At 60.0% G+C, this 57,671-nt stretch carries 44 protein-coding genes, 1 tRNA gene and 1 pseudogene (2 of these 46 running past the window's edge); 28 read left to right on the top strand and 18 right to left on the bottom strand.

What is annotated here, in order from left to right:
* Positions 1-590 carry the 3' portion of a pyrroline-5-carboxylate reductase gene (gene proC / locus OHD62_RS06725; RefSeq protein WP_263781686.1) on the top strand. 226 nt of this gene lie to the left of the window's left edge, so the window shows 590 of its 816 coding nt (coding positions 227-816); its start codon lies off the left edge, out of view; it ends in the stop codon at positions 588-590.
* A 14-nt stretch (positions 591-604) separates the two neighbouring features.
* Here the strand turns inward: proC and OHD62_RS06720 are convergent, their stop codons facing one another.
* From OHD62_RS06720 to OHD62_RS06710, 3 genes are all read right to left on the bottom strand, one after another.
* Entirely contained in the window at positions 605-1,054 is a 450-nt protein-coding gene (locus tag OHD62_RS06720) for a universal stress protein (RefSeq protein WP_412177356.1), read from the bottom strand.
* Positions 1,055-1,167: 113 nt separating this feature from the next.
* Positions 1,168-2,493, bottom strand: coding sequence for an NAD(P)H-dependent oxidoreductase (locus tag OHD62_RS06715; protein WP_263781684.1), 1,326 nt, complete (start codon positions 2,491-2,493; stop codon positions 1,168-1,170).
* Between the two features lie 173 nt (positions 2,494-2,666).
* Complete coding sequence (locus OHD62_RS06710) at positions 2,667-4,061, bottom strand: multicopper oxidase family protein (RefSeq protein ID WP_263781683.1); 1,395 nt, start codon at positions 4,059-4,061, stop codon at positions 2,667-2,669.
* Between the two features lie 415 nt (positions 4,062-4,476).
* Here OHD62_RS06710 and OHD62_RS06705 point away from each other — a divergent pair, with 415 nt between their 5' ends.
* The 3 genes from OHD62_RS06705 to OHD62_RS06695 all read left to right on the top strand — a co-directional run bounded on the left by OHD62_RS06705 (position 4,477) and on the right by OHD62_RS06695 (position 7,413).
* The gene (locus OHD62_RS06705; RefSeq protein WP_263781682.1) at positions 4,477-5,250 is read left to right on the top strand and encodes an SDR family NAD(P)-dependent oxidoreductase; all 774 of its coding nucleotides are present in this window, start codon (positions 4,477-4,479) and stop codon (positions 5,248-5,250) included.
* Positions 5,251-5,338: 88 nt separating this feature from the next.
* Positions 5,339-6,340 (top strand): YihY/virulence factor BrkB family protein, encoded by a 1,002-nt coding sequence (locus OHD62_RS06700; protein WP_263781680.1) that lies wholly within the window; start codon positions 5,339-5,341, stop codon positions 6,338-6,340.
* Positions 6,341-6,522: 182 nt separating this feature from the next.
* Positions 6,523-7,413 carry a transglutaminase family protein gene (locus OHD62_RS06695; RefSeq protein WP_263781679.1) on the top strand — a complete coding sequence of 297 codons (891 nt, stop codon included), beginning with the start codon at positions 6,523-6,525 and terminating at the stop codon, positions 7,411-7,413.
* 179 nt (positions 7,414-7,592) lie between these two features.
* On the opposite strand, the gene OHD62_RS06690 is transcribed toward OHD62_RS06695, so the two are convergent.
* From OHD62_RS06690 to OHD62_RS06670, 5 genes are all read right to left on the bottom strand, one after another.
* Positions 7,593-7,895 carry a DUF1236 domain-containing protein gene (locus tag OHD62_RS06690; RefSeq protein ID WP_263781678.1) on the bottom strand — a complete coding sequence of 101 codons (303 nt, stop codon included), beginning with the start codon at positions 7,893-7,895 and terminating at the stop codon, positions 7,593-7,595.
* A 618-nt stretch (positions 7,896-8,513) separates the two neighbouring features.
* Positions 8,514-9,275 carry a glutamine amidotransferase gene (locus OHD62_RS06685; protein WP_263781677.1) on the bottom strand — a complete coding sequence of 254 codons (762 nt, stop codon included), beginning with the start codon at positions 9,273-9,275 and terminating at the stop codon, positions 8,514-8,516.
* Positions 9,276-9,359: 84 nt separating this feature from the next.
* Positions 9,360-10,361, bottom strand: a complete 1,002-nt coding sequence (locus tag OHD62_RS06680) for a rhamnose ABC transporter substrate-binding protein (protein WP_263781676.1) — start codon at positions 10,359-10,361, stop codon at positions 9,360-9,362.
* 47 nt (positions 10,362-10,408) lie between these two features.
* Positions 10,409-11,398: an ABC transporter permease gene (locus OHD62_RS06675; protein ID WP_263781675.1), complete on the bottom strand. Its 990-nt coding sequence runs from the start codon at positions 11,396-11,398 to the stop codon at positions 10,409-10,411.
* Positions 11,395-13,956 (bottom strand): ATP-binding cassette domain-containing protein, encoded by a 2,562-nt coding sequence (locus OHD62_RS06670; RefSeq protein WP_263781674.1) that lies wholly within the window; start codon positions 13,954-13,956, stop codon positions 11,395-11,397. The genes OHD62_RS06675 and OHD62_RS06670 overlap by 4 nt, the downstream gene beginning before the upstream one ends.
* 193 nt (positions 13,957-14,149) lie before the next feature.
* Between OHD62_RS06670 and OHD62_RS06665 the strand changes: the two genes are divergently transcribed.
* Positions 14,150-15,394: an ROK family transcriptional regulator gene (locus tag OHD62_RS06665; RefSeq protein ID WP_263781673.1), complete on the top strand. Its 1,245-nt coding sequence runs from the start codon at positions 14,150-14,152 to the stop codon at positions 15,392-15,394.
* 125 nt (positions 15,395-15,519) lie between these two features.
* Here the strand turns inward: OHD62_RS06665 and OHD62_RS06660 are convergent, their stop codons facing one another.
* Positions 15,520-16,191 carry a FadR/GntR family transcriptional regulator gene (locus OHD62_RS06660; protein ID WP_263781672.1) on the bottom strand — a complete coding sequence of 224 codons (672 nt, stop codon included), beginning with the start codon at positions 16,189-16,191 and terminating at the stop codon, positions 15,520-15,522.
* A 193-nt stretch (positions 16,192-16,384) separates the two neighbouring features.
* Between OHD62_RS06660 and OHD62_RS06655 the strand changes: the two genes are divergently transcribed.
* From OHD62_RS06655 to OHD62_RS06575, 17 genes and pseudogenes are all read left to right on the top strand, one after another.
* Positions 16,385-17,263: a fumarylacetoacetate hydrolase family protein gene (locus tag OHD62_RS06655; RefSeq protein ID WP_263781671.1), complete on the top strand. Its 879-nt coding sequence runs from the start codon at positions 16,385-16,387 to the stop codon at positions 17,261-17,263.
* Entirely contained in the window at positions 17,260-18,039 is a 780-nt protein-coding gene (locus tag OHD62_RS06650; RefSeq protein WP_318528726.1) for an alpha/beta fold hydrolase, read from the top strand. The genes OHD62_RS06655 and OHD62_RS06650 overlap by 4 nt, the downstream gene beginning before the upstream one ends.
* A gap of 53 nt (positions 18,040-18,092) precedes the next feature.
* Positions 18,093-19,433 (top strand): metal-dependent hydrolase family protein, encoded by a 1,341-nt coding sequence (locus OHD62_RS06645; RefSeq protein WP_263781670.1) that lies wholly within the window; start codon positions 18,093-18,095, stop codon positions 19,431-19,433.
* A 47-nt stretch (positions 19,434-19,480) separates the two neighbouring features.
* Complete coding sequence (locus OHD62_RS06640; RefSeq protein ID WP_263782309.1) at positions 19,481-20,494, top strand: branched-chain amino acid ABC transporter permease; 1,014 nt, start codon at positions 19,481-19,483, stop codon at positions 20,492-20,494.
* On the top strand, positions 20,491-21,519 hold the full coding sequence (locus tag OHD62_RS06635) for a branched-chain amino acid ABC transporter permease (RefSeq protein WP_263781669.1): 1,029 nt from the start codon (positions 20,491-20,493) through the stop codon (positions 21,517-21,519). The genes OHD62_RS06640 and OHD62_RS06635 overlap by 4 nt, the downstream gene beginning before the upstream one ends.
* 53 nt (positions 21,520-21,572) lie before the next feature.
* On the top strand, positions 21,573-22,820 hold the full coding sequence (locus OHD62_RS06630; RefSeq protein ID WP_263781668.1) for an ABC transporter substrate-binding protein: 1,248 nt from the start codon (positions 21,573-21,575) through the stop codon (positions 22,818-22,820).
* Between the two features lie 25 nt (positions 22,821-22,845).
* Positions 22,846-23,631 carry an ABC transporter ATP-binding protein gene (locus tag OHD62_RS06625; RefSeq protein ID WP_263781667.1) on the top strand — a complete coding sequence of 262 codons (786 nt, stop codon included), beginning with the start codon at positions 22,846-22,848 and terminating at the stop codon, positions 23,629-23,631.
* Positions 23,624-25,849: an ABC transporter permease gene (locus OHD62_RS06620; protein WP_263781666.1), complete on the top strand. Its 2,226-nt coding sequence runs from the start codon at positions 23,624-23,626 to the stop codon at positions 25,847-25,849. The genes OHD62_RS06625 and OHD62_RS06620 overlap by 8 nt, the downstream gene beginning before the upstream one ends.
* Before the next feature lie 89 nt (positions 25,850-25,938).
* Positions 25,939-28,125: a flotillin family protein gene (locus OHD62_RS06615; protein WP_263781665.1), complete on the top strand. Its 2,187-nt coding sequence runs from the start codon at positions 25,939-25,941 to the stop codon at positions 28,123-28,125.
* Positions 28,126-28,193: 68 nt separating this feature from the next.
* A complete protein-coding gene (locus tag OHD62_RS06610) occupies positions 28,194-28,631 on the top strand; it encodes an SRPBCC family protein (protein ID WP_263781664.1) in 438 nt (145 codons plus the stop codon).
* 9 nt (positions 28,632-28,640) lie between these two features.
* On the top strand, positions 28,641-30,155 hold the full coding sequence (locus OHD62_RS06605) for a zinc-binding dehydrogenase (protein ID WP_263781663.1): 1,515 nt from the start codon (positions 28,641-28,643) through the stop codon (positions 30,153-30,155).
* Positions 30,156-30,587: 432 nt separating this feature from the next.
* Positions 30,588-30,777 (top strand): annotated as a pseudogene (locus OHD62_RS06600) (LysR family transcriptional regulator); the annotation flags it as partial.
* Between the two features lie 308 nt (positions 30,778-31,085).
* A complete protein-coding gene (locus OHD62_RS06595) occupies positions 31,086-32,759 on the top strand; it encodes an SIR2 family protein (RefSeq protein WP_263781662.1) in 1,674 nt (557 codons plus the stop codon).
* 407 nt (positions 32,760-33,166) lie between these two features.
* A complete protein-coding gene (locus OHD62_RS06590) occupies positions 33,167-33,325 on the top strand; it encodes a hypothetical protein (RefSeq protein ID WP_263781661.1) in 159 nt (52 codons plus the stop codon).
* Positions 33,322-35,745, top strand: a complete 2,424-nt coding sequence (locus OHD62_RS06585) for an AAA family ATPase (protein ID WP_263781660.1) — start codon at positions 33,322-33,324, stop codon at positions 35,743-35,745. Before OHD62_RS06590 ends, OHD62_RS06585 begins: the two co-directional genes overlap by 4 nt.
* Before the next feature lie 322 nt (positions 35,746-36,067).
* A complete protein-coding gene (locus OHD62_RS06580; protein ID WP_263781659.1) occupies positions 36,068-36,610 on the top strand; it encodes an MltR family transcriptional regulator in 543 nt (180 codons plus the stop codon).
* A gap of 207 nt (positions 36,611-36,817) precedes the next feature.
* Positions 36,818-37,603, top strand: coding sequence for an NYN domain-containing protein (locus OHD62_RS06575; protein WP_263781658.1), 786 nt, complete (start codon positions 36,818-36,820; stop codon positions 37,601-37,603).
* 1,149 nt (positions 37,604-38,752) lie between these two features.
* Here OHD62_RS06575 and OHD62_RS06570 read toward each other — a convergent pair.
* Positions 38,753-40,363 (bottom strand): caspase family protein, encoded by a 1,611-nt coding sequence (locus OHD62_RS06570; protein ID WP_263781657.1) that lies wholly within the window; start codon positions 40,361-40,363, stop codon positions 38,753-38,755.
* 119 nt (positions 40,364-40,482) lie between these two features.
* On the bottom strand, positions 40,483-40,929 hold the full coding sequence (locus OHD62_RS06565; RefSeq protein WP_263781656.1) for a helix-turn-helix domain-containing protein: 447 nt from the start codon (positions 40,927-40,929) through the stop codon (positions 40,483-40,485).
* 216 nt (positions 40,930-41,145) lie between these two features.
* On the opposite strand from OHD62_RS06565, the gene OHD62_RS06560 reads away from it, so the two are divergent.
* Complete coding sequence (locus tag OHD62_RS06560; protein WP_263781655.1) at positions 41,146-42,306, top strand: hypothetical protein; 1,161 nt, start codon at positions 41,146-41,148, stop codon at positions 42,304-42,306.
* A 174-nt stretch (positions 42,307-42,480) separates the two neighbouring features.
* Here OHD62_RS06560 and OHD62_RS06555 read toward each other — a convergent pair whose 3' ends face one another.
* The 7 genes from OHD62_RS06555 to OHD62_RS06525 form a co-directional block, all read right to left on the bottom strand.
* Positions 42,481-45,159 carry a DEAD/DEAH box helicase gene (locus OHD62_RS06555; protein ID WP_263781654.1) on the bottom strand — a complete coding sequence of 893 codons (2,679 nt, stop codon included), beginning with the start codon at positions 45,157-45,159 and terminating at the stop codon, positions 42,481-42,483.
* A gap of 1 nt (position 45,160) precedes the next feature.
* Positions 45,161-46,837 (bottom strand): site-specific DNA-methyltransferase, encoded by a 1,677-nt coding sequence (locus OHD62_RS06550; RefSeq protein ID WP_263781653.1) that lies wholly within the window; start codon positions 46,835-46,837, stop codon positions 45,161-45,163.
* Positions 46,838-46,842: 5 nt separating this feature from the next.
* Positions 46,843-48,024 (bottom strand): hypothetical protein, encoded by a 1,182-nt coding sequence (locus tag OHD62_RS06545; RefSeq protein WP_263781652.1) that lies wholly within the window; start codon positions 48,022-48,024, stop codon positions 46,843-46,845.
* Between the two features lie 152 nt (positions 48,025-48,176).
* Positions 48,177-51,128, bottom strand: coding sequence for a DEAD/DEAH box helicase (locus OHD62_RS06540; protein WP_263781651.1), 2,952 nt, complete (start codon positions 51,126-51,128; stop codon positions 48,177-48,179).
* Positions 51,129-51,236: 108 nt separating this feature from the next.
* Positions 51,237-51,686, bottom strand: a complete 450-nt coding sequence (locus OHD62_RS06535) for a hypothetical protein (protein ID WP_263781650.1) — start codon at positions 51,684-51,686, stop codon at positions 51,237-51,239.
* A 73-nt stretch (positions 51,687-51,759) separates the two neighbouring features.
* On the bottom strand, positions 51,760-53,334 hold the full coding sequence (locus OHD62_RS06530; RefSeq protein WP_263781649.1) for a hypothetical protein: 1,575 nt from the start codon (positions 53,332-53,334) through the stop codon (positions 51,760-51,762).
* A 91-nt stretch (positions 53,335-53,425) separates the two neighbouring features.
* A tRNA-Thr gene (locus OHD62_RS06525) sits at positions 53,426-53,500 on the bottom strand.
* Between the two features lie 5 nt (positions 53,501-53,505).
* Here OHD62_RS06525 and OHD62_RS35605 point away from each other — a divergent pair.
* The 5 genes from OHD62_RS35605 to OHD62_RS06500 form a co-directional block, all read left to right on the top strand.
* Positions 53,506-53,868: a hypothetical protein gene (locus OHD62_RS35605; RefSeq protein WP_318528579.1), complete on the top strand. Its 363-nt coding sequence runs from the start codon at positions 53,506-53,508 to the stop codon at positions 53,866-53,868.
* A gap of 163 nt (positions 53,869-54,031) precedes the next feature.
* Complete coding sequence (gene murA, locus OHD62_RS06515) at positions 54,032-55,324, top strand: UDP-N-acetylglucosamine 1-carboxyvinyltransferase (protein WP_263781647.1); 1,293 nt, start codon at positions 54,032-54,034, stop codon at positions 55,322-55,324.
* Between the two features lie 233 nt (positions 55,325-55,557).
* A complete protein-coding gene (locus tag OHD62_RS06510; RefSeq protein WP_263781646.1) occupies positions 55,558-55,989 on the top strand; it encodes a DUF2948 family protein in 432 nt (143 codons plus the stop codon).
* Positions 55,990-55,998: 9 nt separating this feature from the next.
* On the top strand, positions 55,999-57,291 hold the full coding sequence (gene hisD, locus OHD62_RS06505; protein ID WP_263781645.1) for a histidinol dehydrogenase: 1,293 nt from the start codon (positions 55,999-56,001) through the stop codon (positions 57,289-57,291).
* 6 nt (positions 57,292-57,297) lie between these two features.
* Positions 57,298-57,671: the 5' portion of a UPF0262 family protein gene (locus OHD62_RS06500; protein WP_263781644.1), read on the top strand. Its footprint extends 112 nt past the window's final position; the window shows 374 of its 486 coding nt (coding positions 1-374); it begins with the start codon at positions 57,298-57,300; its stop codon lies beyond the right edge, outside the window.

Here is a 57,671-nt window from a genome sequence, read left to right as displayed (position 1 = left end):
TGATCCGTGACGTGACGGCTGCCTACAAGCGTTTTGGCGACGGCCGCACCACTTTCGTCAGCATCGCCGCCGGAACCCCCGTCGCCACGTTCGAGGACATACTGGGCGACCGTGCGCCGATCATCCGCTGCATGCCCAACACGCCAGCGGCGATCGGCAAGGGCATGATGGTGGTGTTTTCCAACAGGCTTGTTTCCGACGATACCAAGCCTTTCGTTGCCGACCTGCTTTCGGCGAGCGGGCAAGTGACTGATATCGACGACGAGAGCCTGATGGATGCCGTAACGGCTGTGTCCGGGTCCGGCCCGGCCTATGTCTTCCATTTCATCGAAGCGCTGACCGTGGCTGCCGAGAAGGCCGGGCTGCCGAACAAGACCGCCAGGCTGCTCGCCATGCAGACGGTCTATGGCGCCGCCTCGCTGGCCGCAGAAAGCGGCGAGGAGCCAGGCGTGCTGCGCCAGCAGGTGACCAGTCCCAACGGTACGACGGCTGCCGCGCTTGCGGTGCTGATGGGCGAGGAGCGGCTGACGCATCTGCTGACAGAAGCGGTGGAAGCGGCACGGCTGAGATCGATTGAACTCGGAAAGTAGTCGCTCGGATTCTGCTATTTCACGACGAGCACCGAGACGGGCGAGTGCGCCAACACCTCGGCTGTTTGGCTACCAAGTAAAAGCCGCCCGACGCCGCGACGCCCATGTGACGCCATCACGATGAGATCGCAGGCCCGCTCTGTGGCGACCTGCAGGATCGCACTGGCGGCTCGTGAGTTCGGGACTTGGATTGTTTCGACAGCGACGCCTATGGCCGCGGCGGATTCTATTATCCTTGAGAAGATTTGATCCGCGAATTGCTTCTGTGCAGCATCGAAACTGTGCATTTCCTCCACTGTAGGTACCCAGCCAGCGCCAATCGTCAGCCCAGCCAGCGGGTAGGCATCGGTAGCGATGACGACGGTAATCCTGACGCCCAAGGCTTTCGCCAAACCAAGACCTTGTTCGACGCCCTTTTGAGCGAGTTCTGAGCCGTCCGTCGGAATGAGAATATGCTTGTACATCATGCTCTCCACGATTGAGGACATTTAGGCTCCGGCAGGAAGCAGAAGCAATAGCCGCGCCGAGTTCAGACCAGGAAGCGATAGAGCGGGGATTGGCAAAGCGGGCGGGGTCCCTACTTTTTCGGGATCATGCCGTAAAGCATCTCGTCCTGCAGCCGACGCAAGGCGAACAGCCTAGTGGTCCGGTCGGGCGCGGCATTGTCCGCCGTCAGCAATTCGCCTTTCCTGACCGGCTTCAGCACCTTGCCGCCTTCGAGCAGACCAACAGGCACAGCGCGATTGGCGCGGGCTTCTTCGACGGTCATGGTCCAGGAGCGATAGCAGGTCTCGCCAATGGCGTCGAAAGTCTCTCCGACGGCAAGGTCGCGCTTGGCTACTGCGCAGACTTCTGCAACCGGCTTCGGCAGCGGCACCATGTCCGCCTTGCCGTAAAGCGCGATACGCGCGGCGGTCAGCGGCACTTCCAGCGAGGTCAAATGATAGGGCCGGAAGAAGCTGTAATAGGGACCGTGACCGATATGGAGATCGTCCATGCGCTCGATGATGCGTGGATGCGTTGCCTCGACGATGACGAAGACGCCGGGCGCCACGCCCTTGCCGATCGTGTAGTCGACGACGCCCTTCTTCGACAGGATGCCGCCATCGGCGCGCGGAATGAGCACCTTGGCCAGTTCATCGCGGTCGGCCCTGGGGCCATGCATCCCCGCAATGTCAGGGACCAGCCCGGTGGCGTTGGCGATGGCGCACATCTCGACCATGGTTTTCGAGCCGTCGACGAACTCGACCAGCATGCGCGGGTTCATGTTGCGGCGCAGCGCCTCCTCGCGATAGTCGTCGGGAACCGCGTCGTGGTTGAGCGGATTGTTCTTGCCCTTGCCGGCCGAGACGATGGTGTAGCCGAGTGCTGCGGCGAACTCGATCAGCTCCATGCAGCTAGACGGCTCGTCACCGGCGCCGACCGAATAGACGACGCCGAGCCGGTCGGCCTGCTGCTTCAAATAGCAGCCGATGGTGACGTCGGCCTCGACATTCATCATCACCAGATGCTTGCCGTGTTCCATCGCCTTCAGGTCGAAATCCGCGGCGACGCCAGGTTTTCCCGTGGCGTCGATGACGACGTCGATCAGCGGATTGGTGACCAGCATCTCGTTCGAGGTGATGGCGATCTTGCCGCTCTCGATCGCCTCGGTGACTTTCGAACCGGTGCCCGCTTCGACGGCCATCGCCTCGTCGCCATAGGCAATGCGTATCGCCTCGAGGGCGGTGTGCGGACGCCGCGTCGAGATGGCGGAGATCGCAATGCCGGGCATCAGCATGCCTTGCGTCACCAGATCGGTGCCCATTTCGCCCGAGCCGATAACGCCGATGCGCACCGGGCGGCCTTCGTTGGCGCGCTTGGCGAGATCACGGGCAAGCCCGGTCAGGGCGACATTGGTCATGCGCAGGCGTCCATGCTTTTTGATTTGCAGGCGGCAATAGCAGGGATTGGTCACTGTTTGCTAACAAAACCGGCTGGCGGCGGCAATTTCTCGCTCGTCGATGCAAGGCCTAAACAACCCATATCATCCGTCCCGCGAGTCCCTGAAGCCAATGCTGCTGGCCGGTCGAGGCTTCAAACCACTCTGATATAGCTCGTCATTCCCGATTTCTGGTGCTCGATGATGTGGCAGTGCAGCAACCAGTCGCCGGGATTGTCCGCCACGAAACCGAGCTGAACCTTCTCGTTGGGCTGGAGGAGATAGGTGTCCGAGATCACCGGCTCAACCCTACGCATCGAGGACGACAGCACCTTGAAGCTCATGCCGTGCAAATGCATCGGGTGCGATTGTGGCGTCAGATTTTCCATGTCGATGACATAGCTTCTGCCAAGTTTCAATTCGGCCAATGGTGCGGTTGGATCCGGCGTATCGCCCGGCCATGGCACCTTGTTGATTGCCCAGAAACTGTAGCCAAGCGATCCACAGATGCCATCGCTGGGGATGTTCTCCGCCGTGGCGCTGAGCGCCAATGAAATGTGCTTGGCGGTGGTGAGATCCACCTCCTGCACCGGATTGACCTCCAGGGGTGCAAGGTCGTGGAGGTTCCGCTTGAGAGAACTTCCCGTCGCGCGCAATGTCGCCAGGACTTTGGGCTTGGTGCCCCTGACGTCTCTCAGGCTCACGACTGCCCCTTCCTCGTCTGGCATGCGTATGGCGAGCTCCATGCGTTGGCCAGGTCCAAGCAGCAAGGCATCGGGCGAAAAGCGCTGCGGCACAGGATTGCCGTCAAGCGCTATGACAGCCGCCTCAGCGCCCTCGACGCGAAAGGCATAGATCCGCGTGACATCGGTGATGGCGATCCGCAGCCGCGCCAGCCCTCCGGCCGGCGCGTCATATTGTGGCTGACCCTGCCAATTGGCGGTGCGTACCGTTCCATAGGTGCCGGTTTTTGCCGCATCGCGCGGCCGGAACTGGTCGATGAACTGGCCGTCGTCGCCAAGCCGCCAGTCGCGCAGATTGATGACCATTTCGGCATCGAATTTCGGATCGCCCGGGTTCTCCACCACGATCACGCCCGTCAGGCCATGGCCCATCTGGATCAGCGTATTGCAATGCGGGTGATACCAGAAGGTGCCGGCGTCGGGCGGGGTGAATGCATAATCGAAATGATCGCCGGTATAGACATAGGGTTGAACCAGAAATGGAACGCCATCCATCTTGTTTGGCACGCGAATGCCGTGCCAGTGGATCGTCGTCGGATCGTCGATAGCGTTGACAAGCCGGGCAGCGAAGGGCTCGCCTTTTTTCATCCTGAGCACTGGCGGCATTCCCTGGTCGCCATAAGTCAGCACATTTCTGGTCTGCCCAACATCCACCAGCTTCGCCTGGATCCTGGCCGTCTGCAGCGTCACCGGCTCAGGCTTGATTGCGGCCCAGCCGGCAAATCTGCCCGCGGCAGAGAGCCCGACCCCACTCGCTCCGGCAATCGCAGCAGTTTTCAAAAGTCTGCGGCGTGTGAGTATGGTCATGATGGGCTCCAACGCGAAAGACAACTGCCCCAGGGAATCGCCACCCTGGATCATGAGCGGGCAAGCAGGGCAAATGCCGATATTGGCACATCGCGTCTCGATGATGCCATGGCGACCAGATGACATTTGCTTGCTGTATGGTGTGAACTCAGTGTTCTACACAAGCACACTGAGCCATCGAGACGGCTCGGGAACCTCATCGCAACGCTTTCCTGCCCTTGCGGACGTTGTCGAGATTCTGCGTCGTCTCCTTGGCGTTGACGTTGTTGCCTGCCGCCTTTGCGGGGCTGGCGATCGGCGCCCGGCTGGCTTTCGCCCGGTGACCGGATAGAGTTCAGCCGGATACTGTTTGGCGAAGAGGAGACCATCCTTGTCGCGGCGTTTCGCACCCGACAAGGCTTAAAGGGAGGTTGCGATGACGAATGAGTTCACGCCGAAATTCGATCTGGCCGGCAAGGTGGTTCTAGTGACCGGAGCCTCGCGCGGCATCGGCCGCGCCTCAGCGCTCGCCTGTGCCGGCTCCGGCGCCGATATGATCGTCGGCGTGCGCAGTGCCGGCGACGGTGCGCAACTGACCGCCGAGATCGAGCGCATGGGCCGGCGGGCGCTGGCCGTGCAGATGGATCTCACTGACCTCGCCACGGTGCGTAAGGCTGTCGCCGAGGCGCACGCTGCCTTCGGCCGCATCGATGTTCTGGTCAACAATGTCGGGCTCGGGCCGGAAAACCTGGCTGAGAATGTGACCGAAGAGGATTTCGACCTCACCGTGAACGTCAACCTCAAGGGCACGTTCTTCACCACGCAGGCAGTCGCGAAAACGATGATCGCGCAGAAATCCGGGCGCATCATCAACATCAGTTCGCAGGCCGGCACGGTGACGCTGAAGGGCGAGGCGATCTATTGTATGACCAAGGCAGCGATAAACCACCTGACCCGCTGCCTCGCCGCCGAATGGGCGCAGCACAAGATCGCCGTCAACAGCGTGGCGCCGACCTTCATCTGGACCGACGGCACGCGGCCCTCGCTCGCCGAGCCGGACTTTCACGCGCATGTGCTGGGGCATATCCCGCTCGGCCGCATCGGCGACCCGATCGATGTCGCGGGGACTGTGGTGTTCCTGGCCTCACCGGCGGCATCGATGATTACCGGGGCGAATATATTGGTCGATGGAGGGTGGTCGGTGGCTTAGTCGAGAGAAAAGCGCTTCTCAAACTCGACGCTCTGGTCCGCTGCCATATTGCCTCTAGTTGCTTGTCGGGAAGCACGGGAGGCAAGGCATGCGGAACTTGGTGCAAGAAGCCTGGGCACTGCTTACGGAGAGCATCTTCGGCTTCATCAATGACAATGCCTTGAGCCGCGGGGCAGCTATGGCGTTTTATGCCACGACCTCGCTTGCGCCGATCCTGCTCATTGTTGTCGCTATCGCAGGCATGGCCTTTGGAAACGATGCCGCGCAACTGGCCCTTTCGGCCCAGCTCGCGGGCCTGATGGGTCCGCAGAGTGCCGAGCTTTTGCAGGCGACAGTCGAAAACGCGTCAAGTCGAACAGCGGGGACGTTCGCCGGCATTTTGGGGCTCGTCACGCTGTTCGTCACCGCATCCGGCGTGTTTGGCGAAATGCAACTTGCGCTGAACGAGATCTGGAAAGTCAAACCGAGTGGGACATCGATCTCACGGCTGGTGCGGGCACGTGCTGCCAGCCTCGGTCTGGTCGCAGCGCTTGGCTTCCTGCTCCTGGTTTCCCTGGTGGCCAGCGCTGCAATTTCGGCGCTTGGAGAAATCATCAACGCATATCTGCCCTTTGGCACCATTGTTCTCAGTACAATCAACGGGGTTGTCTCGTTTGCCTTGATCGCGCTTTTGTTTGCCGCAATCTACAAGGTCTTGCCAGACCGCGCGCTGCAATGGCGCGATGTCGGCCTCGGGGCCGTGGTAACGGCGTTTCTCTTCACGATCGGCAAGTCGCTGATCGGCTGGTATATCGGAACCAGCGCGATCGCGTCGTCCTACGGCGCAGCCGGTGCGTTGCTCGTCGTGCTGTTGTGGGTCTTTTATTCGTCCGAAATCTTTTTGCTGGGCGCCGAATTCACTCGAGCCTATTCGGTTCGACATGGCAGCCGGTCCGATCTGAAAGCGACCATTAAGCTAAGTGATCGCGAACAGAAGCTGGCGACCGCGGCCAGGCGTGAAAGGTCTGAAAACCAAGTCGTCGGCTGGATTATATTCAGCAGTCTCCTCACCGCGTTTCTAAGCCACCTCTCCTATCAACGTCGTCGCTGAACGTCCGGGCGGGTCTCGATGCGAGGGTGGCATGGGCCAGTCCACAAGCTGGCCTCGATGATCGGGGCAACCCCGTCCTGCGGATGATCGATATCGCGGAAAGCCCTTCGGACGCACATCGAAAAAAATTATATGATTGCGCGAACATCGCAGGTTGCAGGTGAAAGTGTTGACGAACGCTGATGCCGATTTTTTCAGTTAAGCATACGACCGTCTATCGCTACAGCCGGCCGGTGCGGCTTGGCGAGCACCGGCTGATGTTCAGGCCGCGCGACAGTTTCGATCAAAGACTTCTGGACCACGCCCTGTCTGTGGATCCCGAGCCGAAAGAAGTTCGCTGGATCCATGACGTTTTTGGAAACTGCGTTGTGGTGATCGATTTCAACAGCCCAACCAAGGAACTGCGCTTCGCGACAGAGATTCGGCTGGATCACACGCCGCAGCATGCGCCTGATTTCCGTATCGACGAGGCCGCGCTTCACTATCCATTTTCCTATGATCCCGACGAGGCCGCCGATCTTTCTCAAACCATAGAACGTCAGCATCAGGATGGCGGCGACGAGATCGGCAAGTGGGCACGACAGTTCCTGAGCGCCGCAGGACACACCGAGACCGGCAAATTGCTGATGACACTTTGCTACGCCATTCACGAGAGCTTTGTGTATTCACGTCGGATCGAATCCGGGACGCAACCGCCTCTCATGACGTTGCACCTGCGCCGAGGCACATGCCGGGACTTTGCGCTGTTCATGATGGAAGCGGTTCGTTCGCTCGGCTTTGCCGCCCGTTTTGTGACCGGTTATGTCTATGTGCCGAGCCGCGACAGCGCAGCGGTGCTTGGCGGCGGGTCAACGCATGCCTGGTGTCAGGTCTACCTGCCTGGTGCCGGTTGGGTCGAGTTCGATCCCACCAATGGCATTGTCGGCAACCGGGATTTGATTAGGGTGGCTGTGGCTCGGCATCCACGACAAGCCATCCCTCTTTCCGGGAGTTATTCTGGAAGCGCGTCGAGTTTTCTGGGAATGACTGTTGAGGTGAAAGTGGCGAAGGAAGTCGATCCGCAACAAAATTAGCATCCTCTGATGTTTTCCGAGGGCCGCTTCTCGATCGCCAAGGCTAGCCAGCTCAGAGAGAGATACTCTTGACGATCGCGTCGCCACGCAAGCGCGCCGCTGGCCGACAGACCTGACTGAAGCGCAAAAAAGCCCGCCGCACCTTTCGGCGCGGCGGGCTTCAACGTGAAGAGTTCGCGTCAGTCGTAGACCTTAACAATCTTGCGGGTGGATGGATCGACCAGGACGGTTCGGCCATCGACGACCACATAACGGTACTGAACGTCCGGCACCTCGTAAAGCTCGACTGTATCGGGCAAAGCGGTGCCGATGTTGAGTTCCACGCCAGGAAGGCTGAAGGACGCCATCGGTTTCTTTTTCACGTACTCCCGGATCACTGTGTCCTGCTCCGGTTGAATGACGATGACGTCCTGAGCGGCTGCGGCGCTGACACCAACTAGCAAAAGGATGCCTGCGGCGGCCGATGAAAGTTGCTTTCTCATATTACCTCCGAGCAAACTCCGCTGCGACGCTTCATTGCTGCCGCGACGGGTTGCATAGCTTGAACGGTGCGGAGCAGCTCTTGTTCCACTGGCAGTGCGCGGACCCGCTTACACAACGCGCGCCCGCTCAAGGTTTAGGTTCTTCCTGAGCAGGCGCGTTTGGGTCTGGACAATCCAGATGGAGCCATGTTTCGCACGACGAGGGCTGATCGCCAGCGCCGCCATAGTGTTCCACGAGTTTTGCGAAACCGTAGGCGAAGGCGAAAAGAAGCGCCAAAACAACCCCTATCCGAACGGCCATACGGTATTGTAGCGGATCCTGCTTCTGAAGGCGCGGATCACTTCGCTCGCGCGATTTCCTTGACGAGATCGCGGGTTTGGCGACGCATGTCGCTGATCTCATCGACCAAGCTTTTGTCCACCTCGGTGGGCCGATGTCGTTTTGAGAGAAAGCCGGGAAATTCGCTCGTGGGGCGTGAGTTTCGGCTGCCGACCAGACTAAATCCCCAATAGCACGATGCCCCGGCCCACTCGTCGCCAGATCATGCGAAACGGGGTCTCGTTTCGTCGAAGGTTAGGATGGTCCACCAGGCAACGCACCGGTCGTATCCGGCTTTCTTATTCATTGCCGGCCAGCCAACCGATCATGTTCGCCATCAGCCTGCCGTAAAGCGGCCACCCGAGAAAATCCTGCGACAGCCAATGCGGGCCGATATCGGTCGCCCAGGCAATCGTTCGGCCGCGGCCATGGGTGCGGACGGCAAGAAGCGGCCAGTCCGTGCTGCGGTGGTGACAGGTCGCCAGAAGCCGGGACGAACTATCGCGCCTGAAATCCAGCTTGTTCATGCCAAGAATAGGCGGCAAGGGCCCCTCCACGCCGGCAAAGATCGGATGTGACGGCTGCAGAATGGAAGCTTGCAGGCCTTGCGGCACCTCCATGCCATCGCAAAAAGGCAGGCAGCGGACCGGCAGGACGTCTTCGACCGGGGTGTCGTGGAACCGGGCCGTACCGAACATACCCTGAAAGCCCATATAGCCCCCGGCCAGCATCAGCCCGCCGCCGCTTTCGACATAGGCTTTGAGCACCTCGAGGCGGTTGACGCCGACACGCCCGGCGCGGGCATCCGGCGTGACCAGCAATGTCAGCGCGCCGACATCGGAGATGACCACCGCCTGATACTGGGCCAGCGCATCGAGGTCATAGGGGAATTCCGCGGCGCAGCGCTCGCCACCGATCTGCGTGACGGCGATGCCCTCAGTGGCCAGCGCCGCATTGAAGGCCGTCGCTCCATTGGTCGAGGCAGCACTGGTCAGCACATCGCCGCCGACGGCGACCGAGGTCGTTGCCGCGAAGGTTTCGCCTGCAAGCAACAGTTTCATTGTCGCCCTCACTGTTCGATCGATCGGGATTGAGAGAGAGCGCCAGATGAACCGGCGCCCCTCAAGGGTAGGAGGTCGCCGGGATCAGAACTTGAACTCGGCCAGATTTTCGGGGGTCACGATCTTCGCCGGACCAAGGATCAATTCGCCGCCGGCCCCGATCGTGTACTCGCCAAGCCTGCCTGCCGAGAACTTCTCACCTTCCTTGCCGGTGATCTTGCATTGCGCAACGGCTTGGGCAGTCTGATAGGCAAGATAGCCAAGATCGGTGACGTTCCACCAGATGTCTTGCGCGGCGCCGTCCTTGATGTATTTGGCGATCAGAGTGGCGGGTGCGAGACCGGTGAGCTTGACCTTGCCGATGAGGCCTGCCTCCTCGAGTGCCCGGGCGGCCGCCGGGAGGCCGATGCCCGCCGGAACGATGATTACCTTGAGATCCGGAAACGCCTGCACCAGCGCCAGCGCCTGCTGCTGGTTGATCTGTTCGCTTTCCTCACCGTATGCGACCTGCACCAGCTTCATCTTGGCGAACTTCGGCTCCGCCGCCATCTTCGCCTTCATGAAATCGATCCAGGCGTTCTGGTTGGTCGCCGTGGGAGTTGAGGACAGGATCGCGAATTCGCCTTCACCGCCGGTAAGGTTGAACGCGCTTTCCAGCATCATTTCGGCGAGACTGTCGCCCTTCACCTGATTCACGAACACAGTGCGCGCATCGGCCGCCACGTCGGAGTCATATGAAATCACCCTGACGCCCTGCTGAACGGCGCGCTTCAGCGCAGGCGCAACGGCATTGGCGTCGTTGCCGGCAATGGCTATGACGCCGACCTTCTGCGACACGAGGCTGTTTATGAATTCGATCTGCGCCTCGGCCGTCGCCTGCGATGGGGCGACCTGGATGGCGGTGCCGCCAATTTCCTTCGCTGCCTCTTCCGCGCCTCCAAAAGCCACCTTGAAGTAGGGGTCGGTGTCGAGCTTGGGCAGGAAACCGACCGTTACCGGTTCCTTGGCGCATTCCTGGCTTAGGGCCAGCGAAGTTGGCGCGAGCAGAACCGCGGATGCGAGCAGGGCTAATCTAAACGCTTTCATTGTGACTCCTCCGTCAAAAAATTCGGGCTTGAAGAAGGGGCCCGAGATCACCCCTTGGTCTCGCGCAAGGCGCGCGATCTGCTGAGCATCTCCTGTGTGGAGCGCCAGTAATTGCCGACCAGCAGCGAGCCGATCAGAAGCAGGCCGATGATCATGCCCTGTGCGTCGCCGCCGATCTGGTTAAGCGCCAGGACGTTGCGGATGATGGCGATCAGGACCAGCGCCAGCATGACGCCGGTCAGGCGGCCCTTACCGCCAAAGACGCTGACGCCGCCGAGCAGGACGATGGTGATCACGTCGAGTTCCATGCCGAGCGCATTGTTGGCGCGGGCATTGGAGAGGCGGGCGGTATAGACAATGCCGGCGATGGCGGCGGCGACGCCCGAGACGATGAACAGGTTCAGGACCATCCGGCGGGTGTCGATGCCGGAATAGCGCGCCACTTCGGGGCTGCCGCCGAGCGCATAGATCCGCTTGCCGGTCGGCGTCTTCTGCAGCACGACCGCAAACACCGGCGCGAGCACCAGGAAAGGCACGATGGTCCACGGTATCTGGGTGCCCGGCAGGTTGTTGATGCCGAAATCGACGACCGCAGTCGGCAGGATGTTGACCGAACCGGTGCCGAGCAGGATATAGCCAATACCGCGATAGAGCGCCATGGTGCCGAGCGTCACAACCAGCGACTGCAGTCCCAGGCCCGAGACCAGATAGCCGTTGAAGGCGCCGAGCAGGCCGCCGGCGACGAGAGTCAGCGGGATTGCCGCCAGCGTCGGCACGCCGGCCTGGACGAGCAGGCCAAAGACGACGGACGTCAGTGCCAACACCGAGGCGATCGACAGGTCGATCTCGCGGGTGATGATGAGCAGTGTCATGGGCAGGATCAGCAACGCCTTTTCAGAGGCACTCGCGGCCAATTGCGAAAGATTGAACCCCGAGACGAAATTCGGCACGAAGATCGCCGCGTAGAGGAATATGGCCAGGCAAGAGGTCGCCAGCAGCAGATCCCAGAAGTCGATCGAACGGAGGAACTTTCTCATCTCGCCCTCGCCTGTCTTGCCTGCTCCGCGCGCCGCACGATGAAGGTGTCGATGCCGATGGCGACCAGGATCACCAGGCCGTAGACGCCCTGCAGCCACAGCGGGTCGACGCGCACCAGCGTCAGCCCGTTCTTGATGACCAGCAATGTGAGCGCGCCAAGGATGATGCCGAGCAGCGTGCCCGAACCACCGCGGATGGCGACGCCGCCAACCACCGCCGAAGCGATTACGGTGAGTTCGAAGCCGAGCGCGACACGGGCGTCGATGGTGGCGTAGCGGGATGCCCAGAGCGCGCCGCATAGGCCGCCGAGCAGGCCGGCCATGCCAAAGGCGAGCAGGATGCGCCTGTCGACGGGAATGCCGATAAGGCGCGCGCCGTCCGGATTGGAGCCGGTGGCGAACAGCTCGCGCCCGATGGCCGTGCGATAGAGCAGCACGTAGCCCAAGCACAGGATGACGATGGCGATGACGACGATCAGCGGCACGCCGGCGATCTTCAGGCCGGTCATGTCGAGCCAGGCTTGCGTAACTTCGTCGGCGCTGATCTGGTCGCCGGCGGCCCAGATCGAGTTGAAGCCGCGAAAAATTGACATCGAGGCCAGCGTGACGACGATGGCCGGGATCCTTCCCCTGGTAACGACCAGGCCGTTGATCAGGCCAGCGGCACCGCCGACCGCGCATGCGGTCGCCAGGCCGACGCCGATGTCGAGTCCCGGATAGGCCTGAACCATGCTGGCCGCCATGTAGGCTGAAAGACCGATCACCGCGGCGATCGAAAGGTCGATATTGCGGGTGATCAGCACCAGCATCTGGGCGAGTGCCGCGACGACCAGCAAGGCAGCATCCATGGACACGGCGGTGAGGTTTGCCGCGCTCACCATGCGCGGGTTGATGATGGTGACCGGAATGGCGACCGCCAGCATCGCGGCGAGCAGGCCGAACTCCCGCCGCTTCAGAATATCGAGCGGTCCTTTTCTCTTCTCCTCGCGGGCGGCGCGTTGCGCCTGTGCTGCCGGGTCGACGCGTTCGCCGGTCTTCGTCGCCGCTTCGAGCACCTTTTCCTGGGTGGCTTCGCCACGCGCGAATTCGGCCATCCGGTGGCCTTCGCGCAGGACGACAATGCGATCGCACATGCCGATGAGCTCGGGCATCTCGGAGGAGATCAGGATGATCGCCATGCCTTGCACCGCAAGGTCGGCGATCATCGCATGCACTTCCGCCTTAGTGCCGACATCGATGCCCTGCGTCGGCTCGTCAAGGATGAGGACGCGCGGCTCCGTGCGCAGCCATTTGGCCAGAGCCACCTTCTGCTGGTTGCCGCCGGACAATTCCTTGACCGGCTGTCCATAGCCGGAGAAGCGCAACTTCATGCGCTTCAACCAACCCGAGACCAGATCGATCGCGCGATCCGTGCTGTAGAGACCGGAGGGCGCCGCCTTGTCGAGTATGGGCAGCACGGCATTGTCGAGGATGGAGAAATCCATCACCAGGCTCTGGCCCATGCGGTCTTCCGAGACATAGGCGATGCGCGCATCCATGGCATCGCGCGCCGATGCGAAGCTAACAGGCCTGCCATCAATCAGGATTTCGCCGGCATCCGGCTGGTCGATGCCGAACAGCACGCGCGCGATCTCCGTCCGTCCGCTGCCGACCAGGCCGCCAAGCCCAAGCACCTCTCCGGCGTGCAGCTTGAGGTCGATGTCGGAGAAGCCGCCGGCGCGCGAAAGCCCCCTCGCCTCCAGCACCAGCGCGCTGATGGCGTGGTGACGTTCGGGATAGAGGTCGGTCACCTCGCGGCCGACCATCATGCTGATGGCGGCTGCGCGGCCAAGCTCTACCTTCGGCTTGACGCCGATGAGGCGACCATCGCGCAGCACCGCGATGCGGTCGGCGATCCGAAAGATTTCGTCCATGCGGTGGCCGACAAACATCATCGCTACGCCGTGCAGCCTGAGATCGGCGACGACAGCGAAAAGCCGCTCGACCTCGCGCTGCGACAGGGCTGCCGTAGGCTCGTCCATGATCAGCACACGCGCGTCGAGCGAGAGCGCGCGGGCGATCTCGACGAGTTGCTGCTCGGAGGTGCGCAGCGTTCCGAGCCGCGTTGCTGCCGGCACGTCGAGGCCGACCGTCGCCAACACCTTGCGCGCGCCAGCAAGCATGGCGGCGTTGTCGATGCCGCCGAAGCGGTCGCGCGGCATGTGACCGAGATAGATGTTTTCCGCGACCGACAGATCCGGGAATAGGCCGGGATGCTGGTGCATGACCGCAATGCCGGCGGCCTGGGCGCCATGCGGCGAATGGAAGACTACAGGCTTGCCGTCGACCTCGACATGACCATCAGTAGGGGAATGCACGCCGGCCAGCAACTTCACGCAGGTGCTCTTGCCGGCGCCGTTTTCGCCAAGCAGCGCCAGCACCTCACCGGTGCGCAATTCGAAGGACGCATCCTTGAGGGCAATCGTGCCGCCGAAGGCCTTCGTCGCCCGAATTAGGGCAACAGGTACAGCCACGCCTCCCGCGGCATCGGCTTCGCCATATGCGCCCAACTGCAGCACGTCTCCTCCCTTATTTTTTCAATTTGCTATATTAAATAGGCGAAAGCCGCAACTGGAAAATTGACTTCCACGGTCTCGCCGCGCAATGTCGCGTCGCGCATAGGTGCGCGGCCGGAGTGTCTCGATCGCAGCAGTTTCAAAGCTGCAGGCGGTCAGGTTGGGCTCCGCGAGAATAAATGGGGAGGCGCCGGTTTTGTCCGGAAAAGGCAGCAATTCCGTCAAGGTTCGGCATTACAATGAGCGCTTCGTGCTTGATGCCATCCGCCGCCTCAAGGAGGCCTCGAAGTCCGACCTGGCACGCGCCGCAAATCTGACACCAGCCGCGGTCGCCGCCATTGTCGACGGGTTGGAGTTGTCTGGATTCGTAAAGCAAGTGGGAAAAAGATTCGGACAGCGCGGATCGCCGTCCACTCTCTACAGGCTTACGCCGGAGCGGATCTACAGCGTCGGCATCAAGATCGGCCGGCGCGCGCTGGAAGCCGTGCTCGTCGACTTCGCCGGCGAGGTCAGAGCCCGTGAATCGCACGAGTATCGCTTTCCGGATCCCGATCTGGTGCTCAAGGCCGGCAACATGTCGCTCGCCAATTTCGAAAAGTTGGTCGACGGGCTTGGCGATGCCAGCATGGTCGGCGTGGGCATCGCTTCGCCCTATTTCCTCGGCGGCTGGAGCGAGGAGCTCGGCTTTCCCGACGACCTTGGCAATCGCTGGGAAGCAATCGACCTGACGACATTCTTCACTACCCGGCCGAAGATCCCGGTTTTCGTGGAAAACGACGCATCGGCGGCGGCGCTGGCCGAACTCATCCAGGGGGCCGGCTCGCGGTTCCGCGACTTCATGCACATCTCGATCGACACTTTCGTCGGCGGCGGGCTGGTGCAAGGAGGCAAGGTGCATACCGGTCCGCACGGCAACAGCGCCGCTCTCGGCCCGTTACCGGTCTCGCCTTCAAGCCTCGACTCGGTGGCGGCCAAGCCGGCGCGCTACCAAAGCCTGCTGCATCGCGCTTCCATCTATGTGCTGGTCAATCATCTCAAGTCGCGCGGCATCGAGATCAATCGGGTGCGGGAACTGGACCCCTTGCCGCCGGGCGCGCGCGCGCCGCTGTTCGAATGGATCGACGATTGCGCGAATGCGCTGGTCGAGGCGATCATCGCCATCACCTCCGTCATCGACATCGAGGCGATCGTGCTCGACAGCATCCTGCCACGGCCGATCCATCTCGAGCTGCTGGCAAAGGTGCAGACCCAGTTCAACCAGGTCAGCGCTATCGGCATCGTGGCACCGGAAATCGTATCGGGGCAATTCGGCCCCGAGGCCTCGCCGATCGGCGCGGCGATGTTGCCGTTTTCGGCACTGTTTGCCCCCGATAGCGGAGTGCTAATGATCGGCAAGGACAGAACAATGTTGCTGGGTAGCCTTTCGAGACTTGCCGGCTAAAGCTAACTGGCCAGAAGCTCAGCGATCTCGTGCGCAAGCGGCCGGTTCCGGTGCACTGCCCGACACCAAGTTGCGTGAGCGCATCAGGCAGGCGACTGTAAAATCATACATGCCCTGGTTGATAGTCACCGACCCAAGAGGTTTCTTTCGACGGTTCTCAGATGGACCAGCATCGCCGTCTTCGCGCCTTCCGGATCGCGATGGAAGAGTGCGTCCAGTATCGCCTGGTGTTCCTGGCAATACACCTGGCGCCGCTCTTCCGAGAATGAGCGCTTCTTCATTTCAAACCAGGGCGACTGGTTGCGAATGGCCCGCATGAGGTTGTGAATCTCTTTCAAAAAGTCATTGCGGCAGCATGCGAACACCCGGTGATGGAATTCTGCGTCCCAATGCTCGAAAGTGGGCATATCATCCGCTTCGCAGGCGGTCTGATGCGCTTCGCGCACCGCATTCAGTTCCGCAGCGCTTGCGTTGGTTGCGGCAAAGGCCGCTGCTGCGGGCTCCAGCAATTGGCGGATCTCCATCATGTCGGCCGGGCTGGTGCCTTCCATTCGGCTAACCATGGATGCGATCGACATGGGATTTGTTGCGGTCAAAAAAGTGCCCCGCCCCACATGCCGCACGACGGTTCCGTCATCCTCCAGGAAACCTACCGCACGACGCACTGTGTTGCGGGCGACACCGAACTCGACCGCGAGATCGCGCTCGGGCGGCATGCGGCCGTCCTCGAGCCATTCGCCCGAGGAGATCCGCTTCTTCAACATTGTGGCAATATCGTTGGCAATGAGCTTTGGCATTTGTGACGCTTTATCTGATCCAATTTTGAGCCAATAATATCAATTGCAGCACCGCCGGTCTAGCGCGAACAAGCTCATGTCCTTCGAAATCTCTAAAATTCGCACGCGCACTCACTTGCAGCCTAAACCAATTGGCGTTACCGTGTAATAAAAGAGCGCATATTGGCTCACAAAAGGTTCAGGGAGAAGGCGCATGAAAATCGCGACATTCGCGATCGCTGGAGAGCGTCGCATCGGAATTGTCGATTTCGATGGGCAGACCGTTGCGCCCTTTGACCTGCCTGTCGAACAGGCACAATCAGGCCTTCTTGCCTTGATCCGACGAAACGGAGCCGGGGTGCCGCGCACGCTTTCGGCCATTCCGCTGGCACAGGTCGAGATCGAAGCGCCAATCCCCCTGCCGGCCCGAAACATCTTCTGCGTCGGCAAAAATTATCACGAACATGCACATGAGTTTGCTCGCAGCGGTTTCGATTCCAGCGCCGGAGCTGGAGCGATCCCCAAACATCCGATCATCTTTTCGAAAGTGCCAGAATCGGTCGTGGCCAATCATGCGAGCGTGCTGATCGATTCCTCCGTCTCGACCGCGATCGACTACGAGGCTGAACTGGCCGTCATCATCGGCAAGGGCGGCCGCGGCATCTCGAAAGAAAACGCGCTCGATCACGTCTGGGGCTATACGATCGTAAACGACGTCACTGCTCGCGACCTCCAGGGAAAATACAGCCAGTGGCTGATCGGCAAGTCGCAGGACACGTTCTGCCCCATGGGTCCTTGGGCTGTTACCAAAGACGAGTTTGACCTGGATAACGCGGGCATACGCTGTTTCGTCAATGAGGATTTGCGTCAGGATTCCAAAATCTCGCTGCTGATTTTCGACATCCCGACGATCATTGAGACACTGTCGCAAGGCATCACGCTTAAGCCCGGCGACATTATCGCCACTGGCACGCCGGTCGGTGTCGGTATCGGCTTTGATCCGCCCAAATATCTGAAGGCAGGTGACGTCGTGCGCATCGAGATCGACGGCATCGGCACTCTCGAGAACCGCTTCGCAGAGCGTGTCCAATGACTACAGTCACAGTTGGCCAAGTCGTCGCGGAAGTCGCTGGCGAGGGCATGCCAGTCGTTATGATTCATGGCCTCGGTGGAACAGCGAACATGTTCCAGCCACAGATGGCTACCCTGTCAGCCTATCGTGTCATCAGACTCGACCTGCCCGGATCAGGCCGCTCGGCGCGGCCAATCGAGCCCTTGACGATCGAAATCATGAGCGAGGCCGTTATCCGCGCCATGGTTGGGATGGGCGTCACCCGAGCGCATTTCGTCGGCCATTCGATGGGCACCATCGTTTGCCAGCAGATTGCCGCAACGCAGCCCTCGCTTGTCGCTTCACTGACGCTGTTCGGCGCGCTGGCCGAGCCTGCCGAAGCGACGCGGCAAGGCCTTGCCAATCGGGCACGGCTCGCGAGGTCGGGCGGCATTGCCGACATCGCCGACCAGATCGTTGCCAATGCGTTGTCGGCGCACACCAGGGAATCTCATCCTGCGGCTGTCGCCTTCGTGCGCGAATCGATCACCAGGCAGGATCCGGAATCTTACGCCCGCACTTGCGAAGCCCTGGCCAAGGCTTCCGCAGTTGATACCCGGCGCATTTCGGCGCCGACGCTGTTGGTTACCGGCGACGCAGACACTGTCAATCCAATGAGTGTCGGACAGGCGCTTGCCGACGCTATCAAGGGAGCCATATTCTCGTCACTGGATCGGTGCGGACATTGGGCCACGATGGAGTGTCCCCGCGAAAGCAGCCAGAAGCTCGCCGATTTTTTGAGACGCGTTGATAGGTGAGGATCGGAATTCGGGCGTAAAAACAACGCGTCCGACAGTTTGGGAGGTCTCTGATGGCAGACGATGGCTGGAACGGAAACGGTTCGGGCAGCACGCTGTTCACCAATGTGCGTGTTCTCGATGCCACCGGCGAGTATCCCTATACCGGCGAGGTGCTGGTGCAGGGCAATCGCATCAAGCAGATCACCAAGGGTTCGTCGCGCTTCAGTTCGTCGTCGACCTCGTCTTCCTATGGCGGCGCACCAGGGGGCACCACCATCATAGACGGCATGGGCGCAACGCTGATGCCCGGCATGATCGATGCACATCTGCACCTGTCCTGGAACAATGCACCTGGCATCGATCCGATCCAGATGATGGAGATCGAAGAGCACATGCTGGTCACCATGGAGATGGCCAAGCTGGTGTTGGATGCAGGCTTTACGGCGGGGCGAGGCGCTGCGGCAGCCAAGCCGAGGCTCGACGTGGTCTGCAAGAAGTTCATAAACCAGGGGCGGTTTCCCGGGCCACGCTACCTCGCAGCAGGACCCGAGATCACCACGGTGGGCGGCCTGGGCGATTCATCGCCATCGCACATTCCGCATGAGGGCCTGAACCTCGGCATTGTCGTCTCGGGTCCGGAAGAAATTCGGCGCACAGTGCGGCAACTGATCAAATACGGCGTCGATTCGATCAAGCTCAATCTTTCGGGCGAATCCATTACGGGAATGGGTGCCGAGGAAACACCTATGTCCGAAGAAGAGGTCGCCATGGCAGCCTCGGAGGCACGCTGCCGCAACAAGGTGCTGTCGGCGCATGCGCGCTCGTCCGGCTCGGTCAAGCAGTGTATCCGCCACGGCATCCAGAATATCTACCACGCCTCGTTCGCCGACGAGGAAGCGCTCGATATGTTGGAGGCGGCCAAGGACAAGCATTTCGTCGCACCCGGCATCGCCTGGCTGATCAACACCGCGCGCCACGCCGAGCAATGGGGCATCAAGCCTGGATCGCCACTGTCGCTGGAGTATGAGCGCGAGCTCGAAATGTGCATCGAAACGATGAAGAAGATGCACAGGCGCGGCATCCGGGTCTGCATCGGCGGCGACTATGGTTTTGCCTGGACGCCGCAAGGCACCAATGCCAAGGACATCCAGACATTCGTCGAGATGCTCGGTTACTCGCCGATGGAAGCGATCCAGGCCGGAACAAAGTTGGGCGGCCAGATCATGGGCATGGGCGACGAGCTTGGCATGATCAAGGAAGGTTATCTCGCCGATCTGCTGCTGATCGACGGCGATCCGATCTCCGACGTGCGCATCCTCCAGGACAAGAACCGCATCCTCGCTATCATGAAGGACGGCAAGTTCCACAAGGCGCCGCGCATGAACGAGCAGCGCCGGCGGCTCACGGCATGAGTATTCTTGACCAACCATCATCGTCGTCCCAGCTATCTTCGTCATCGATGGCGGGCGGCATGACACGCGGGCAGGCATGGGGCCTCGTCGGGCTGCTTGCCGCCGCCGTCATGGCATGGCCGGTCTTCGCCGTCTGGCCGGACTGGCTGAACGCGATCCTGATCTCGAAAAAGGCATTCGTCAGCGCCATTCTCAACGGCATCACTCTCGCCGGCCTGTATTTCCTGGTCGCCAGCGGTTTCACGCTGATTTTCGGCCTGATGCGTAACGTCAATCTCGCGCATGGATCGCTCTATCTGCTCGGCGCCTATATCGGCTACGAGGTCACCAACCGGACCGGCAACTGGCTGTTCGGCGTCGTCGCCGGGTTTGTCGCCCTCGCCATTGTCGGCGTCGCCATGCAGGTCTTCGTCTTCCGTCGCCTGGAAGGCGATGACCTTCGCCAGACCCTTGTCAGCATCGGCATCTCGATCGTCGCCGCCGACCTGATGCTGGCGGTGTGGGCCGGCGGCACGTATCAGATCGCGACGCCGGAATGGCTCGATGGCGCCTTGACCTTGCCGATCATCACCGCGGTGCGGTCGAACGGTGCCTCGGTCTTCCTTACCTATCCGCTCTACCGCCTTGTCGTTCTGGCGGCCGCTATCGTCATCGGCGTCGGCCTCTGGCTGATGCTGCATCGGACGCGTGTCGGCATGATGATCCGGGCAGGCGTCGACGACCGTGCCATGCTGCAGGCTTCGGGCGTCAATGTGCATGCGGTGTTTGCCATCGTTTTTGCGGTCGGCGCCGGCCTTGCCGGCTTTGCCGGGGTCGTCGGCGGCTCAGCGCTCTCGGTCGCTCCCGGCGAAGACGTCCGCTACCTCCTGGCCTCGCTCGTCGTCGTCATTGTCGGCGGCATGGGCTCGATCACGGGTGCTGCCATCGGCGCGCTGCTGATCGGCCTCGCGGAGCAGATCGGCCTTGTCTATTTCCCGACCTACGGCATCGTGCTCACCTTCGTCATCATGGTGGTGACACTGGCCCTCAGGCCGCAAGGCATCATGGGGAAAGCGCGATGAGCCTGACCCTCGCCGCCGACAGCACCACGTCGCAACAGAATTGGCTGGAAAAGCTTGGCCCCGGGCAGATCATCCTCGCCGTGGCGCTGGCCCTCTATCCGCTGGCGGCTTCGGATTTCTTCCTCACGCAGATTGGCGGCTATTCCCTCATCTTCGGCATGCTCGGCCTGTCGCTAATGATGCTCGCCGGCTATGGCGGCATGGTCAGCCTGGCGCAGATCACGGTCGCCGGCATCGCCGCCTATGCCATCGCCATCCTCGGCAACAACAATTCGAATATCCTGGGCTTCGGCTGGCCGTGGTGGCTCGCCGTGCCGTTCGCCGTTCTTGCGGCGGCACTGGCCTCGGCGCTGATCGGCTGGATCTCGGTGCGCACCGAGGGCATCTACACCATCATGATCACGCTGGCGATCGCCACCGCCACCTACTATTTCGCTCAGCAGAACTACGCCATCTTCAACGGCCATTCCGGCTACACAGGAATCCGCGCCCCGGTCTTCTGGGGCGTCAACTGGCGCGATCCCAGGCCATTCTACTACCTATGCCTGGGCTCGGCCGTGCTTTCCTATGCGGCCATACTCTACGGCGCCCGCTCGACCTTCGGCATGACCGTGCAGGCAATCCGCGACAACCCGCGGCGGATGCGTGCACTCGGTTATCATGTGACCGCGCACAAGGTCTTCGCCTGGTTCCTGGCCGGCCTTGTCGGTGGGCTGGCAGGCGTGCTGCTGGTCTGGTTCAACGGCCGCGTCTCGCCCGGCACCATCGGCGTCGATGCGGCGATCGACGTCTTGATTATCGCTGTCATCGGCGGCCTGCGCCATCCGATCGGACCATTTCTAGGCGCACTCGTCGTTGTCCTGATGCAGACCTTCGCCATCGACATCGTCGGCGCCGAGCGTTTCAACACGCTGATCGGGCTGGTGTTTCTGGTGATCGTCTTCGTCTCACCGGATGGAATTCTTGGATTGTGGGAGAAGATCAAGCCGCATCTCACTCAGGAGTCCTTGCGTTCCGGCCCATAGCGGCCGGGACGGAATGAACCATTGCAAAACGTCAATCAACGGGAGGAAAAATCATGACGATGCAAAGACGGACATTGCTGGCACTGGCTCTGTTCACGGGGCTGACCGCCCCTTCCATGGCGCTCGCCGCCGACGACACCATCAAGATCGGCCTGCTCGCCACCTTCGAGGGACCGTTCACCGTGCTCGGCGAGGATAGCGAGCGCGGCGCGATGACAGCGGTTGCGGAAATGAACGGCATGGTCGCCGGCAAGAAGATCGAGATCGTCAAGGGTTCGTCCGACGCCTCCCCCGACAGTGCGGTGCGCGCAGCGCGCAAGCTGGTCGAGCAGGACGGCGTCAAGGTGCTGGTCGGTCCGCTTTCGGGCGACGAAGGCATCGCCGTCAAGGACTACGCCAAGACGCAGCCTGATGTGACCTTCATCAACGGAACGTCGGCCGCGCAGGACACGACATTGCGCGATCCGGCGGAGAACTTCTTCCGCTTCTCGACCGACGGCGCCCAGTGGATGGCCGGGCTCGGCACGTATGCGTTCACTGAAAAGGGCTACAAGAAGGTCGCCACCGTCGCCGAGGATTATTCATTCCCCTACACGCAGGTCTTCGGCTTCATGGCCGAGTTCTGCAAGGCCGGCGGTCATGTGCCTTCGAAGTCCTGGGTGCCGATCGGGAACAAGGATTTTTCCTCCGTGATCGCCGCCATCCCCGAAGACGTCGATGCGATCTATGTCGCGCTTGGCGGCGCCGACGCCGTCAACTTCCTGACCCAATATCAGCAGGGCGGCGGCTCTGCCCCCCTGATTGGCGGCTCGATCACCGTCGACCAGACTGTGCTGACCTCGAAAGGCAAGCTGCGCGACGTGCTGAAGGGCACGCCGTCGGCCGGGCCGACGGCCGACACCAATGACGCACCGGCATGGAAGGCCTTTGTCGAGGCATACAAAAAACAGCCGGGCGCGTTTCCCTCGCCCTCGCTCTTCGCCCATGGCTACTATGTCGACATGAAGGCGACGCTGCTCGGTCTTGACCAGGTCGGCGGCGATGTCTCCGACGGTGGCAAGAAACTGCGCGATGCGCTGTCGAAACTGTCCTTCGATACGCCCACCGGCAAGGTGTCGCTCGACAAGAACCGCAACGCCATCGCCGATATCTTCCTGACCGAGGTCACCGAAGGGGCCGACGGCACGCTTTTGAACAAGTTGGTCAAGGTTGTGCCGCAGGTCAATCAAACGCTTGGCATTCCGGAGGACGAGTTCATGAAGCTTGGCGCCGTCAACCGCGACAATCCGAGCTGCCCGTAACATCGGACTTCGAGTGTAGCCGCCAGTGACCGAAAGCTTCGCAGCAAACCGTCTCCAGAGCACCGGCGCCTATGCGCTGGAGCTTGATGGCGTGGCGCGGCATTTCGGGGCGCTGGTGGCGCTCTCGGGCATCAATATGAGGATCGCGGCCGGCGAACGGCGCGCGGTCCTCGGCTCCAACGGCGCCGGCAAGACCACCTTGTTCAACGCCGTGACCGGCGACTTTCTGCCTACCGCCGGGCGCATCCGCTTTTTCGGCGAGGATATCACCGACCTGCCACCGCATGAGCGCATCCGGCGCGGCCTGCGGCGGACGTATCAGATCTCGCAACTGTTCAAGGGGCTGTCCGTCCGAGACTCGATCTTCCTTGCCTGCCGCGGCGTATCGCGCCGGCGGTTTTCGCTGCTTCGCCCGGCAGCGGCCGACGTCAACATGGCGCAGGCGGAGTCGATCCTGAACGCCGTGCACCTGGAAACCCATCGCGACACGCTGGTGGCGACGCTGAGCCACGGGCAGCAACGGCAGTTGGAGATCGCACTGGCACTCGCCGGTGCACCGCGCTTCATCCTGTTCGATGAACCGGCGGCAGGCCTGTCGCCGACCGAGCGGCGTGACCTGGTCGCCATCCTCAACGCGTTGCCCAAGCACATCGGCTACATCATCATCGAACACGATCTGGATGTTGCCCTGCGCGTGTCGGAATATGTGTCGATGATGCACAATGGCCGCCTGTTCAAGGAAGGCACCCCGCAGGAGATCGAAGCCGATCCGGAAGTCCAGGAGATCTATCTCGGAGGCAAGCATGGCTGACCGCCCTGCCCTCGCCGGAAAAATGGCCAAGACCATTCTGAGGATAGAGGACTTGCAGGTCTTCTACGGCGAAAGCCATGCGCTGCAGGGCGTCTCGCTGACACTGGAGAGCGGCGTGCTTTCGGTGGTCGGTCGCAATGGCATGGGCAAGTCGACGCTCTGCAACACCATCGTCGGCCTGAAGCGGGCGCGTTCCGGTTCGATCCGCGTCGATGGCCGCGAGATCTCAGCCCTCGAACCGCACGAGATCCATCGCCTCGGTGTCGGCTATGTGCCACAAGGTCGCCGCGTCTGGCCGAGCCTGACCGTGGACGAGCATCTGCGGCTTGCGGCCGGCAACCGGCGCGATGCGCGCTGGACGGTCGAGCGGGTCTACCAGACCTTTCCGCGCCTGGCCGAGCGCCGCGCCAATGGCGGCTCACAACTCTCCGGCGGTGAACAGCAAATGCTCGCCATTTCACGCGCGCTGCTCGGCGATCCGAAGCTTTTGATCATGGACGAGCCAACGGAAGGACTGGCGCCGATCATCGTCGATCAGGTCGAGCGGATGTTGGTCGACCTTGCCGCAGAAGGCGAGATGGCGGTGCTGGTCATCGAGCAGAATATTGGCGTGGCGACGGCAGTGTCGAACCAGGTCGCCATCATGGTCAACGGCCGCATCAACCGGATGATGGACGCAAGGGCACTGGCCGCCGACCGCGAATTGCAGCAGCAGCTTCTCGGCGTCGGACGCCATGCCGAGGAGGCGCCCGTCACGCCGGCTGAAGCGGCGCAGGCAAAGGAACAACTGGCGGAAGTTTATCGCGTCGACCGCATGGTAGGCAGTTCGGCCGAGCCGATGCCACAAAATGGGGTCTATCGCCCGGTTACCGAATTGCCCAACCGCTGGAACGTGCCGGTCACCGAACTGCGACAGGCGGCGGTCGACAAGACCGCGCCGCAGGATGATCTGAAGAAGGTCTTCGCCATACCCTTTTCCGAGCGCATCGGCAGGACCGTGCTTGTCGCTGGCACCTTTGACACCAAGGGCAAGGAACTGCGCTTCATCGCCGACCGGCTGAAGTCGCTGGGCCTGCCTGTCCGCACCGTCGACTTGTCGACATCGGGAAAACCGACAAGTGCTGATGTGCCCGCCATGCAGGTGGCCGGCATGCACGCGCGCGGCTCGTCCGCGGTCTTCACCAATGACCGCGGCGGCTCGGTCAGCGCGATGGCGGAGGCCTTCGCGCGCTGGATCGAGCGCGAGCCGCGCATTGGCGGCGTCGTCTCGGCCGGCGGGTCCGGCGGCACGACGCTGGCGACAGCAGGCATGCGCGTGCTGCCTGTCGGCATTCCGAAGCTGATGGTGTCGACGGTGGCGGCCGGCGACGTCGCCAAATATGTCGGCGGCGCCGACATCATGATGTTTCATTCGGTCGCCGATGTGCAGGGACTAAACTCGATCACCGAACAGGTGCTGTCCAATGCCGCCCATGCGATGGCCGGCATGGTCGCGCAACTGCCCAATGCCGAAACGTGGGAAGCAAAGCGCAAACTGACGAGGCCGGCCGTCGGCATCACCATGTTCGGCGTCACGACGCCCGCCGTGCAGGCGGTGACCAGGCGGCTTGAAGCCGACTATGACTGTCTCGTCTTCCACGCCACCGGCATCGGTGGGCGGGCCATGGAAAATCTTGGCGACTCGCGACTGCTGTCGGCATTCCTCGACCTGACCACCACGGAGGTGGCCGACATGATTGTCGGCGGCGTGTTCCCGGCGACGGAGGATCGTTTCGGCGCGGCGATCCGCACCGGACTGCCCTATGTCGGTTCGACCGGCGCGCTCGACATGGTCAATTTCGGTCCGCGCGACAGCGTGCCGGAGAAATTCCGCAGCCGCAAATTCGTCATCCACAATCCAAATGTGACGCTCATGCGCACCACACGCGACGAGAACCGCGCCTTCGGCGAATGGATCGGCGCCCGGCTCAATGCCATGAACGGCCCGGCGCGTTTCCTGTTACCCGAAGGCGGCGTCTCGATGCTTGATGCGCCGGGACAACCCTTTCACGATCCCGATGCCGACAACGCCTTGTTCGAGGCAATCGAGAAGACGGTGCGCCAAACACCGCTGCGCCATGTCGAACGGGTGCGGGCGAATATCAACGAAACGCCTTTCGTGGACGCGGTGATCAGCGCGTTTCACGCGATCACGCCGAAGCTGCAGAGGCGGGCATGAAGAATTGGACTTCGCCACCCTACGGGCGGATGATTGAAAATACTACCGGTCGCCTCGCGCCGACCGCATTGACTTGGGGAGGATAGATCATGGACACGCAGACCTTTGGCGCTTTCCTGTTGTGGCTGATCGTTGCCGCGGTCGTCGTGGTGATCGCTGTCTACATCTTACGTTGGCTCTATCGCCGTTCGACCAAGGAAACAGCGTTCGTGCGCACCGGCTTCATGGGGGAAAAAGTGGTGGTGAATGGCGGCGCCTTCGTCATTCCGGTGCTGCACGAGATCACCCCGGTCAACATGAATGTCGTGCGTATCGAGGTACGCCGCGAGGATGCGCTGGCACTGATCACCCGGAACCGCATGCGCGTCGACCTGATCGCCGAATTCTTCGTGCGGGTCGGAGCCAGTCGCGAACTGGTGGCGGCCGCCGCGCAGACGCTGGGCCGTCGCACGCTACAGCCGGAAAGCCTACGCGAACTGCTGGAAGGCAAGTTTGCCGGCGCCCTGCGCACGGTCGCCGCCCAGATGACTCTGGAAGAGATGCATGAGCTGCGTGGCGACTATGCCGCCAAAGTGCGCAGCCTCGCGTCGGAATCGCTCGCCGCCAATGGGCTTGACCTGGAAAGCGTTGCCATCGTCGATCTAGACCAGACCAGCCTCGAATATTTCGATCCGTCCAACGCCTTCGATGCCGAAGGCCTGACGCAGCTGACGGAATCGATCGAGACCCGCCGCCGGATGCGCAACGAGATCGAGCAGCGCACGCTGGTCGATATCCGCAACCAGAATCTCGACACCCAACGCAAGGTGCTCGAAATCGATCGCGATGCCGAATATGCGCGCCTCGAACAGGAGCGGGAAGTCGAGATACGCCGCGCTGCGCAACGTTCGGAACTCGCCATCGATCGCGCGCTGCGCGACCAGGAATCCGAGCAGGCGCAGCTTTCGTCGCGCGAAGCCGTTGAAAAATCGAGGCTCAACCAGGAGCGCAACATCACTGAGGAGCGGATCAAGAGCGAGGAAGATACGCAGCGTCGCGAGATTGCGCGGCGCCGTTCGCTCGACGAGACCGAGATGAAGATGCGCGAGCTGACCGAGCGCGAGCAGATCGCACTCGAATTGTCGCTGGAGAAAGCCCGCATCGAGCGCGAAGGCGCGCAAAGCAAGCTCGAGATCGAACGCAAGAAAGTGCTCGAGATTGCCGAGCTTGAGCGCCAGATCACACTGGCCGAAAAGGCGCTGGAGGTAACCAGGGCCGAGGCGGAAAAGCGCCGTGCCGAAATCATCGAGAACCAGGCGACCGAGACGGCACGCATTGCGCAGGATCGCGCCGTCGACGAGGTTCGCATTGAACGCGAGCGGCATCTCGAGGCGCTGCAGATTGCCAAGCGGCAGGCCTTCGAGGAGGCCGAGATTTCGGCCAGCGAGGAGGTCGAGCGTGCCCGCATCACCACCGAGCGCGGCATCGAGGAAGCCCGCTTGATCAAGGATCGCGACATCCGCCAGCTTGGCGTCGATCGCGACCAGAAGATCGAGATCGCGGAAATCCAGAAGGCCATCGACATCGCCAAGAAGACGCAGGAGCGCTCTTCCGCGATCGCAGCTTCGGAAGCTGTGCGCGCCAAGGCGGTCCAGGCGGAAGAACAGGCCTTCACTGCTCGCGAACGCGAGATCGCCGAGCGCCGCAAATTGACCGACCTGATCGGCGCGCAGCGCGAGGCCGAGCGCGAGGCCTTGCGCATAACCGCTGCCGCCGATGCCGAGATGAAGGCGGCAAAGAGCCTTGCCGAAGCGCAGAAGATTGCCGCCGTCGCGGCCGCGGAATCGGAGAAAATCCACGCCCTTGCCGCAGCCCAGCGCTATGAGGTCGATGCTGCTGGCCATCGCCAGCTCAACGAAGCCGAGAACCTGCTTTCCAGTGAAGCGCGAGCCGGGCGCCTGCGCGGCAAGCTGCTCGACCATATGGAGGGCATCATCCGCGAGAGCGTTAAGCCGATGGAGAAGATCGACGGCATCAAGATACTTCATGTCGATGGCATCAACGGTGGCACGGGCGGCAACCGCAACGTCACCGATGAGGTGATCGACTCGGCGCTGCGCTACCGGGTGCAGGCGCCGATGATCGATAATCTGATGAAGGAGATCGGTATCGAGGGTGGCTCACTTGGCCGCATGACCGACGTGCTGCGCGACGCCAAGGACATATCGAGCTTGACCCGCGACAAGAAGGGCAAGGGCAAGACCGCCGAGGACGACGATGACGATCGCGATCATTGAAATGATCATGCGGTCGCCGATACTCCTAACCCCTGGCAATTTCCCGCTGATGCCGCCCGCTGCCTGAAATGACCAAGGTTTACGTGTCCTCTGTCATCCCCGCACCTGCTGCGGAAGTCTGGAAGCTCGTGCGCAACTTCAATGGATTGCCCGGCTGGGCGCCATTCGTTGCCGAAAGCCGTATCGAGCACAATGCGCAAGCCGACCAGATCGGCTGTATCAGAAATTTTACGCTGAAGGATGGCGGACGGATTCGTGAGAGGCTGCTGGCGCTGTCGGACTACGATCTGTCCTGCAGCTACGCGATCCTGGAAAGCCCGATGGCGGTGGAGAACTACGTCGCGACCCTGTCGCTGACGCCAATCACCGACGGCAATGTGACCTTGGCTGAATGGCAAGCAGAGTTCGACTGCGAGCCGGATCGTGAGGCCGCCCTGGTGCAGCAGATAGGCGACAGCGTCTTCCAGACTGCCTTGACCGGGCTGAAACATCGGTTCGGGCGCTGACGCCGCCCGATGGTGAAGGTTTGCCAGAGCACGATCATCGATGCACCGATCGACGAGGTCTGGGCAATCCTGCGCGATTTCAACGGCCACGACCGCTGGCACCCGGCAATCGCCTTCAGTGAGATCGAGGGCGGTGAGCCGGTCGACGCGGTAGGCTCGGTGCGCCATTTCAGACTGAAGGATGGTGGCGAGTCGCGTGAGCAATTGCTGGCGCTGTCCGACAAGGACCGTCGCCTGAGCTACTGCCTGCTCGAAGCGCCGCTGCCGCTGATGGGCTATGTTGCTTCGGTGCGGCTGAAGCCGGTGACCGACGGCAACGCGACCTTCTGGGAATGGCGATCCGAATTCCACCCACCGGCGCATCGCCGCGACGAACTGGTCAAGCTGGTCACCGAAAGCATTTATCAGGCCGGCTTTGCAGCCGTGCGCAATCTTCTGCGGCGCCGAAGCACAGGCTCGTTGGTCGAGCAGAGAACGCCCCGGGCGGCTGTCGCCCCGGTTCCATCCGCGAGCATCTCGCGCGTTGCATCAACAACAGATCAAGCCGCAACGACGCGGGCGATCGTTGTCGAGCGCTATGGCGGACCGGAGGAGTTGCAGCTTAGGGTCATCGGATTGCCGCCGCCGGCACCGAACGAAGTGCAAATCCGCCATACGTTTGTCGGTGTCAATTTCATCGATGTCTATTGCCGCACCGGCTATTTCGACCTGCTGCAGCCGCCTGGCGTGCCGGGTATGGAGGCCGCCGGCGTCATCGAGGCGGTTGGCTCCGCGGTGTCGGGCTTTTCGATTGGCGATCGTGTCGCTTATGCCTGTCCGCCGGTTGGCGCCTATGCAGAGCGTCGCAACATGGCGCCCGAACTGTTGGTTTCTCTCTCCGACGATATTTCGGATGAGATAGCCGCCGCCGGCCTGCTCAAGGGCGTTAGCGCCAGTTTCCTGCTCCATGACGTTCATGCTGTGAAACCCGGCGAAATCGTCCTCATCCATGCGGCTGCCGGTGGCGTCGGCCAGTTGCTGGTGCAATGGGCCCGCCATCTCGGTGCGACCGTGATCGCAACGGTGTCGAGCGATGAGAAGGCGCGGATCGTCGAGCGTCTGGGCGCGCACCATGTCATCGTCTACTCCCGCGAGAATTTCGCCGAGGCCGTCATGCGGCTGACAAACGGCGCGGGTGCCGATGTCGCCTATGATGCGGTCGGTAATGATACATTCGCCGGTTCGCTGGCGGCTCTTGCAGTGCGCGGCCATCTCATCAGTTTCGGCCAGGCCTCCGGACCAGTAGGAAGTTGGGACATTGGGCAATTCTCTTCAAAGTCCATTACTATTTCCCGCCCGAACTACGCGCACTATACGGATACCCCGGAGAAACTTGGGCCGCACATCAACCGATTCTTTGCAGCTCTGCGCCAAGGCGTAATCAGGATCGGAGTTCCCAGGCAATACAATCTCGCGCAAGCTGCCGATGCCCATCGCGACCTGGAGACGCGAAATACAACCGGAGCGCTTGTCATAAAGGTGTGATGCACACTCGCCCGCGCCCCTTTTCCGACCTGTTTTGGTGCAGCGATGTAGTCGGTGGGCAGCCCTTCAGCGAACCGGGAGGCTGCTCGTGCGCAGCCGGTTTGGCATCTACGAGCAATGGTGGAGTGGCTTTTTTTGCAGGAGAATAATGACCGCAACGCCTTGCAAATAAAAGGCTTTAGCGATTTCAATGGGATAGGCTGGTGCTGCGAGAGAGGATTGAACTCTGACAGATATCAATAAAATCAATAACTTACTATAAGTTTTGTAACATTGTGACGTCCCGTCGAATGACCTCCGTCCTGGTCGCTATGCGCGCCGCGATCTCCATATCGCGCGACCGCTTCAGCGTGGGACGCACTGCACCGTTTCGCCGGCGCAAGCCCCTCCTATTCCTCGGCCTCTGCTTGCGTTAGCGTCCGCAAATTAGCTATGCCTGACGAATCGGATTTCGCAGAGGGGGGGCGAAAGTTCATGGAAATGCAGCGTTCCGCTATTTTCTGGCTCTGTCCAGCACGCTGAACTCCACCAGGGTGGCCGAAGAGAGTGCAACGTCACTCAGCCTGCGCTTACGCGAGCGATCAAGACGCTTGAGGAGGAGTTGGGGGGCGAGCTCCTACGATGCCGCTACTTCCGCCAAGTCGCTCGCCAAGGCTACAAGGCCTACGCGGCGTCAAACCCCATAAGATTGCTGAACGCGAACGGCAACCGGATGCCCAATTGGTAGGTGCGGCTGGCGCTAAGTCGATTGGCGACTCTGAGCTTGAGTATTACGGAGCTTGAGTATTACGGCCTTGTATCGCAAAGTGCTTTTCCTTGAATTCTATCACCTAAAGTAAAGTCTGCGATGCCCAAATGTGCCGCACGGCTTAGCAAAACTGGAATTGCATGCCTACGGCTTGGGAAATCTCAATCTCGGAAACCATCCAATTGCTCGACGGCCCCCTTCGCGAGTTCTCGGACGGCGTCGCGGACGATCGCTATGCTGTCTGGCTCGGCGCTGGAGTGTCACTCGGCAAATTGCCTGGCTTGAAAGGGATCGCGGAGGCCGTCTTGGAGCATGTCCGCTCTAAAGTGGAAGTGGGCAACGCGGTCTGCGCTTTCCGCGCCAGTTTGAATGATATCCTCGCGCTGGTGACATTAGACGCTGCGCAGCGAGCGGCGATCGACTTTTCGACCCCTGTTGAGACCTGGGGGCCTATTGAACAAATAAAGCAGCAGCTCGTCGATCGTTATGCTGTGATGCTGGATCAGTTCCCGGCCACACAGAAAGTTGATTACCTGGTATGGAACGGAGTGAAGGTCGTCGAGCGGTATTCCGACCCCGCGACGACGCCTGGCCCTGAACATCTCGGACTCGCGGCTTTGATCATGGAAGGCGTGGCGTCGGATTGTGCAAGTGCCAATTGGGACGATCTGATCGAGAAGGCGATGCGCGTCGTCGATGGCCCGAACTCAGTAGTGCTACAGGTCAGGGTGGTCCCAACTGACGTCCAACAAAATCTTCGGAGAGCGCGGCTCTACAAATTCCACGGCTGCGCCGCGCTAGCGGGTCAAAACGAGCTCGTCTATCGCTCGCGGATTGTTGGTCGACAGTCTCAAATCGACGGGTGGGCTGCCAAGGCAGAAAATCTCGTCATGGCTGCAAAACTGTTGGACCTAGCTATATCGAAAGGCACGCTGATGCTCGGTCTTTCAGCGCAGGACACCAACATCCAAGATGTGTTTGTCCGCGCAGCGGCACAGCTTCCTGCGAGCTTCCCAACTCACCCACCCGCGGTGATGGTATCGGAAGATCAGATAGGTGTTCGTCAGCGAACTTTGCTGCAGAACTTTTACCGAGACGACTATCCGACGCAGTCGGCAGCGATCCACATCGCGTCCTTGGTTAGGGCCTACGCTAGCACCCTACTGCCAGCCCTTTGGCTGCACGTGATATGTGCGAAACTGTTGGCAATGATTGACGTCGGGGCTGCTCACCTGCCCGCAGGCGACCGGGACGACTTGCGGAGAGGGCTGCAGCGGTTGCGGGACTTGGCTGGCGGCGCGGCGACTGTGGACAATCACGAGGTGTTTATGCAGGCTGCGCTCTCGCTGCTCGGCCGAGGTATTCGCTTGTTCAATCGCGGTCGCGATCGAGCGGCAGATGAAGGGATCTACGTTCCATGGACAGATGTCGGCGTAACCCGGACTCTCGCTATGCCGCACCTCGACTCGTCGGGACTGGTTGAGCTCGCGTTGGGGCTTGCGATCATCGGCCACGGCGAACGCCAAGGCCATTGGACTTGTGCGGTCTCTAATCCAGCCGATACTAAATCGGGCGCTATCATCCTAAATGGCGTCGCCGCTAGCTCCCAAATTTTCTTTGCGAGCAGCGCTCATGCTGCGGCGCAGATGTTCGCCAACGGCCACTTGAACGACGACGACGACGCCGTCGTGGTGCACAGCTTCGGGCCGCCAGAGCGGGCTGCACGACATCCAACGCGCGCGCCAGGGCGAACGGGTAAGGTTCAACTCCGTGAATTGAGTGTATCCTCGATCAAGAACGGCGCAGTGAGTCTCGACACTCTTCTGCAGCGGTTTAAGGCAGAGGCAGCGCTATGACCGAAACCACACCCGTCGAGCGCGTAGCGCGCATGTTAGAGAGCGCGAGTTTTCAACGTATACCCGCTCCACTGCAGATCGGTGGCTTGAAGTTCGATGCTCCAGCCGCATTCGTGGGCCAATCACCATCCCCTGACCTGGTAGTTGTGGGAGATTCCGCCACTCAGACGGCGAGAGACCTACAGAGAATTGTCGAAGGGGTTGGCCGCGCGCTTGACGTCGTCCGGTCGCGTAGACCGCTGACTCTAGTGCTTGTAGGTCCCCGGCTGGAGTCGGGCGCGCTAGCACAGCTATCCCGCTATGCCCGGGTCCTGCCCGTTGGCGAGACTGCGGACGACGCGAGCCTCAAAAATTGGCTCGCGGTTCTCCTACCACTCAAGCTTCCCAAACCTGTTGAAGCAAGGGGCATGGACTGTCTCGAGGAACTGCGCGCCTCTTCGAACGCAGAGCAGCGAGAGTTGATTAACCTCGCCACCAGCGGAGCGGAGGCAGTCGCCGATCGATTTATTGGGATGGTCGAGCAGCCGTTCGACGAAAAACCGACGGCTAAAGGGGGCGAAAGATGAATGCCCGACTCACCTCATTGGTAGTTGAAGATTTCCGTAGCATCCGTGGTTTGCAAAGGATCTCATTGGATGCCCCGGCCGTGTTAATACATGGGCCAAACGGAACTGGCAAAACGAGCCTGCTATCGGCTATAGAGTTCGCAGCAACCGGCACTGTCGCCTCCCTGGGGCGGTTCGACCCAAACTATACTCAATACCTGCCGCACAAGAAAAGTGCGACAGGAAAATGCCTGGTCCAGATAGAGGCGACTGGCCTCGTCACAACGTCTGCTGAAGTGCATGGCGATGGTTCGCGCATTTGGGGCAAGGCGCTGCTAAACGATGATCTGAGCCGGTTTTTCACTGAGCGTTGCTACCTTCCGCAAGCTGCGCTCGGACGTTTGCTCGAAATCTATGAGCATCAGGATAGCCGGCGAACCGACTCCCCCCTCACCCGGTTCGTGAAGGAGTTACTCGGACTTGAAGCGCTAGATGCGCTGATCGACGGACTTCATGCGAGTGGCGATGTGCGGAGATTTCGAGAACCCGCGCCGCGCTACTGGTTGGCACGGTCGGGCACCTCTCCCGCCTTGCGGAAAGCAAGCGCTGAAAGCGCCAGCAAGACTGCCGCCGAGGTGCTAGCAGCCGCCGAACAGAAGTTGAGAACCCTGCTTGATGGTCTTGCCCCACCTGGGACGCCTTTGGATGCGACGTCTTTGGCTCCTCACCTTGAAAAATTGCAAGAACAGGTGGAGGAGCGGCTTACTGAATTGGCGCGTCGGCGTCGTGATTTGAACGCCGCTGCGAGCCAGTTGGCAGATGCTGTCGGCGACGAGACAAACCAACGCCAGGTTGTCGAGGCAGCAGCGTCGAATGCTCGCCAAGCGTTGGAATCATGGACCAGCGGACCTGGGAAGCAACTGCGTGATCTGTTCGATGTGATACGCCTGCGGTTTGCTCAGTTGCCAGTGTCCACCGGTGACTCAGAGGCGACGAGCGACTTGGCCACGACCCTCGTCACGACCGAGTTGGAGCGCTTGAGAGAGCTGTTGGAGGATGACGAAGCCGCTGGGGCGGCGCTTGCCGATGTGCAGGAGTCACTACGGCAAGGACGAGCGCGATTGGCAAACATCGATGAGGAACTAGAGCGCGACAAAGGCGCAAACCAGGAGCTTGCGCAGGCGCTTACCGCCATCTCATCCCATATTGAGGACGAAACCTGTCCGGTCTGCGGTCGGGACTTTAGTGAAGTGTCCGACACCCCGTTGGCTGCCCATGTGTCCCAAGAGGTGCAACGACTGATATTCGCCGCCGGTCGAGTTCAAAGCTTGGTGAGAGATCGATCAGCAACAAATGCGGCGGTGACCCACGCTCAACGCCGCGAGAGCGAGTTGACTGCGAAGCTTCTGTCAGCTGACCAGCGTGACACCAATAAACTTGATGTTGCCCAGCTCAGCGAATGGAAGAATAGCCTTGCGGCTCAGCGCGACGCGGCCGTGCAGGGCGCCGTCTTGCAGAGACAATCGTCGGCGGCGGCCCGCCAACTCTCTATTATCAATACGAGACAAGCCGGCGTGAGCGGGCTTAGAGCCGAGCTCTCGCAGCATGCCGAGGCCTTGGGCCGACCCACCGCTCTAGAAGATGTCCCGCTCGAGGCTGTTCTCGCCGATTTGACCGCCTTTGTAGAAAGTGAAGAAGCCACGGCTCAGCAAATCAAAAGGCGTCTGGCCGACATCGAAACAACTCTTGACCAGCTAACGCTTGCCCGCGGCAAGGAGACCGATGCAACCGCAGCGCTAAGGGCGGCGACGGATGAACTCACGTTGAATGGGATTCGCCGTGAAGAGGCCGAACGTCGCATCGCCGGGGGCAAGGAGCTGGCGACGCGGGCGCAAGCCCTCCGCACGACCAAGGTCAAACAGGTTTTCAATGATGAGCTGAATAGCGTCTGGCGAGAGCTATTCATCCGACTTGCGCCAGAAGAGGCTTTCGTGCCGGCGTTCGCGCTGCCCACGACCTCCAGTGGGTCGGTTGAGGCAGTTCTCGAGACCATCTATCGATCCGGCGGCAAGGGAGGGAACCCGCGTGCCATGCTCAGCGCGGGTAACCTGAACACTGCGGCGTTAACGCTTTTCCTGGCACTCAACCTCTCTGCTAAGCCACTCTTACCCTGGATTATCATCGATGATCCCGTGCAAAGCATGGACGACGTCCACATCGCCCAGTTCGCTGCGCTTTTGAGGACGCTCAAGCGCGAAGGACGGCAAATCATACTAGCAGTCCACGACCGCCAGCTCTTCGACTACCTAGCGTTGGAGCTGAGCCCGACATTCAACGGCGATCGGCTCATTACTGTCGAACTCGGCCGCAGCGCAGACGACATGACGACCGCAAGCTGGACGCCTACGGTTTTCGAACCGGACAGAGCTTTCGCTGCATAGCTGCTCGCGAATGATTGTGATGGGAGCGAGCGCCTTCGAGGCCGCGCCTCGAGCAACCGGCAGGCAGATTCGCTGATCCGGGACAGAACAGCTTACTAGGCTGACTCCTTCTGGAATTACCTTCTGCGCCTGCAACCACTCGCTTGCCCCGCCAGCAGCCTATGGGTTATTTGCGCCAGATTTTTGGAACTTAATCACGGGAACTTTGAGTCGAATGCCCCCAATCAGTGTTCGAATGCGGCAAGGGCAGCGCGACCGGAAGAAGGGGCGAACGAAGACTGCAACGCTTAGTTGGTAGGAGAATCGCGTCGTGGAACCTCCAATGTCCGAATCGGAAGATTTTCATGCGGCCTTGAACCGCCTTGCAAGGCTTCTGCGGGATGAAGACGAGCGTGGGCTTGTCCTGACAATGGCGGCGTTTGCTGAAGATTTGCTCGGGCGCCTTATCCGCGGCTATTTGGTCGAGGTGAAGGCCTCTGGCGAGCTACTGGACGGCTTCAACGCCCCTCTGGGCACGTTGTCATCGCGAATCAAAGGCGCTTATGCGCTGGGCCTGCTTTCGAAGGAGCAGTTCGCAGACCTAGAGCATCTTCGTAAAATCCGAAACGAGTTCGCCCACAAATGGGAGGGGTGCTCCTATGCCCGAAAGGACATTGCGAGTCGGATTGCAAAGATGACGCCGAGCCGCATACCATCGGACGATGACAACAAGACGCCGAAGCACAAATTGCGCACCTCAATCTCATGCGTGCTTACCGAGTTGGACGTGCTGGCGCGGCTCATTCGTGAACGGCATCAGCGTATTCGGCCACTGGCCATGCACCTTTCGTTGACACCTCCTAAAGGAAGTTGGCCGTTCTCATAAGACCGACGGTAGGTTCCGTCGCCAATGGAGACGTGAGCGACTCGGCGTTAGCCATGTTCAGGCTCTTGGGCCAGCTTATTGGATCCTTGCCATTTGACGAGTGCACTCGAGTCCCGCAGGTTGCCTAGTCGTGCCCTTTTTCCGATCATCGTGGACGCGAACCCCGTTCTCGGGGCTGGCATTGGCAACATTGCATTGGAGCTCCCTATGCCCACAGAACAGCGCTCAGCTCGCTTGGCTGTCCTGATCGATGCAGACAATGCCTCGGCAAAAATCGCGGATGGCCTGTTTGAGGAGATCGCCAAGATCGGCGAGGCGAGCGTCCGACGAATATACGGCGACTTCTCGAGTCCGCGCTCCAAAGCGTGGGCCGACATACTATCCAAGCATGCCATCATCCCTCAACAGCAGTTCGCATACACGACCGGGAAGAATGCGTCTGATATCACGCTGGTGATCGACGCCATGGATTTGCTCCATAGCGGTCGCTTTGACGGCTTCTGCCTAGTGTCGTCCGACAGCGACTTCACGCGCCTCGCAGCACGAATTCGCGAGCATGGCGTGGATGTCTTCGGATTCGGTGAGCAGAAAACGCCGGAGAGCTTCCGGCAGGCTTGCCGGCGGTTCATCTATACAGAGAACCTCCTTCTTGAGACGGCCACTGCAGGCGCCAAGGCTGGGGCCACGAAGCCTTTAGAGACGCTGGCTCATGCTTCGCGCATCCTCAAGCGGATCATGTCCGAGAATGAAGGAGAAGACGGGTGGATATCCCTCGGACAGCTCGGAAACCTCCTTGCCAATCTTGCACCCGATTTTGACCCACGAACCTACGGTTCCAAAAAGCTCAGTGATCTTGTCCGCAAGATTGAGACATTGGATGTGAGCCAGTCAGAGACAGGCCACCCCCGTGTGCGCTTAAAGCCTACGTCTGGCACGACACAGGCGAGAAATTATGCCTCTTCCAAATTCGCCAATTCCAAAGACATCGGATAGTTGGATTTCGCTCCGGGGTCTCTCAGAGATGATCGGCCGCGAATATGCGATCATTGAACGCGAAAGCCAAGAATCTCAACATTAACCGTCATACAAGAGCTCTGCACTCAGCGGATCTACGATCCAGGTCCCTGCAGCTGCGAGGGCTCATGCGTGTCTCTCTACCTCTTTAGCTAATTCGCTATCTACGGTGCCGGTATCGGTCTCATGCTGGTCAAGCTGTTGCCGTATGTATGCGTGTTCGACCAGGGGCGAGCGCCAGATAGCTTCCGCGATGTTTCTCGCTCAATCTGTGCTGACGCTGCTGTCGGTGTCTGCTGAGCTTCGCTGTCTGTTTCGGTGTTCGAGGCTGGGCAGGGTCTTAGGTTGCGTTTGTCAACGTAAACGGCAAAAAGTGGTTTTGGGGGTCTGGTTGTCAACTTAGTGTAAACTTAGCGTCAAGCGCGCTCTTACGGTTTAAGAGAACGCATTACATTTTGATTGACAGAACTGGCCCGCGAAACGTCGATTTCGGTTGGCTAAGTTGACGTTTGTCAACCTTCCGCTCCTTGCGAACGATCTCCAACATTGGAACTGGATCTCAACGGTCATCGCTTTCGCGCCCGACCCTCCGGACAGCCCTCCCGCTGAAAGTGGAGCATTGTCGGAATTTTGTCTGCCGCAACAGGAGGCATCCCCACCGCTGTCCACGGCAAACCTAGGACTTCGCTCTCTGGGGCATCCCCTCAAGCGAATGAAGTCGATTGGTTCCTAGGAACCAAGGCGAGCGTCCTCAGCTAGCTCCTCTGGCATCAACCGGCACCCAATACCGTATTGGTGAACTCACTCGATCGCCTGCATTCGTCGCCTTTGGATTAGCGGGACTGACCCACCATGCGCTCCATGCGCGCGGTCCGCTCTCGAGCTGAGGGCAACAGGGGAGAATCACCGCCAATGGCTCAGATATGTGGAGTGTTGCTATTCGTCTCAGCTGTGGCAGGTGGACGATCGATCTCGCCAAAGGTGACATCACCTAGATCGGAGAATTGTGTGCTCGACCGAGACATCCCTTAAGTAAATGGTCTCGACAGATCGGTCGAGATTAACTGCCAGCGGCTGACTTCGAATCGTCCTCGTCCCGCCTTTCTCTCGCTAACGAGCAGAATCTCATCAGTTCCCGCTGTTGTTCCCGCTAGTCGGACACTTCTGCGATGCGGGAACCGAGAAGCTGCCGAAAAAGTTGCTGCAGGTGCGGAACTTGGACTGACGCGCCGGCGGGGCTTGAGAGGCTGCTTTTGACTTTGCTGCCGGCTGCGGCTTCACTGCCTGGGCTTGTTGTTTACGCCGGGGCTCCGGGCGGATGACCGGCGCAGACTTGAGTTGCTTTTGGGAAGTAGCGCGTTCCTGCTTTTTCAATTCCGCTTCCGACGCTCGCTCGGCGCGATAGCTCTTCACGGCGTCGTCGGAATCGAGTTTCAGGCGAACATACTGCTTGCGGGTAAGGAAGGTGGTTGGGGGTAGAGCGTTTTCCTTCTGCCAGAGGCCAATCGCCCGACGCGTCGAGGCGCCAAAAGTGCCATCAGCAACGTCAAGGTCATAACCGATCGCCATCAGCCTCTCCTGCAGATCGACCTTTTTCTGACGATCGAGCCCAATGGCACTTTCCGTCAATTCCGTGCCGGCTTCGTTTTCGCGATCGGCAGTAGCTGTCGACGGTTCAGTCGGGATGCCGGAACTCGATGCATCGTTTTTCGCCTCAGCGACAACGGGGGCTTTCTTAAGTTGATCTAGGTTGAGACGCGCCAGCTCTGCGAACGCGCCATTTGGAAACTGCGTTAGATAAGCCTCGTAATGGGCGACCGTGTTTCGCTTCGAGGCTTCGTCCCACACACGCTGTTCGATCCATTCGCGCGAGTTCCGCGCAGTGGCCTGGTTCGCAGAGTTGCTATCCTGAGCTTCTGCAGGAGCAGCCGCCGGTTGAGCCGTTGCCGGCCCGATGAACACTTCTCGGCCGAGCGAGGCATTATACCAAGGCCGCTGGCGCCCATTGGTTTCCGCCGTCACCTCACCCCGCACACGAGTCAGCGCGTTTTGGATATCGACGCCGGGCTCGGCCAGGTGTTTGGCAAGAGACGTCGTATAGGGACTGTTGGCGCCGCTGCCGTCGTAGGAGACTGCGCCGGGGTCGGTCGCGTAGGCGATCAACACGCCGCCGGTGCCGATATCCGCTGCACTGGCGTCGATCGGTGCCAGACCTGACCCAGCCGTTGAGCGGCTCTTCGGGAGCGAAGTCGCGAGCGTCCTGGCCATAGGATTATCGCGGCAGGCGTCCAGGATGACGACGCCAACCCCAGGGTCTGGCGGAAGTGCGGCAAGCAGTTCGTCGATCTGAATGGTGCGGGTCCTGAGATGCGCCGGAGACGTCAACTCGGCATCGACCGGAACCAGATAGTTCTTGCCAGTCACCTGCATACCGTGGCCGGCGTAGTAGATGACAGCCAATTCCGAATCGTATGAGGCTTCGGTAAAGCGGTTCAACCGGTCATGCATTCCCGCATAGTCGAGGTCGATGCCTTCGATGACCTTGAACCCGGCCTTGCGCAGTGTTTCGGCCATCAGCCGCGCATCGCTGGCAGGGTTGGCCAGCGTGGGCGCATGGACATATTTGCTGTTGCCGAGGACCAGGGCGACCCGATTGCCGTCAGCGGCGAACAGATTTGCTTGCAACAGGTCGGCTGCAGTCAGCAAAAGCAGCCAGACAATGACGCTCCGGACCCACATGGGTCGTATCCACGATCAAGTTGCGACCCGACAACTTACACTCAACTTCGTCCATGAAGATAGTCCACGGTTCGAGGTCAACTGCACCCGCCCCGGAGTTCATCAGCATAGGGCAGGTGCTAGCCTGTGGGGCCGTCTTCCACGCTCTTCTGGCCGCCCGCGCCACCGAAGAGGGCACGCAGTATCCGTCTAAACAGCACCGACATCTTCGGATCTGCCCCGTTTGAGAACTTTCGGATCGCGCCAATGATCTCCCGCTCGTTTTCTGAGAACTCGCTCATTATTTCCTGAAACGCTGCGCGGTCCTTCTCATTCCCGTCCTGCAGGAGCGCCAGGAGGAATAGAGCTCGAGGATCGCTTTCAAGCGCCTTCGCGATGCTGACGACGCGATCAAGCGGCACCTTGGCTTTACCGCTCTTGAGCATCGAGATGAAATTGTCGTTCGGAAAGCCAATCTCTTTGGCGATCTCCCTCTGGCTTTTCCTGGATCTCAATTCGTAGATGCGCTTATCCAAGAATTTCGCGATCTCGGATTTATCGGCAGCGCCGCTGATATGGCTTTTCACGTGTTTGCTCTTTCTATAACTCATTGATATTGCTTTAAATATATCAATGAATGATAGGGGAAATTGATTTCCCATCAGCAACTGACACCCGAGCAGGGTTGCCAAGTTCGCCGATCTGGAGCGCTCAAATTCGCGCGCGATGTCGCGTCGCCGTTACGACTCGGATAATGGCCATCCGGTGTGGTCAATCGGCCGCTCGATGGGTGGCCGCCACAGATGAACTACTCGACCAACGTCGTCCTTAGGGGCATCAAAGACCCGATGCGCCAGGTCGTGCTGGAATACAACGCGGCTCCCACGACAGCGAAGCAGCGGCGGCTGGCCGGTAAGACAGTTGTTCACCCGGTGATCGATCTGGGTGACTACACGTGCCGAGCGGTCATCGACTGGGTCGATGTCTTCTTCTGGTTCGAACGCTCGACCCAGCTCCAATTCGTGCAAGAGGTTGTCGAGCCCATCATAGGTCGGACACCTTACGTGAAGCCGATTGACCCGGGACCTGGAAAAGTCAGCAACGAGTTTCGGATACGTTTCCAAGAGCCGCAGCTGGAAAAGCTGGCGAAGTGTGAAGAAGCTCTGGACAAGAAGTTCACACTGGAGATGCACGGAGTAGTCCGTTCGGTCGAAATCAGCGTCGATTTCAAACCCCTCACGCCCTCGACCGACAAGACTGGGAGGATGGTCGGCGTCCTGTCCCGGCATCTATTTCCGGACCGGGATTTCATGACTGTCGGTCTCGACAGACCGCGGTTCTTTTGGCGGCGAGGGAAAGAGCCAACCTTCCTGATGGGAGCTAACAACCTGCTCTCGTCCCATGCTGACAGACCTGCTCCCATCGACGCGACGTTCTGGGTTGGCAGAAAAGATGGACCGGTCAGTTGGCGCGTGATGGAAAAGACAATCGACAATCAGAACATCGAAGCCGGAACCTGGGATGAGCTACCGGTAAGCGAACATCGAGCAAGGATCGAAGTGACCTTGGATCGGCAAGAGCTAATCGACCTTGGAATCAACTTCCTGGATGATCTGCGACGCTTCAATTTCGCCAGGCTCCAGGGCCGATACTTTCAGTTCATGGTTCCGACGTTCGAGAACCGGTTCGGCAAGCACCCAGGTCATCGGGCGCTAGAAGCCGATCGATGGAAAAGGTTCATCAACGCCGGCATCGTCGGGGTAATTGCGATGGAGACGGCAAGGAAGTCGTTCAGACAGGGCGCGAGGCCGGCGCTCAAGAGCTTCCTGCGGGCTAAGGGGAGGAAGATCCCACCCTTGACCAGGCTCGGCACCGGGGCTTCAGGTGGCTTCCTCGCTTATCAGGCTCTCAATGGCCGGGTGGCGATGGCGCTGGAAGACCTAAAGGACAGGAAGGGTGGATGAGGGTGAGGCACGCTACTCACTAGTGATCAAGTTATTAGGTGGCCAGAACCACTGATTGGGTCGAACCCTTACGCCGAAAGCAGCTGCTCACATTCGGATCCGCCGATGGATAGAGTTTCCGGTGGGAAAAACCTGCCAAATCGGAATCGACGACGTTTGATGCTCGGGTGGGTTTCAGACCAACCTGTGCTTTGCCATCAGGCCTGCCAAGGTCGCACTCTCGATGACCGCACTTTCCGGCACGATCGCGTAGCCCCAAGCCTTCGACGCGGTGTCCGTCGATATCTGATTGGCGTGCTTGACCCATTCACAGGCCGCGCGAGATTTCTCCTGCACTGTCTGATCACTCATCTCGCCGTCGGCCTTGATCTCGACGATCAATTTCTGCGCCGAAAGCTCAACAACGAAATCCGGCTCATAGGCCTTGCCTGATCGATATTCGATCTGGAATTGCCCAGGGCCTGGCTTTACCCAGCGCAGCACGTCTTTCTCGAATTCGTTGTCGATCAGCGCAGCGAAACGGCGTTCGGTATCAGACTGGAACTTGTGAAAGTTGTAGGGGCTCTTGCGCGTCCCCTTGAACACGTAGCTTCTGGTGTTCGACAGCGGCTTTGCGGCTGAGTTTATGTCGAGCATCTTCGCGATGCTGGTTATGCTGATGCTCAGCGGTTTCAGCGACCGAAACGACCTAACAAGCTTTGCCTGGTAGTCCGCCGGCGTCTCGCGATAGTGACCTTTCATCTGCGCAAAGATGAACTCTGCAATGGCCTTCCCATGAGCGAGCGCGACGTTCTCAACATCATCCTCCGTCAACAGATAGCTCCGCAGATGCGAGACGGCCTGAGCGGCGAGCTTGTAAAGAAGGTCGGACTGAGAGTCGTAGTCGACCTGGTCGTAATCGATGAGGTGCTTGACGATATAGTTTTCGAGTAGACCTTCTTTCGGTCCGGCAATCGAGCGCGCCAGCTCGCGCTGGTTTTGGTCGCGGAGATTGCGGATCAGGATGCGATCCGATAGCGGCTGGTATCGGATTGTCTGTAGGCCCGTCAGATCGAAGGCGTCGAACCAGAAATTCACCTCCCGGCTCGGTATGACGACGATCTCAGGAATATCGATCGTATTCTCCGCAACACTGGCGGTGACGATGTCAACGATCTCCTCGACTCTTAGCTGGGCGACTATCCCCTCCAGCGAGCCCTGGGCGGGCTGCAGTGCGCGCCTAACGTCTGCAGCTAGTTCTTTGCGGACTTCCGACTTCAAAAGGTCCTGCACACCACCCTTGAGTTGGCGCTCATACTTGCGGGTGATGAAATCGAGCGCGGATTCAACGACCTTGCGGTCGTCGACGTGGCCGAAGACAGCCGCCTCCTCGTGCATCCCGTCTAAGGACGAACCATTGCCGATCAAGGCAGTCTCAAACGAAACTGGAATATCGATAACTCGTTCGGCCTCAGCCGGAACGTCCCCGCCCTTACCGATCGTCAGCGCCTTGATCTGGACAAGTGAGTCAGCGTCCCTTGCGCGCTTGATCACCTCGTCGAAACGGTCATGCGCAATTACCGTGAGCGTGTCGACCGACTCGATGCCGGTGCGTTCGCCATAGGGTAGCCTGAGTCCGCGGCCGAGGGTCTGCTCGGTGAGTATGTCGGAAGCTGAGGCGCGAAGTGGGATGATCGTGTAGAGATTGTTGACATCCCATCCCTCCTTAAGCTTGTTCACGTGGATGACGATCTCGGTGAGATTGTCGGTTTCTAGACCAACCAGCCGCTGGATTGCTTCGTCGCTTTCGTCGCCCCGCAGATTTGAATGAACCTCTGCGACACGGCCCTTATAGGCGCCCTTGAAGAACTCATCGCTTTCGATCCGGGCGCGCAAAGCGCTCGCGTGGGTCGTGTCCTGGGCGACGACCAGCACGAACGGATGCACCCGGTTGCGGCCTGATTGACGGGCGTAGAGGTCGAGCTCAACCTTCACATGCTCATGATAATGAATGCCGTCTTCGAGCATTATGAGCTCGAGCTGGTGATCGTCGAAATCAGCCCGGTTGAAATCCGCCCGGGTCGCTACCGCAGGTTCTTTCACCATCCCGTCGGCCATGGCATTGCCGAGCCCATATTCGAAAACGACATTGCGAAACGCGGTCGACTTGGCCCCGATGGATTTCGGAGTCGCCGTCAGTTCGAGACCGAGCGCTGGCTTAAGCTCGTTTACAGCCCTCATGCCGGCGCTTGCGCGATAACGGTGGGCTTCGTCCATCAGCAGCACAAGATCGGGAAGGGCCGCAAGATAGTCGAAATAGGATTCGCCGATGGTCTCGCGCATTGTGCGGATGCGCCCCTTGTCCTTGTTGATTTTGTCGACGTTGAAGATGTTGACGATGGCTTCGCCGCCGAAGAGGTCGGAGCCACGCACGCCCCGCCCCTCTTCCCAGGTATCACCGGTGACAATGACAGGCGGTGTTTGTGCGAACTGAGCGATACCGCGAAAAACATATTTCGGCGAAGTCTGCTTGGAGAAATCGGCGACTAGCTTGTCGTAAATGGTCGTGTTGGGAGCCAGCACGAAAAAGTTCTTGGAGCGGCCGGCGAGGTAGAGCCAAGCAATAAAGGCACCCATCAGGCGAGTCTTGCCCACGCCTGTGGCGATGGCGAAGCAGACCGAGGGAAAGTCGCGCTCGAAATCCTGCACCGAAGGATATGCGGCCTGGATTGCATCGAGCGCTGCGACTGGGTCTCCACCCTGCGCCAAGCCAATGCGGCCGACGATGTCAGCCAAGATATTAAGCGACTGCTCCTGCGGTGTGCGGAGTGACAGGCGCTGCGCGATTTGACGGCGAATGCGATCCTCGCTCATCTCAGGCCTCGCCTTCGTCGGCGCCGAAATGGAAAAGCGGCAGGTCTGACGCCTTCTTGCGCGGGCTGCCAATCGTCTGCGGCTCCTCCCCCTCGTCAAGTGCAAGCGGCAGGTTCCGGATGTTCAGCGAATAGTCGTCGCGGCCCCATTCGCATCTCGACAAGATCGCAGTCGGGATCTTCACCAGCGTCAGATTTTCAAAGGAGTCAGGGTTCGCATTGAAAGCCTTGCAGCAGATTAGCAACGAGCGGTCCGGGCCGACGTCTTCCGAAATCTTCCGGCATGCGTCGTGTGTCAGGTTCTGCGTTGTGACGTAGATAAAGTCGGTCTCTGTCGAGAAGCCGTGGTTCCAATATTCGTCAGGGCTCTGGGAAGGGGCGTAGGTGAAATTCATGTGCCTGCACAGCGCCTCGGCGAGCATCGCCGCGTTGTAGTCCTTTGCAATGACCCAGTTCCCGTATCTGTCGTGGACGAGCAGCGAGGGGGCGAGGCGGTAGTAACGGAATCCACCGCCACCTCTCCAATCGAGCGCTTTGGTGACACCGCCAGGTTCCGAGCCATCGATCACCTTCTTCAGGCGAGGAACAACGTGCGTCTCGGCATGGTCTCCAAGCTCGACCATAATCCAACGGCGCCCCATTTTATGAGCAACTGCGCCGGTCGTTCCGGAGCCAGCGAAAGAATCCAGCACGAGATCGCCGACGTTCGTCGAAATCTCAATTATTCTCTTGAGAAGACGCTCAGGTTTAGGTGTATCGAAAGGCTTATCCGCACCGAAAAGGCTGATGCTCTCTTTCTTCGATTCTTGGGTATTGCCGACTTCACTGTTCGGCCACCAAGTCCATGTGTTTCTACCGTCTTGCTCTAATAGGTATGTCTTCTTTCGAGGCATTCCCTTTCCGTCTTTGCCAAACCACATCCTTCCTTCAGACAGAAGTCTGAAATATTCAGTCTCAACCGTCACCCAGCACCGACCTTCTGGCGGGAAATATTCAGCGCCCCCCGGAGTCACAATTTTATACATCTGGTTCTTGCGGAAACCTTGAGCTGAGAAATTTGACGATGAAGTCCATGCCCCCCGAGGATCGTTATCGGGGTTGGCAAACTCTGCAGTCTGTGCGCCAGTTAGCGGGATACGATTGGTGGTAAAGAAACGCGTATCTTTCGCGTAAACAAGGACGTGGTCATGCGCTGATCCAAGCGTTGCACGGGAGTCTGGACCAATTCTCTTTTGCCAAACGACGTTCGCGATAAAGTTCGCGCGTCCAAAAACCTCGTCACAAAGCACTTTGAGATAGTGCGCTTCGTTGTCATCGATCGTGATCCACAATGATCCGTCGTCGGACAGCAGAGTCCTTATCATCTCCAGCCGATCGCGCATCAGACTGAGCCAAAGCGAATGCTCGAGTCCATCATCATAGTGCGTGAAGGCGCTGCCGGTGTTGTAGGGCGGATCGATGAAAACGCATTTGATCTTGCCAGCGAAATCCGCTTCGAGCGCCTTAAGAGCGAGCAGGTTGTCGCCGCGGATCAGCATGTTGTCGAAAATGTCGGCCCCCGAGTGACGCGCGGAAGCGTGATGCGATAGCGACGGATCCTCGATCAGGATGCGCGGCTCGAGCTTCGGTCGCTCGTCCTTGCCGATCCAGGTTAGTTCAAGTTTGGTTTTCTTTGACATTGGACTCAGTCGGCTTGAGATTCGCGATGGCGGAGGCGTCGATCTTCCTCGTCCTCCGCACGCCACCTCGCAAGCACTTCCTCTCGTTCGTCCGTGGAAAAGCGACTTGCCGACAGCTGCGATCTAACTTGCCCGTCTGATGTGGCATGGACAGTTGATCGGTCTGCAGCCACCTTGACGTCCATTGCCGTTTTCAGTTCGTCAGCAAGCCGAGCCCTTCTTTTCTCTGCTTGGCGTCGGCTTCGCTCGCGATGTCTCAAGGCTATTGCACGTTTCCGTTCCATTTCTGCAAGGAATTCCTCCGAATTGCCGTTTTCCAAATGTGTGCTGATGAACAGTGCATGACCCGCAACGTCATCGTCGCGTGCTAGTTTGGCGCCAACATCGTCGACGCGCTGCCCCGGTGTAGATTCTTTCGGGACGGCTTTGGCACTCCTGACGATCGCGGCCAATTTCTCGTCCCGTCGTTCTTTATACGGAATTCGATCCACCTGTTTGCTACCAATCGTGTCACTGGCATCCTGTGATCGCCAACGCAGCCGCCTATGGGCGGAAACATCTCCATCAACATGAGCTTGGCGAAGATGGTCGGTCGGTAAAAGAAAAGAAGGTATGGACCGCGGCACCGATTCACGAGCATCCCGGCCGTGCCGGACGTTCCAATGCATTGTATAGAGATGCTCGATTTCTCCGTGGCAACAGAGAGCTTCCATAACCTCTGTTTCAAAGGTGTCCCGAGCCTCTCGGAGTTTGATCACCCTAGTCTGCATCCACTGCTGAGCATCCATCTGCTTTCGCTCTAGCAGGTCGATTTGCGCGCTCACTCGCGCCTTTTGCTCTCCATCACGACGCTCGACCCGCAGCCAACGCCGGAGGTCTGCCACGTAATCATCAACCTCCTTCAGGCTATCGCGACCACGGTCTTCTAGCCTTCGAACAGCGCGGTCGACTTCAACTTCGCATTGTTCAAGCATGGATAGATGCTCGAGATCGCATGCACCTAAGAAATCCCAATAGAGCGCTTCAGACACCCATTCGAGTTCAACTGGAGGCAAGTCTTCGGGATCACTTGGAAGTGAGCATCCCAATTCAAAGAATTTGGCGGTCAGCCATGGTGAGATTGGTTCACCATGGTCGTCGATACAGGCGACTAAAGGAGCACTCCAGGTGCTGAAGGACGTCTCCATCGTAGCCCTCGACACCATCAGCCAGCCCGAACGATACCGAAGGGACCGGACCTCCCAGGCAGGACCTGAAAAAGTGTCGAGATACAAGTCACAAGCAATCGGCAGGTTTGCGAACTCACCATAGCTCGAGCTCGACGCCCTTCTCATGTGAGCTACTCGACCGTCCAGCGGACAGTGAAAAGCAGGTTCTTCTTTGGCTGTCGGTTCAGACTCTCCGCCACGTCGTCGAGCATGTCGGACACTTGCTTGCGCACCTCGCGACGCCGCTCGTGTTTGGAGAGCTTCAGATCGTCCATCTGGCCCTCCAGCTTCTTTATGGTGCGTCCAAGATCGAGCTTCTGCTCCATTGAGGCGTCAGGCGACCTGCGCTCTTTGCGCAGCGCTTTGATCTCGGCGTCGAGCACGCCGATCTGTGCATCCAGCTCGATTTCGATGTCCTTGGCGTAGTTGTCTAGGCGCGTTTCCTCTTCCTCGAGCCAGCGGAAGTTCTGTTTCTTCACCCGGTCCGAGAAGGCCGAAAACTGTTCGTCTTCGATGCGCTGAAGCCCCGAAGCATCAATGGGGTCCTGCAGTTCTTGAGCTCTTGACGGGACCATGAGCATGCGGTCGGCTGTTTCCGGCGGGATCGCAACCCCGTCATCCGTCACACATGAAAGCAGGAGGTCCTCCCGTGCTGAGTTGCGCGTTTGAATTTGCGCCTTTGAGACACGCAGCAGACCTGATTTTCCTACCAAATTCCTGACGTCGGCGAGCTGTCCGGGAAACGCATAATCTGACAGGTTGAACAGCACTGATGTGGGTCTCGATGGCTCAGCTCGCGCCTTTGCCTTTTCGACGATATCGGTCGCGAGATTTCCGTCCGAGAGTCGAAAGAACTGCCAGTCATGGTCATCGGCGTCGGGCCATTTGGTCGTCCAAGTTTTGCCTTCGTAGTCAAACCTGAAGATCGCGTCGTGGTGGAACCTGGCACCCGGCAACTCGGCATGGGCCACAATGATGAGGCGCCGTGTGAAATCGTTTACGGCGTTGTCCAGCTCGCCCTTACGGCCCTTCAGTCGAGCGACGACATCTTGGTCTAGATGCTCCAGCACCTTGGCTCGGGCCGATTGCATGTCGGAATCAATACGGTCCTGAAGGGTGGCGGTGAGCGCATCGAACTGCTGAACAATCTCGGCCTCAGTTCGGCTTGACTGGACAATTCCCAGGACGCGCTGCTCGAAATCGACGCCGCGCTCGATCGTGCCTAGAACTTCGTCGCTTGACCCGAACACGCCACTGAAGAGTTTGAACTTTTGGTCTAACAGTTCGTAGATCCGTTGCTCAGCCTGGTTCTTGCGGTTCAGCATGTTGACCACAGTGACGTCGATCTTCTGGCCGTAGCGATGGCAGCGACCAATGCGCTGCTCGACGCGCTGAGGATTCCATGGGAGGTCGAAATTGATCACTAGCGAGCAGAATTGAAGGTTGATGCCCTCGGCACCGCTCTCAGTCGCTATGAGGATCGTCTTGTCCTTCCCGCGGAAGGCATCGACAATGGCGGCTTTCATGTCCGCAGTCCGAGATCCGGAAACCCGGTCCGTGCCGGCATGTTCGTCGCGCCATGCCTGGTAGAGAGATTTGCTGACTGGGTCGTTATTCGACCCGTTGAGAAGAACGATCTGGCCGTCGTAACCGTTGGCCGACAGCAATTCGCTCAGGTATTTCTGAGTGCGAACGCTCTCCGTGAAGACTACGGCTTTGCGCTGGCCTCCCTTGCCTGAGATCGCATCGAGGATGCCAGGCAGCTGTGTGAGAAGCTTTTCGCCCTTCGCATTCTGGCCTATCGACTCGGCTAGGACCAGGAACGACTTCAGCTCGTCCAACTCAACAGCCAACAGAGCTGCGTCAATGACCTTCTGTTCACCATCCTCATCGTCCTCGAGCTCCTCCGCGATCTCCGCGATCGACTCGATGTCGTCAGTAACGGTTTCGTCGACGCGTTGTCGTTTCTCCAGACGTTCGATCAGCGCCCTGAGGTAGCCAGTGACTGCAAAGGTAGATGATCCGAGGATTTTTCGGACCTGGAGCACCACGAGCTGATTGGCGCGGTCGCCATAGGAGATGGTGTCCTTGCGCTGAAGGAAGGTCGACACCTTCTCGTAGAGTTGCACCTCCAGGCTTGGCGGTTCGAAATCGAAAATGACGGCGTTGCGCTTGGTGAAGTTGATGTGACCGGCCTCTTGAACTTGCCGGCGGAGCGTGCGGTAGCAAACCGGTATAAGGCGCTCGCGCAGGGCCTCGAGAGAGGCGGGCGTGGCGCGAGCGCCGGTGTAAAGGGTCTTGAAGGCTTCCTCGCCGCCAAAATGATTGTCGTCAATCATCGACACGATCCCAAAGAGCTCCATAAGGGAGTTCTGCAGCGGTGTGGCCGTTAGCAGCACCTTGAACGGATCCTTCAGGGCGTCTTTCAAGAGCTTCGATCGGAGAGCACCTGGTTTGTAGACATTACGCAACCGGTGCGCTTCGTCGAACACCACCAAGTCCCACTTGGTCAACGCGAGTTCATCGGCACATCGCGCCGCGAACTCATAGCTTGAGATGATGATTCCAGGCGCATCACGGAACGGCTTGGCGCGCCCCTCTTTTTTCAAGATTTTGTAGGTAGCCGACTCCAAAATCGTTGCCGGCAGCGAAAACTTCTCCCGCAGTTCCTGCTCCCACTGCTTGCGCAGCGAGGCTGGGACAATCAGAAGAATGCGGCGTTTCTGCTCGGCCCATTTCTGGCCCATAACGAGCCCAGCTTCGATCGTCTTGCCGAGACCCACCTCGTCGGCAAGCAGCACGCCTTTCGAGAGCGGTGACTTCAAGGCGAACAAGGAGGCTTCGACTTGGTGCGGATTCATTTCGACCCGCGCTGCGGTCAGAGACCGTGTGAATGCGTCCTGCTCAAAGCCATCTAAAGTTATCCGATGGCTGTGATAGTGGCCCTGAACTTGCGAGTAAGAACCCAAAAATTCCCCCAAATTGAATTCGCTCAAAACCAGACTGCCAAGTCGGATCGAGGCCCCCCCGGCAATTTCTACTAAGTAGCTGAAAATACCGCAAGCTGACGATAAATCATTCAATCACTCACTGCTAATAGCAGCGCCAGCTTTCGCCCGGCTTACATGTATTTGACGCTGTCTTACACGCGTCGAACTGATGGTAGCGGCCGGGTGGACAAAGCGCCATATTTAGATCGCAGGAACGGGCGGCGGACGCAAATGACCCATCGAAACCCAACCGAGCTCTGAGGCCTTTAGAACGTCGTAAAGTTCGCGCTCCTTGAGCTTGGCTTCCTGAAGCCGCATCGGATTCAGATGCTGATACACATGCTGCAACAATCGGACGCCATATCTACGAACATCCTCATTGGCCTGATTTCCGATGCGATGATTCCTTAATCGCTGTGGCGGACGGAGATGGGACATGCCAACATAAATTCCGAAGCGATCCGGATGATGCGGAAACTCGGGGTAGTATAGAAGGACTGCATAGACGTAGTGTTTCGTCGATTTGCCCGTGGGACTCGGTCCCCAGGTTCTCACTTCCCATTTCGAGAATGATTTTACTGTCTTGCCGGCTTTTTGAGCACGATCAATCCATTTCCAGTCCGGCTCAAGGCGATCCACACGTGTGACCATTTTCTACTCTGAAGCAATCATCGTCTACGCGGTCGTTGCGCTCGGTGGTGCAGCTTTCCAAGGCGACAACCCCCTAGGTGCAAAACTCATACCGGGGCAGCCGTGCAATCGCTGCCGCCTTTGCCGCAATTGTCACGTCCCCATAGTCGTCGCCGGCGGTTCGCCCCGCATGGCCCTGGATCGCGTCAAGCGTCCGATCAGCAAGCCCGATCTCCCGGCCGACCGTCTTGAACCGATGACGCCAACCATGGTTCGGACTCACGCCCTCAGGGATGACCTTCTTTGACTGCAACCATTGACTTACTCGGCCGGCCACGGTTTGCGCGGGAAGCGTCCCCTCCTTCTTCTTGGAGGGCGGGTAGAACAGCGGTCCATCGGCAGCCGCGTTCACAAATTCTACAAAGCCCAGATCGACCAGTTGCTGATGCAAGGGAACATCGCGATAATTGCCCGCCTTCACGGAACCAGCGTCAGGCGAAATCCGAAGCACCGGCACACCTTTTTCATAGCGGAAGTCCTGTTTTCGAAGCTGAGTGATCTCTGTGATCCGTGAGCCCGTATGCGCGCAAAGGATAGGCGACCATCGCTTCGCGGCGGTCGTCTGCGGTGCTTCCCGTGTTTGTGGATTGGCGGAATGTTTCGGCTGATGATCGCGAGCGACCTTCAAAACCTCAACTGCCTCGTGAAGCGTGAACCCCTGTTCGCGCGAACGCTGCTTTTTTGAAACTTTGATGCGAACATTTTCCGCGACATTGATTTCGAGCCGATCGTTGTTGACCGCCCATTTCAAGACCGTCCGCACCGAGGCCAAATAGACATCAGAGACGGTCTTGCTTGCGAGCGTTTTCAGGCTCGCATCTTTCCAATCGAGTAGGTTCTGCTTGGTGAGCTTGCGGGCATCATCGTGGCGGATGAACTTGGACAAGTTAGTGAAAACTGGGGTCCACCGTTTGCGAGCTTCCCTGCCTTTGCCGTCGGCCGCACGCTCATCAAGGTAGTCGGTGAGCAATCCCTTGAGAGAAACCGGCTGGTGGTCATCCTCGGCCGGCTCAGCGGCAGTTAGCAAAGGGTGCGAGGGTTCGCCTTTGAAGTCGCCGTCGTTTCGTTCGTGTTGCCTGGACATGGCCTCATAGGCGGAGACGCAAAGAGCTTGTGCGATTAGGCGCCAATCGCGACTGCCTTTGGTGGCTGCATGATTGCCGAGAGACTTGAACTCGTCGAGGCGCTCGCCGACGAGCCGTTCAAGCTCATCATCGGATAGTTTTCCCGAGTAGCCATCGCGAAAGCGCCGAGCTCCCTCGTAGTCGACCTCAAAGCCCGCATACTGATAATGTTGTGACCGGATCAACGCATCGTCGGCCAACCGCATTTGATAGTCTCGGCTGGCTATTTGCGGTGGAAGAAGTGGATAGCGGCCGACTGTGATCGACTGTTCGCCAGCGGCAACGGCGCGGCGCTCGCCAAGCGCAATCTCGTGCTGTAGGACGGCGACAGCACCCGGCAACATCTTCAAGGCTGTCCGGTAGTCAGGGCCGAGCGCTTTTCGCAATTCGGCTTTCCCGACATACAGCCGTAGCTCTTTGGGAACGACAAGCCGCGCAAAATAGCGGCCGTCTCGATTGAGGAGATTTCGAACTCGGCCGGTCATAAGTCCATCCGATCTGTTACGGCATTTGTAACGTCAGAATGGACAGAAACCGTTGCGTGTCAATGACTTCAGCAATTTCAATGGGATAGACTGGTGCTGCGAGAGAGGATTGAACTCTCGACCTCTCCCTTACCAAGGGAGTGCTCTACCACTGAGCTACCGCAGCCGCCGATGGCGGGGCTTCTGCCATATCAAACCGGCAAGCGCAAGGCCAAGCGCAAGGATGTGTGGAAGCCGGCTCCGGGCGGCTTTCCCGGACATGGCGGCGCCACAATGTTGGCTATGCCTGACTCGGGCTGGCCGATCGCTGGCTGGGACGGAAACATGAACGACAAGACAAATCCACCTGACAAGGGTGGTTCGCCGAAAGACGACCCATCTGGAAAAGGCAGCAGGGACCGCAAGAGCCGGCTGGCCGAGCAATTGCGCGCCAATCTGCAGAAGCGCAAGGCGCAGTCGCGCTTACGGCGCACTGGCGGGGCTGACCAGCGGCCGGACGGGCTCGGCTCGTTAAGGGAAACGCAAAAGGATTGACTTAATATCAACAGACTTGGCCCGGTTGCCAGGAAATCCTACTTCTTGAACCAAGCCGGCCAATGGTCTAGACGGGCTCAAGGGGTCTAGACGGCCAAATGGTCCAGACAGGACAGACTTAACCGATTGAAAACCGGCCTTCGGCCGAGGGGACATCTCTTCCATGGATCGCATCAGAATCGTCGGCGGCAACAAGCTTGCCGGAAGCATCCCGATCTCGGGTGCGAAGAACGCAGCCCTGCCCTTGATGATCGCCTCGCTGCTCACCGACGACACGCTGACGCTGGAAAACGTGCCGCACCTGGCCGATGTCGAGCAGTTGATCCGCATCCTCGGCAACCATGGCGTCGACTATTCGGTCAATGGCCGCCGCGAAAAGCAGCAGGAAGGCTATTCGCGCACCATCAATTTCTCCGCCCGCAACATCGTCGACACGACAGCCCCTTACGAGCTGGTGTCGAAGATGCGCGCTTCCTTCTGGGTGATCGGGCCGCTGCTTGCCCGCATGGGCGAGGCCAAGGTGTCGCTGCCCGGCGGCTGCGCCATCGGCACGCGTCCGGTCGATCTGTTCCTGGAAGGCCTGCAGGTACTGGGCGCCGATATCGACGTTGACACCGGCTATGTCATCGCCAAGACCAAGAACGGCCGCCTCGTCGGCAACCGCTACGTGTTCCCGAAAGTCTCGGTCGGCGCCACCCATGTGCTGATGATGGCGGCGTCGCTGGCCAAGGGCGAGACGGTGCTGGAAAACGCCGCTTGCGAGCCCGAGATCGTCAACCTCGGCGAATGCCTCAACGCCATGGGCGCCAGGATTTCCGGCGCCGGCACGCCAACCATCACCATCGACGGCGTCGAAGCGCTGTCCGGTGCCCGCGTCCGCGTCATTCCCGACCGCATCGAGACCGGCACCTATGCGATGGCGGTGGCGATGACCGGCGGCGACGTCGTACTCGAAGGCGCGCGGCCCGAGCTGCTGCAGACCGCGCTCGATGTGATTTCGCAGACCGGCGCCGAGATCACGCAGACCAATTCCGGCATCCGTGTGAGGCGCAACGGCGCCGGCATTTCGCCCGTCGACGTGACGACCGCGCCCTTCCCGGCTTTCCCGACCGATCTGCAGGCGCAGTTCATGGGCCTGATGACCATGGCCAAGGGCAGGTCGCGCATCACCGAGACGATCTTCGAAAATCGCTTCATGCACGTCCAGGAGCTCGCCCGGCTCGGCGCCCACATCACGCTGTCCGGCCAGACGGCAATCGTCGACGGCGTTTCCAAGCTGAAGGGCGCGCCCGTCATGGCGACCGATCTTCGCGCCTCCGTCTCGCTGGTCATTGCCGGCCTGGCGGCCGAAGGCGAGACCACGGTCAACCGCGTCTACCACCTCGACCGCGGCTTCGAGCGGCTGGAAGAGAAGCTCTCCGGCTGCGGCGCGGTGATCGAGCGGATTTCGGGCTGATAGTCGCGGGCAGTCGCTGCGGTCGGCGCAGCCCTTGCCCCTGCTGGTGGTTGGCGAAAGCTGAAGCGGCATCCGATCTCCCCCCTTGCGGGGGAGATCGGCAGCTTCGCCGACGGCGCCTACTCCGTGCCAACCTTAGGCGATTGCCTTGGGCCGGATCCGTGTCGAGGTTGCACGGACCAGAAAGACCGCCTAACAGAAGGCTGAAAACCAACCTTAGGTACAAATTCCGCATGGCTCTCAAGCTTGTCGCGCTCGACGATCAGGATCTGAGCATCGTCTCGGCCCATGTCCAGGACGCCGTGCTGAAAGTTGGCGACCTCGAATTCCTGCCGGCGGCCAAGCGTTTCGTGCTGACCATGAACCGCTTCGTCTGGGAGGCGAAATCGGGCCTGTTTCGCCAGCACAATGAGCGGCGGCAGGCCGTGCTGCACTTCGACCGGGTGCTCGGCGCCAAGACCAGCGGCATCGCCCGCGACAAGCCGGGCGAGGTGCTGTCGCTGCTGGCGATCAGCTTCGTTGAGATCAGCAAGCCTGCTGGCATTGTCGAGCTGATCTTTTCGGGCGGCGGCGCGATCATGCTCGATGTCGAGTGCATCGAGGCACGGCTCGCCGACATTGGCGGCGCCTGGGAAGCGACGTCGCGTCCCTTCCACAGAGCCTGAGCGCTAGAGATGGCCATTACGCTTCGCCAGTCCGACGCCGATTTCGAGCCGCGTTTCGCCGCCTTCCTGCTGACCAAGCGGGAGGTCTCGGCGGATGTCGACGCCGTGGTGCGCGAGATCATCGCGCGCGTGCGCACCGAGGGCGACGCGGCATTGATCGACTACACCCAGAAATTCGGCGGCGGCGACCTGAACAAGCTCGGAATCGCCGTCTCCAAGGATGACATCGCCAAGGCCTATGCCGAGGCCGACGCGCAGACGGTAGAGGCGCTCCGCTTCGCGCGCGACCGCATCCGGTCCCACCACGAGCGGCAGCGGCCCAAGGACGACCGCTACACGGACGCCGTCGGCGTCGAGCTCGGCGCGCGCTGGACGGCGATCGAGGCGGTCGGGCTCTATGTACCGGGCGGCACGGCGAGCTATCCAAGCTCGGTGCTGATGAATGCGATTCCGGCCAAGGTCGCCGGTGTCGAACGCATCGCGATTGCCGTGCCTGCCACCGGCGGCACTGTTCCGCCGCTGGTGCTGGTCGCGGCCGATCTGGCAGGCGTCTCGGAGATCTACCGTGTCGGCGGCGCGCAGGCGATTGCAGCCCTGGCTTATGGAACCGAAACGATCAAGCCGGTTCACAAGATTGTCGGACCGGGCAATGCATATGTCGCGGCGGCCAAGCGCCAGGTGTTCGGCACCGTCGGTATCGACATGATCGCTGGGCCTTCGGAAGTGCTGGTGGTGGCCGACGGCAGCAATGATCCGGACTGGATCGCCGCCGACCTGCTCGCCCAGGCCGAGCATGACGTGTCGGCGCAGTCGATCCTGATCACCGACGATCCCGACTTTGGCATAGCGGTCGAACGAGCGGTCGAGCGCCAGTTGCAGAGCCTGTCGCGCGGCGAGACGGCGGCGGCGAGCTGGCGCGACTTCGGCGCGGTGATCCTGGTGCCTTCGATCGAGGCGGCGCTGCCGCTGGTCGACCGCATCGCGGCCGAACATGTCGAGTTGGCAATCGACGATGCCGAGGGCTTCCTGTCGCGCATGCGCAACGCCGGCGCCGTGTTTCTCGGCCGCCACACGCCGGAAGCCATCGGCGATTATGTCGGCGGCTCCAACCACGTGCTGCCGACGGCGCGCTCGGCGCGTTTCTCGTCGGGGCTTTCAGTGCTCGATTTCGTCAAGCGCACCTCGATCCTGAAGCTCGGGCCGGAGCAGTTGCGGCTGCTGGCGCCCGCCGCCATCACGCTGGCCAGGGCGGAAGGCCTGGACGCGCATGGCCGCTCCGTCGCCATACGGTTGAACATGTAGGCTGACATGTCGGACTACGATCGAACCAGTGCCCGGCTGATCGATGTCGAACTCGACGAATCGATCGGCCGCTCGACGCCCGATGTCGAGCATGAGCGGGCGGTGGCGATCTTCGACTTGATCGAGGAGAACAGCTTCCGGCCGATCAATGACGACGGCGCCGGGCCCTACCGGCTGAAGCTGTCGCTGGCTGAGTCCCGCCTGGTCTTCGCGGTGAGCCGCGAGGACGGCGGCGAGGTGGTCACCCACATCCTGTCGCTGACGCCACTCCGGCGCATCGTCAAGGACTACTACCTGATCTGCGAAAGCTATTATGACGCCATCCGCTCCTCGACGCCCAGCCATATCGAGGCGATCGACATGGGCCGGCGCGGCCTGCA

It is taken from the genome of Mesorhizobium sp. YC-39, from assembly GCF_025753795.1.
Lineage (GTDB): Bacteria > Pseudomonadota > Alphaproteobacteria > Rhizobiales > Rhizobiaceae > Mesorhizobium.
Note: the sequence above shows the minus strand (reverse complement) of the source record. Positions and strands in the feature narration are given on the sequence as shown.

Excerpts from the sequence above, each read along its gene's own strand:
- OHD62_RS06635 (WP_263781669.1), top strand. The coding sequence starts at position 20,491 with ATGAGCCTGACCCTCGCCGCCGACAGCACCACGTCGCAACAGAATTGG.
- OHD62_RS06545 (WP_263781652.1), bottom strand. The coding sequence starts at position 48,024 with ATGGAGACGTCCTTCAGCACCTGGAGTGCTCCTTTAGTCGCCTGTATC.
- OHD62_RS06630 (WP_263781668.1), top strand. The coding sequence starts at position 21,573 with ATGACGATGCAAAGACGGACATTGCTGGCACTGGCTCTGTTCACGGGG.
- OHD62_RS06610 (WP_263781664.1), top strand. The coding sequence starts at position 28,194 with ATGACCAAGGTTTACGTGTCCTCTGTCATCCCCGCACCTGCTGCGGAA.
- OHD62_RS06575 (WP_263781658.1), top strand. The coding sequence starts at position 36,818 with ATGCCCACAGAACAGCGCTCAGCTCGCTTGGCTGTCCTGATCGATGCA.
- OHD62_RS06530 (WP_263781649.1), bottom strand. The coding sequence starts at position 53,334 with ATGACCGGCCGAGTTCGAAATCTCCTCAATCGAGACGGCCGCTATTTT.
- OHD62_RS06620 (WP_263781666.1), top strand. The coding sequence starts at position 23,624 with ATGGCTGACCGCCCTGCCCTCGCCGGAAAAATGGCCAAGACCATTCTG.
- OHD62_RS06680 (WP_263781676.1), bottom strand. The coding sequence starts at position 10,361 with ATGAAAGCGTTTAGATTAGCCCTGCTCGCATCCGCGGTTCTGCTCGCG.
- OHD62_RS06715 (WP_263781684.1), bottom strand. The coding sequence starts at position 2,493 with ATGACCAATGTCGCCCTGACCGGGCTTGCCCGTGATCTCGCCAAGCGC.
- OHD62_RS06660 (WP_263781672.1), bottom strand. The coding sequence starts at position 16,191 with ATGCCAAAGCTCATTGCCAACGATATTGCCACAATGTTGAAGAAGCGG.
- OHD62_RS06645 (WP_263781670.1), top strand. The coding sequence starts at position 18,093 with ATGGCAGACGATGGCTGGAACGGAAACGGTTCGGGCAGCACGCTGTTC.
- OHD62_RS06675 (WP_263781675.1), bottom strand. The coding sequence starts at position 11,398 with ATGAGAAAGTTCCTCCGTTCGATCGACTTCTGGGATCTGCTGCTGGCG.
- OHD62_RS35605 (WP_318528579.1), top strand. The coding sequence starts at position 53,506 with ATGGCGGGGCTTCTGCCATATCAAACCGGCAAGCGCAAGGCCAAGCGC.
- OHD62_RS06705 (WP_263781682.1), top strand. The coding sequence starts at position 4,477 with ATGACGAATGAGTTCACGCCGAAATTCGATCTGGCCGGCAAGGTGGTT.
- OHD62_RS06570 (WP_263781657.1), bottom strand. The coding sequence starts at position 40,363 with ATGTGGGTCCGGAGCGTCATTGTCTGGCTGCTTTTGCTGACTGCAGCC.
- OHD62_RS06590 (WP_263781661.1), top strand. The coding sequence starts at position 33,167 with ATGGACTGTCTCGAGGAACTGCGCGCCTCTTCGAACGCAGAGCAGCGA.
- OHD62_RS06560 (WP_263781655.1), top strand. The coding sequence starts at position 41,146 with ATGAACTACTCGACCAACGTCGTCCTTAGGGGCATCAAAGACCCGATG.
- OHD62_RS06695 (WP_263781679.1), top strand. The coding sequence starts at position 6,523 with ATGCCGATTTTTTCAGTTAAGCATACGACCGTCTATCGCTACAGCCGG.
- OHD62_RS06605 (WP_263781663.1), top strand. The coding sequence starts at position 28,641 with ATGGTGAAGGTTTGCCAGAGCACGATCATCGATGCACCGATCGACGAG.
- OHD62_RS06585 (WP_263781660.1), top strand. The coding sequence starts at position 33,322 with ATGAATGCCCGACTCACCTCATTGGTAGTTGAAGATTTCCGTAGCATC.
- murA (WP_263781647.1), top strand. The coding sequence starts at position 54,032 with ATGGATCGCATCAGAATCGTCGGCGGCAACAAGCTTGCCGGAAGCATC.
- hisD (WP_263781645.1), top strand. The coding sequence starts at position 55,999 with ATGGCCATTACGCTTCGCCAGTCCGACGCCGATTTCGAGCCGCGTTTC.
- OHD62_RS06550 (WP_263781653.1), bottom strand. The coding sequence starts at position 46,837 with ATGTCAAAGAAAACCAAACTTGAACTAACCTGGATCGGCAAGGACGAG.
- OHD62_RS06580 (WP_263781659.1), top strand. The coding sequence starts at position 36,068 with ATGTCCGAATCGGAAGATTTTCATGCGGCCTTGAACCGCCTTGCAAGG.
- OHD62_RS06535 (WP_263781650.1), bottom strand. The coding sequence starts at position 51,686 with ATGGTCACACGTGTGGATCGCCTTGAGCCGGACTGGAAATGGATTGAT.
- OHD62_RS06700 (WP_263781680.1), top strand. The coding sequence starts at position 5,339 with ATGCGGAACTTGGTGCAAGAAGCCTGGGCACTGCTTACGGAGAGCATC.
- OHD62_RS06720 (WP_412177356.1), bottom strand. The coding sequence starts at position 1,054 with ATGTACAAGCATATTCTCATTCCGACGGACGGCTCAGAACTCGCTCAA.
- OHD62_RS06710 (WP_263781683.1), bottom strand. The coding sequence starts at position 4,061 with ATGACCATACTCACACGCCGCAGACTTTTGAAAACTGCTGCGATTGCC.
- OHD62_RS06640 (WP_263782309.1), top strand. The coding sequence starts at position 19,481 with ATGGCGGGCGGCATGACACGCGGGCAGGCATGGGGCCTCGTCGGGCTG.
- OHD62_RS06690 (WP_263781678.1), bottom strand. The coding sequence starts at position 7,895 with ATGAGAAAGCAACTTTCATCGGCCGCCGCAGGCATCCTTTTGCTAGTT.
- OHD62_RS06650 (WP_318528726.1), top strand. The coding sequence starts at position 17,260 with ATGACTACAGTCACAGTTGGCCAAGTCGTCGCGGAAGTCGCTGGCGAG.
- OHD62_RS06685 (WP_263781677.1), bottom strand. The coding sequence starts at position 9,275 with ATGAAACTGTTGCTTGCAGGCGAAACCTTCGCGGCAACGACCTCGGTC.
- OHD62_RS06655 (WP_263781671.1), top strand. The coding sequence starts at position 16,385 with ATGAAAATCGCGACATTCGCGATCGCTGGAGAGCGTCGCATCGGAATT.
- OHD62_RS06555 (WP_263781654.1), bottom strand. The coding sequence starts at position 45,159 with ATGAGCGAGGATCGCATTCGCCGTCAAATCGCGCAGCGCCTGTCACTC.
- OHD62_RS06510 (WP_263781646.1), top strand. The coding sequence starts at position 55,558 with ATGGCTCTCAAGCTTGTCGCGCTCGACGATCAGGATCTGAGCATCGTC.
- OHD62_RS06615 (WP_263781665.1), top strand. The coding sequence starts at position 25,939 with ATGGACACGCAGACCTTTGGCGCTTTCCTGTTGTGGCTGATCGTTGCC.